Source organism: Bradyrhizobium agreste (assembly GCF_016031625.1).
GTDB lineage: Bacteria > Pseudomonadota > Alphaproteobacteria > Rhizobiales > Xanthobacteraceae > Bradyrhizobium > Bradyrhizobium agreste.
Genome location: NZ_JACCHP010000012.1, coordinates 171582 through 216721, shown reverse-complemented (window position 1 = coordinate 216721; position 45140 = coordinate 171582). Strand labels below are relative to the sequence as shown.

Annotated in this window: 44 protein-coding genes and 1 other RNA gene (1 of these 45 only partly in view); 34 read left to right on the top strand and 11 right to left on the bottom strand. The window is 64.6% G+C overall.

The annotated features are described in order from the left end of the window. The first annotated feature begins 403 nt into the window (after positions 1-403). Positions 404-1522, top strand: coding sequence for a DUF2336 domain-containing protein (locus tag HZZ13_RS20215; RefSeq protein WP_197961284.1), 1119 nt, complete (start codon positions 404-406; stop codon positions 1520-1522). A gap of 42 nt (positions 1523-1564) precedes the next feature. Beyond that, positions 1565-1807, top strand: a complete 243-nt coding sequence (locus HZZ13_RS20210; protein ID WP_197961283.1) for a hypothetical protein — start codon at positions 1565-1567, stop codon at positions 1805-1807. A gap of 155 nt (positions 1808-1962) precedes the next feature. Here the strand turns inward: HZZ13_RS20210 and feoB are convergent, their stop codons facing one another. The 7 genes from feoB to ssrA all read right to left on the bottom strand — a co-directional run bounded on the left by feoB (position 1963) and on the right by ssrA (position 7501). Continuing rightward, complete coding sequence (gene feoB / locus HZZ13_RS20205) at positions 1963-3834, bottom strand: ferrous iron transporter B (protein WP_197961282.1); 1872 nt, start codon at positions 3832-3834, stop codon at positions 1963-1965. Between the two features lie 38 nt (positions 3835-3872). Further along, on the bottom strand, positions 3873-4148 hold the full coding sequence (locus HZZ13_RS20200) for a FeoA family protein (protein WP_197961281.1): 276 nt from the start codon (positions 4146-4148) through the stop codon (positions 3873-3875). Between the two features lie 116 nt (positions 4149-4264). Further along, complete coding sequence (locus tag HZZ13_RS20195) at positions 4265-4516, bottom strand: ribbon-helix-helix domain-containing protein (RefSeq protein ID WP_025038043.1); 252 nt, start codon at positions 4514-4516, stop codon at positions 4265-4267. Then, the gene (locus tag HZZ13_RS20190; protein ID WP_109144934.1) at positions 4513-4701 is read right to left on the bottom strand and encodes a DUF4169 family protein; all 189 of its coding nucleotides are present in this window, start codon (positions 4699-4701) and stop codon (positions 4513-4515) included. The genes HZZ13_RS20195 and HZZ13_RS20190 overlap by 4 nt, the downstream gene beginning before the upstream one ends. Before the next feature lie 275 nt (positions 4702-4976). Then, positions 4977-6410 carry a class II fumarate hydratase gene (gene fumC, locus HZZ13_RS20185; RefSeq protein ID WP_197961280.1) on the bottom strand — a complete coding sequence of 478 codons (1434 nt, stop codon included), beginning with the start codon at positions 6408-6410 and terminating at the stop codon, positions 4977-4979. Between the two features lie 89 nt (positions 6411-6499). Further along, positions 6500-7018, bottom strand: a complete 519-nt coding sequence (locus HZZ13_RS20180; protein ID WP_197961279.1) for an SspB family protein — start codon at positions 7016-7018, stop codon at positions 6500-6502. A gap of 116 nt (positions 7019-7134) precedes the next feature. Beyond that, positions 7135-7501, bottom strand: a transfer-messenger RNA (tmRNA) gene (ssrA, locus tag HZZ13_RS20175). Between the two features lie 242 nt (positions 7502-7743). Between ssrA and HZZ13_RS20170 the strand changes: the two genes are divergently transcribed. The 10 genes from HZZ13_RS20170 (at position 7744) to HZZ13_RS20125 (ending at position 17231) form a co-directional block, all read left to right on the top strand. Next, complete coding sequence (locus HZZ13_RS20170) at positions 7744-8505, top strand: tripartite tricarboxylate transporter TctB family protein (RefSeq protein ID WP_197961278.1); 762 nt, start codon at positions 7744-7746, stop codon at positions 8503-8505. Positions 8506-8512: 7 nt separating this feature from the next. Then, positions 8513-10027 carry a tripartite tricarboxylate transporter permease gene (locus HZZ13_RS20165; RefSeq protein ID WP_197961277.1) on the top strand — a complete coding sequence of 505 codons (1515 nt, stop codon included), beginning with the start codon at positions 8513-8515 and terminating at the stop codon, positions 10025-10027. Positions 10028-10164: 137 nt separating this feature from the next. Next, positions 10165-11145, top strand: coding sequence for a tripartite tricarboxylate transporter substrate binding protein BugD (locus HZZ13_RS20160; protein ID WP_197961276.1), 981 nt, complete (start codon positions 10165-10167; stop codon positions 11143-11145). Between the two features lie 172 nt (positions 11146-11317). Beyond that, the gene (locus HZZ13_RS20155; RefSeq protein WP_197961275.1) at positions 11318-12112 is read left to right on the top strand and encodes a thymidylate synthase; all 795 of its coding nucleotides are present in this window, start codon (positions 11318-11320) and stop codon (positions 12110-12112) included. A 5-nt stretch (positions 12113-12117) separates the two neighbouring features. After that, positions 12118-12603 carry a GNAT family N-acetyltransferase gene (locus tag HZZ13_RS20150; RefSeq protein WP_197961274.1) on the top strand — a complete coding sequence of 162 codons (486 nt, stop codon included), beginning with the start codon at positions 12118-12120 and terminating at the stop codon, positions 12601-12603. Then, positions 12603-13112, top strand: coding sequence for a dihydrofolate reductase (locus HZZ13_RS20145; RefSeq protein WP_197961273.1), 510 nt, complete (start codon positions 12603-12605; stop codon positions 13110-13112). Before HZZ13_RS20150 ends, HZZ13_RS20145 begins: the two co-directional genes overlap by 1 nt. Positions 13113-13263: 151 nt before the next feature. Next, positions 13264-14400: an FtsH protease activity modulator HflK gene (gene hflK / locus HZZ13_RS20140; RefSeq protein ID WP_197961272.1), complete on the top strand. Its 1137-nt coding sequence runs from the start codon at positions 13264-13266 to the stop codon at positions 14398-14400. Next, a complete protein-coding gene (hflC, locus tag HZZ13_RS20135) occupies positions 14397-15293 on the top strand; it encodes a protease modulator HflC (protein WP_197961271.1) in 897 nt (298 codons plus the stop codon). The genes hflK and hflC overlap by 4 nt, the downstream gene beginning before the upstream one ends. Positions 15294-15364: 71 nt before the next feature. Further along, positions 15365-15571, top strand: a complete 207-nt coding sequence (locus HZZ13_RS20130) for a DUF2065 domain-containing protein (protein ID WP_025038031.1) — start codon at positions 15365-15367, stop codon at positions 15569-15571. A 142-nt stretch (positions 15572-15713) separates the two neighbouring features. Next, positions 15714-17231, top strand: a complete 1518-nt coding sequence (locus HZZ13_RS20125; protein WP_197961270.1) for a Do family serine endopeptidase — start codon at positions 15714-15716, stop codon at positions 17229-17231. A gap of 119 nt (positions 17232-17350) precedes the next feature. Here HZZ13_RS20125 and serB read toward each other — a convergent pair whose 3' ends face one another. Then, on the bottom strand, positions 17351-18256 hold the full coding sequence (gene serB, locus HZZ13_RS20120) for a phosphoserine phosphatase SerB (RefSeq protein ID WP_197961269.1): 906 nt from the start codon (positions 18254-18256) through the stop codon (positions 17351-17353). A gap of 11 nt (positions 18257-18267) precedes the next feature. Between serB and miaA the strand changes: the two genes are divergently transcribed. From miaA to ilvC, 8 genes are all read left to right on the top strand, one after another. After that, positions 18268-19209: a tRNA (adenosine(37)-N6)-dimethylallyltransferase MiaA gene (miaA, locus tag HZZ13_RS20115; RefSeq protein ID WP_197961268.1), complete on the top strand. Its 942-nt coding sequence runs from the start codon at positions 18268-18270 to the stop codon at positions 19207-19209. Positions 19210-19537: 328 nt separating this feature from the next. After that, positions 19538-21313 (top strand): acetolactate synthase 3 large subunit, encoded by a 1776-nt coding sequence (locus HZZ13_RS20110; RefSeq protein ID WP_197961267.1) that lies wholly within the window; start codon positions 19538-19540, stop codon positions 21311-21313. A 4-nt stretch (positions 21314-21317) separates the two neighbouring features. Then, positions 21318-22289: a threonine dehydratase gene (locus HZZ13_RS20105; RefSeq protein WP_197961266.1), complete on the top strand. Its 972-nt coding sequence runs from the start codon at positions 21318-21320 to the stop codon at positions 22287-22289. Between the two features lie 23 nt (positions 22290-22312). After that, entirely contained in the window at positions 22313-22855 is a 543-nt protein-coding gene (gene ilvN / locus HZZ13_RS20100) for an acetolactate synthase small subunit (protein ID WP_080139379.1), read from the top strand. A 3-nt stretch (positions 22856-22858) separates the two neighbouring features. After that, positions 22859-23554, top strand: a complete 696-nt coding sequence (locus HZZ13_RS20095) for a class I SAM-dependent methyltransferase (protein WP_197961265.1) — start codon at positions 22859-22861, stop codon at positions 23552-23554. A gap of 49 nt (positions 23555-23603) precedes the next feature. Continuing rightward, positions 23604-24479, top strand: a complete 876-nt coding sequence (locus HZZ13_RS20090) for an EamA family transporter (RefSeq protein WP_197961264.1) — start codon at positions 23604-23606, stop codon at positions 24477-24479. 7 nt (positions 24480-24486) lie between these two features. Next, complete coding sequence (locus HZZ13_RS20085; RefSeq protein WP_197961263.1) at positions 24487-25089, top strand: LysE family translocator; 603 nt, start codon at positions 24487-24489, stop codon at positions 25087-25089. A gap of 134 nt (positions 25090-25223) precedes the next feature. Further along, positions 25224-26243 (top strand): ketol-acid reductoisomerase, encoded by a 1020-nt coding sequence (gene ilvC, locus HZZ13_RS20080; protein WP_197961262.1) that lies wholly within the window; start codon positions 25224-25226, stop codon positions 26241-26243. 222 nt (positions 26244-26465) lie between these two features. On the opposite strand, the gene HZZ13_RS20075 is transcribed toward ilvC, so the two are convergent. Continuing rightward, positions 26466-27086 carry a hypothetical protein gene (locus tag HZZ13_RS20075; RefSeq protein WP_197961261.1) on the bottom strand — a complete coding sequence of 207 codons (621 nt, stop codon included), beginning with the start codon at positions 27084-27086 and terminating at the stop codon, positions 26466-26468. A gap of 108 nt (positions 27087-27194) precedes the next feature. Between HZZ13_RS20075 and HZZ13_RS20070 the strand changes: the two genes are divergently transcribed. Both HZZ13_RS20070 and HZZ13_RS20065 read left to right on the top strand, forming a co-directional pair. Beyond that, positions 27195-27848 (top strand): TetR/AcrR family transcriptional regulator, encoded by a 654-nt coding sequence (locus HZZ13_RS20070; protein WP_246504490.1) that lies wholly within the window; start codon positions 27195-27197, stop codon positions 27846-27848. A 208-nt stretch (positions 27849-28056) separates the two neighbouring features. Continuing rightward, positions 28057-29769: a sulfatase-like hydrolase/transferase gene (locus HZZ13_RS20065; RefSeq protein WP_197961259.1), complete on the top strand. Its 1713-nt coding sequence runs from the start codon at positions 28057-28059 to the stop codon at positions 29767-29769. Between the two features lie 5 nt (positions 29770-29774). Here the strand turns inward: HZZ13_RS20065 and HZZ13_RS20060 are convergent, their stop codons facing one another. Further along, positions 29775-31334 carry a glycine betaine ABC transporter substrate-binding protein gene (locus HZZ13_RS20060; RefSeq protein ID WP_197961258.1) on the bottom strand — a complete coding sequence of 520 codons (1560 nt, stop codon included), beginning with the start codon at positions 31332-31334 and terminating at the stop codon, positions 29775-29777. Continuing rightward, positions 31331-32113 carry an ATP-binding cassette domain-containing protein gene (locus HZZ13_RS20055; RefSeq protein ID WP_197961257.1) on the bottom strand — a complete coding sequence of 261 codons (783 nt, stop codon included), beginning with the start codon at positions 32111-32113 and terminating at the stop codon, positions 31331-31333. Before HZZ13_RS20055 ends, HZZ13_RS20060 begins: the two co-directional genes overlap by 4 nt. A gap of 281 nt (positions 32114-32394) precedes the next feature. On the opposite strand from HZZ13_RS20055, the gene HZZ13_RS20050 reads away from it, so the two are divergent. The 12 genes from HZZ13_RS20050 to HZZ13_RS19995 all read left to right on the top strand — a co-directional run. Then, on the top strand, positions 32395-33213 hold the full coding sequence (locus HZZ13_RS20050; protein ID WP_197961256.1) for an ABC transporter ATP-binding protein: 819 nt from the start codon (positions 32395-32397) through the stop codon (positions 33211-33213). Continuing rightward, positions 33213-34001, top strand: coding sequence for an ABC transporter permease (locus tag HZZ13_RS20045; protein WP_197961255.1), 789 nt, complete (start codon positions 33213-33215; stop codon positions 33999-34001). Before HZZ13_RS20050 ends, HZZ13_RS20045 begins: the two co-directional genes overlap by 1 nt. A gap of 150 nt (positions 34002-34151) precedes the next feature. Beyond that, positions 34152-35177 (top strand): ABC transporter substrate-binding protein, encoded by a 1026-nt coding sequence (locus HZZ13_RS20040; protein ID WP_197961254.1) that lies wholly within the window; start codon positions 34152-34154, stop codon positions 35175-35177. 28 nt (positions 35178-35205) lie between these two features. Then, on the top strand, positions 35206-35910 hold the full coding sequence (locus tag HZZ13_RS20035; protein ID WP_197961253.1) for an NUDIX hydrolase: 705 nt from the start codon (positions 35206-35208) through the stop codon (positions 35908-35910). Positions 35911-36003: 93 nt separating this feature from the next. Then, positions 36004-37314: an ABC transporter substrate-binding protein gene (locus HZZ13_RS20030; RefSeq protein ID WP_197961252.1), complete on the top strand. Its 1311-nt coding sequence runs from the start codon at positions 36004-36006 to the stop codon at positions 37312-37314. A 12-nt stretch (positions 37315-37326) separates the two neighbouring features. Further along, positions 37327-38094, top strand: coding sequence for an ABC transporter ATP-binding protein (locus HZZ13_RS20025; RefSeq protein WP_036037489.1), 768 nt, complete (start codon positions 37327-37329; stop codon positions 38092-38094). A gap of 3 nt (positions 38095-38097) precedes the next feature. Beyond that, a complete protein-coding gene (locus HZZ13_RS20020; RefSeq protein ID WP_197961251.1) occupies positions 38098-38802 on the top strand; it encodes an ABC transporter ATP-binding protein in 705 nt (234 codons plus the stop codon). Between the two features lie 5 nt (positions 38803-38807). Continuing rightward, positions 38808-39689 carry a branched-chain amino acid ABC transporter permease gene (locus HZZ13_RS20015; protein WP_197961250.1) on the top strand — a complete coding sequence of 294 codons (882 nt, stop codon included), beginning with the start codon at positions 38808-38810 and terminating at the stop codon, positions 39687-39689. Continuing rightward, positions 39686-40705 (top strand): branched-chain amino acid ABC transporter permease, encoded by a 1020-nt coding sequence (locus HZZ13_RS20010; RefSeq protein WP_197961249.1) that lies wholly within the window; start codon positions 39686-39688, stop codon positions 40703-40705. Before HZZ13_RS20015 ends, HZZ13_RS20010 begins: the two co-directional genes overlap by 4 nt. After that, positions 40665-41594 carry a polyphosphate kinase 2 family protein gene (locus tag HZZ13_RS20005; protein WP_197961248.1) on the top strand — a complete coding sequence of 310 codons (930 nt, stop codon included), beginning with the start codon at positions 40665-40667 and terminating at the stop codon, positions 41592-41594. Before HZZ13_RS20010 ends, HZZ13_RS20005 begins: the two co-directional genes overlap by 41 nt. Continuing rightward, positions 41591-42628 carry a patatin-like phospholipase family protein gene (locus HZZ13_RS20000; RefSeq protein WP_197961247.1) on the top strand — a complete coding sequence of 346 codons (1038 nt, stop codon included), beginning with the start codon at positions 41591-41593 and terminating at the stop codon, positions 42626-42628. The genes HZZ13_RS20005 and HZZ13_RS20000 overlap by 4 nt, the downstream gene beginning before the upstream one ends. Before the next feature lie 834 nt (positions 42629-43462). After that, positions 43463-45140, top strand: partial view of a mechanosensitive ion channel domain-containing protein gene (locus HZZ13_RS19995; protein ID WP_197961246.1) — the 5' portion only. The gene runs 653 nt beyond the window's last position; 1678 of the gene's 2331 nt are visible here — the first part of the coding sequence; it begins with the start codon at positions 43463-43465; the stop codon falls past the right edge of the window.

Sequence of the window (45140 nt, the reverse complement as noted above, 5' to 3'; positions counted from 1 at the left end):
CCCCCGGCCCGCCGCCCGCCAAGCCGAGGCCGAAGCCGCCGCTGGTGCTGACGCCGCAAAATCCGTAGGCGACGCTATCTAAAGCGCTCCGTTGCCGATGCTCGTCATGCCCGGGCTTGTCCCGGGCATCCACGTTCTTCGTGCGATGCGGCAAGGGTGGATGGCCGGGACAAGCCCGGCCATGACGCGCGGAGAGGTTTCAGTGCCTCAAGCTTCTCGGCTCATGCGCAACAGTTAATCCATTCCCTCGCATTTGAACGAATTTTCGTCGGCAAAACTGATTTGCCGATTTTACTGAATTCTCGCGTTTCATCTCTAGCGTTGGTTCCCAGAGGAATTCGGCGTCGCGCCGCGAGCGGCGGGACGGCTCGCCAACGGGCTGCCAAGAACTGGGGTGATCGAGATGAACGGGGCGAAATCACTTCTGCAGGATCTGGACGACGCGATCGCGCGCGGCACCGACGAGAGCCGGACGCGTGCATTGTGGCATGCGACCGACATCCTGATCACCGGCCGCTACAGCGACGACGAGATCAGCATGTTCGGCGAGGTGATCGGCCGGCTTGCCGACGAGATCGAGGTGGCTGCGCGCGCGCAGCTTTCCGAAGTGATGTCGGCCTGCGACCACGCCCCGCTCAACGTCATCGAAAAGCTCGCCCTCGACGACGAGATCGCGGTAGCCGGTCCCGTGTTGCGCGATTCCAACCGCATCGACGAGAAGATGCTGATCGAGAGCGCCATGACCAAGGGCCAGGCGCATCTGCTGGCGATCTCGCAGCGCCAGTCGATCGGCGAAGCCGTGACCGATGTGCTGGTCAAGCGCGGCAACCAGGAGGTCGTGACCTCGGTCGCCAGGAACGAGGGCGCGCGTTTCTCCGGCTCGGGCCTGTTGCACATGGTCCGCCGCGCCGAGGGCGATTCGATCCTTGCCGAGCAGCTCGGCCTGCGCAAGGACGTGCCGCGCCACATCTTCCAGCAGCTGATCGCGAAGGCCTCCGAAGACGTCCGCCGCCGCCTCGAGACCGAGCGGCCCGAGATGATGACGCAGATCCAGAGCTCGGTGACCGAAGTCACCGGCGATCTCCAGTCCAAGTTCGGCCCGTCCTCGCGCAGCTATTTCGTCGCCAAGCGCGTGGTCACGACCCAGTATCGTCAGGGCAATCTCAACCAGGATTCGATCTCGAATTATGCCCGCCAGCACCGCTTCGACGAGGTGCAGATCGGCCTGTCGCTGCTGTCGGCGCTGCCGGTCGACGTGATCGAGCGCGCGTTGATGGACCGCAACCGCGAGATGATCCTGGTGTTGTGCAAGGCCCTCGATTTCTCCTGGGACACGACGATGTCGCTGTTGTTCCTCGGCGCCAAGGATCATCTGATCACGGCGCGCGACCTTCGCGACAACGAGCGCGAGTTCGGCCGCCTCAACATCGAGACCTCGCGCAGCATTCTGAAGTTCTACCAGTCGCGCAAGACCGGCGCGGGTGCCGATGCGGGCCGTCAGCCCGAGCTCCAGGTCCACTGACAAGTCCACTGACAGGTCCACTGAGGAGAGGGAGTACCTGCAATGTTGCCTCAATTCGGCACCGCCGTTCGCAAGAAGAATCTCGCCAATGCCGTCACGACCGATCTCGGCGGCGCAGCTCCGGACAAGGCCTCGGTGGACGCCGCCTGGCTCGTGCTGGAAGCCGCCAACGACCTCGGCGACCACGCTGCGGTGGACGCCTGCCGCCGCGTCATCGACGCCGAGCTGAACGGCACCGTGGCCCGCAGCGCGGACGTCGATCTCGTGCTGGGCTATTTCAGGTAAGGCTCGTCCCTTGCGAGGGCAATAACGGACAATTGTCTCGCTCATTTTGCCCGATGGCGCAATCGGCGGCTTAGGATAATCCGTAAGTCATTGATTTCGCAACCCCGGTCTACTGTGCATGGGGTTGTTTTCGCACTTTTTTGTTTTGAAGGTCCCTAGCCCGCGCCGAGCGCGACGGCGACGTTGTACGTCACGAGGCTCGCCGCATAGGCCAGCACCAGCATGTAGGCGAAGGTGACCCCCATCCAGGCCCAGCTGCCGGTCTCGCGCCGGATCACGGCGAGCGTGGAGGCGCATTGCGGGGCGAAGATGTACCAGGCCAGCATCGACAGCGCGGTCGCGAGCGACCATTTCGTCGCCAGCACCTGGCCGATCTGCTCGGCCGCTTCCTTGCCGCCCTCGATCGCATAGACGGTGCCGAGCGCCGCGACCGCCACCTCGCGCGCCGCCATGCCCGGGATCAAGGCCACCGCGATCTGCCAGTTGAAGCCGACGGGGGCGAGCAGGGGCGCGAGTGCCTTGCCGATCATCGCAGCGAGGCTGAAGTCGATGGCGGGCTCGGTGGCACCCGCGGGCGGCTGCGGGAACGAGGCCAGGAACCAGATCAGCACCATCATCGAGAAGATCGTGGTGCCGGCGCGGTACAGGAACATCTTGGCGCGGGTGAAGATGCCGATCGCGACCGACTTCAGGCGCGGCAATTTGTAGTCCGGCAGCTCCAGCATGAACGGCGCCGGCGCATAGTCGCGGATCATGAAGAACTTGATCACGAACGAGACGGCAAGCGCGCTGACGATCCCGGTCGTGTAGAGGCCGAACATCACGAGGCCCTGCAGGTTGACGAAGCCCCAGACGTCCTTGGCAGGGATGAAGGCGGAGATGATCAGCGTATAGACCGGGATGCGTGCCGAGCAGGTCATGAGCGGCGCGATCAGGATCGTGGTCAGCCGGTCGCGCTTGTCGTCGATGACGCGCGTCGCCATGATGCCGGGAATGGCGCAGGCAAAGCTCGACAGCAGCGGTATGAAGGCGCGGCCGTGCAGGCCGGCACCGCCCATGATGCGGTCCATCAGGAACGCCGCGCGCGCCATGTAGCCGAAATCTTCCAGGAGCAGGATGAACAGGAAGATGAGGATGATCTGCGGCAGGAACACGATGACGCTGCCGACGCCGGAGATCACGCCGTTCTGCAGGAAGCTTTGCAGCAAGCCGTCGGGCAGGGTGGCATGCACCAGCTCGCCGAGCGAGTCGAAGCCGGACTTCAGCAGCTCCATCGCCGGCTGCGCCCAGGCGAACACCGCCTGGAACATCACGAACAGGATCAGCGCGAGCACGATCAGCCCGCCGACCGGATGCAACACGACGGCGTCGATCCGTGCGGTCCAGGTGTCGGGGCGAGCAGGCAGGCTGACGCAGTCGGCGATGATGCGGTCGGCCTCGCGCTGGGTCGCGCGCAATTCGCTGACGGTGAGCGCGCGCCAGCTGTTGTCCTGCGGCTCGGCGGCAAGCTTGGCCGAGATCTCGTCGGTCAGCTTGAGCAGGTCGGCCGTGCCGCCCTTGCGCACCGCGATCGAGGTGACCACGGGCACGTCGAGCTCCTTGGCGAGCCGCTCGACGTCGACATCGATGCCGCGGCGGCTTGCGATGTCGAACATGTTGAGCACGAGGATCATCGGCCGCCCGGTGCGCTTCAGCTCCAGCAGCAGGCGGATGGTCAGGCGCAGATTGGTGGAATCGGCGACGCACAGCACGATATCGGGCACGATCTCGCCGGAGGCCTTGCCGAGCACGAAGTCGCGGGTGATCTCCTCGTCCGGGCTGCGGCCGCGCAGCGAATAGGTACCGGGCAGGTCGACCACGGAGACCTGGCGGCCGAGCGGGGTGACGAAGAAGCCTTCCTTGCGCTCGACGGTGACGCCGGGATAGTTCGCGACCTTCTGCCGGCTGCCGGTCAGCGCGTTGAACAGCGACGTCTTGCCGCTGTTGGGCGTACCGACCAGGGCGAGATGCAGCAGCGGTGCTTCCATGGGATCAAGGGCCTTGCGGGCAAGATTCCGGTCGCGCGTCAGGCGACGATGATGGCCATGGCTTCGCGACGGCGGACCGCGATGGTGATGTTGTCGACCCGGACCGCGATCGGGTCGCGTCCGACCAGCCCCTCATGCAGGATCTCGACCCGGGCGCCCTCGACGAAGCCGAGCTCGATCAGGCGGCTCTCGAGCTCGACCTCCGAAAGCGCCGAGCCAGCCTCTTTGGCGGCGAGGTGCTGGATGACGCCGGTATAGCCGCGCTGGGCCAGACCCAGCGGCATGTGCGAACGCGTATCAGTGGTGTCGGTCATGCCCTGTATTTTCAACGCCGGGCATTGAGGTCAAGCGCGCCCGCCCGCCGAAGCTGCACCTTAGAGCGATTTTAAAGTGCAGAGGCCGGGGCGCCGTCGCGGGCGCCTCCCGACGGCTACTGGGCCGGGACCTTGTCCGGCTGGGCGGCCATGGCGCGGCTCTTGAAGTAGTCCAGGACGAACAGGCGGATCGCCGACGACAGATTGCCCTGCTGGCGGTTGTTGTCGATCTCGCCGACCAGCTCGGACAAGGTCATGTTGCGCAAGCCGGAGATCTCTTTCATGCCGTTCCAGAACGCCTCTTCCAGGCTGACGCTGGTCTTGTGGCCGGCGACGACGATCGACCGTTTCACGACCGGCGACTTCATGGCTGCTCCTCGCGATCGATCCGGTGCTGGTCCAGATGCTCCTTGGCCTGGTCCGCCCGTTTCGCCTCGGACGACCGTTCCGCCTTCGTGCGCCCGAATTTCGCCCGGTTGGCGTCCGCCTGCTTCGCCGAGGCTTCCCGCTCGACGCGCTTCCTGAAACGATTCAGGTTGATGACGTTCCCCATGCCGCGTCTCCATCATCCGATCCTCTTCAGGCAGGATGAAACATTCAGAAACAGGGCGCCGCACTGCGCCCCAGAAGACTTGATCGCCATTCGCTCGTCCTCGTCAATCGGCCCTTGGGGCATCAAAGGATGAATTCGCCCCATCGAGGGCAGTAGGCCTGCGTAACACGCCGCCCCGCCGCAACATTGACGGTAATCAAATCCCGCCCCCAAAGCCGCATATTTTTGGGCCCCGAGCGTCCGTATCATTACGGATGGCTATCGGAATTCGGAAATCATCCCGGGCTGGTCATCTTCTCGGGGCGGACGAGCCGGTCGAACTCGTCGGCCGAGACGAAGCCGAGCCGCAGTGCCTCCTCCTTCAACGTGGTGCCGTTGGCATGCGCCGTCTTGGCCACCTTGGCGGCGTTGTCGTAGCCAATCTTAGGCGCGAGCGCCGTCACCAGCATCAGCGAGCGCTGCATCAGCTCCTTGATCCGCTTCTCGTCGGCGCGGATGCCGCTGACGCAATGCTCGGTGAAGGAGCGCGCGGCATCCGCCATCAGGCGGATCGAGTGCAGCATGTTGTAGGCCAGCACCGGCTTGTAGACGTTGAGCTCGAAATGGCCCTGGCTGCCGGCGACCGTGATTGCGGTGTGATTGCCGAACACCTGGCAGCACACCATGGTCATCGCCTCGCATTGGGTGGGGTTGACCTTGCCCGGCATGATCGAGGAGCCGGGCTCGTTCTCCGGCAGGATCAATTCGCCGAGCCCTGAGCGCGGGCCGGAGCCGAGCAGGCGGATGTCGTTGGCGATCTTGAACAGGCCGGTCGCGACGGAATTGATGGCGCCGTGCGCCAGCACATAGGCATCGTTCGAGGCCAGCGCCTCGAATTTGTTGGCAGCGCTGGTGAAGGGCAGTTTGGTGATCCGGGCAACGTGCTTGGCGAACAGCCTTGCAAAGCGCGGCTTCGAGTTGAGGCCGGTGCCGACGGCTGTGCCGCCCTGCGCCAGCGGATAGAGGTCCTTCACCGCGATCTTGAGCCGGGCGATGCCGCTTTCGACCTGCGCCGCATAGCCGGAAAATTCCTGACCGAGCGTCAGCGGCGTCGCATCCTGGGTATGGGTGCGGCCGATCTTCACGATTTTCGAAAACTCCTTCTCCTTCTTGCGCAGCGCGCGCAGCAGCTCACCGAGCGCAGGGACGAGATCGGCATTGATGCGGCTTGCGGCGGCGATGTGCATCGCGGTCGGGAAGGAGTCGTTCGACGACTGGCTCATGTTGACGTGGTCGTTGGGATGCACCGGCTTCTTGGCGCCGAGCTCGCCGCCGAGCAGCTCGTTGGCGCGGTTGGCGATCACCTCGTTGAGGTTCATGTTGCTCTGCGTGCCCGAGCCGGTCTGCCACACGACAAGCGGGAAATGGTCGTCCAGCTTGCCCTCGATCACCTCGCGCGCGGCGCGGATGATGGCATCGGCGCGGCGCTGGTCGAGCAGGCCGAGCTCGAGATTGGACTGCGTGGCGGCGAGCTTGACCATGCCGAGCGCATGCACGAGCGAGATCGGCATGCGGTCGGTGCCGATGCGGAAATTCTGGCGCGAGCGCTCGGTCTGCGCCCCCCAATACCGGTCGGCGGCGACCTCGATGGGACCGAAGCTGTCGGTCTCGGTTCGGGTTGCGGGGCGGGCAGTCTTCGAGCGGGACGCTTTGGCCATGAGCACATCCATTCTGCCGCGCGAAGCGCCGCACGGCCTCTTCATGTGCTTCTCTATATAGGCAGTTTGGGCAGTCGCGACGGCTTCGCGGCCAAGCTGGATCATTTCTTGCGGAAACGATCGAGCCGCACGACCTCGGCGCCGCCCTGGCTTGGCGGGGTCGGCTCGTCGGCAGCTTCCGCCTTCTCCGTGGCAGGTGCCGGGACCGATACGGCCGATGGCGCGGGCGCTGCCGGCAGATTGTCCGGCGCGACCTCGGTGACGTCGGAGGTGTCGAACTGGAGACCGAACTTCACGGACGGATCGAGGAAGCTCTTGATGGCACTGAACGGCACTACCAGCCGCTCGGGAATGCCGCCAAAGGACAGGCCGACCTCGAAACGGTCCTCGAGCACGGTCAGATCCCAGAACTGGTGCTGGAGGATGATCGTCATCTCCTCCGGATATTGCGCGAGCAGCCGCGGCGACAGCTTCACGCCCTCGGCCTTGGACACGAAGGTGATGAAGAAATGGTGCTCGCCCGGCAGGCCATGGGCCGCGGCATCGCTCAGCACCTTCCGCAGCACGCTGCGCAGCGCATCGCGGGCCAGCACATCGTATCGGATATGATCGGTCGCCATGGTGGTCCTGTTGCATCCCCACAGCCGGACCCTGCCGATCCGACTCGCCAAGTCGCAATAGTACCGCGCCTGACGGGCGAGCAGGAGTCCCCGTCGGGGAAGAAATCGAAGAGTAAAGTGGAGGCTTCTGTTGCCAGGTGCCTCCGAACCCCGCCTAGCGGAGCTTAACCCACTAGGACTTTAGAGTGGTCTTTCAAACTGCGTTACGCAGCCTGAGCAACCGGAGCAAAGTTGTCGTTGGCAACTATTGCAGTAGCCCGATAACGGCGGAACAATACCGGGAAAAAGTACGCCCTTTACGCCCTCGTCGATCCTATTTCGCCCCCGCCAAAGCCCAGCTTCGGGCTCGCCCGATGGTGGGCTTTGGTGGAGGCGCCGGGTACCGCCCCCGGGTCCGAATGGTTTATTGCGACGACCGTTTATTTCCATAGCCGGCGAACCGGCACCCCCAATATAGGGGGCAAAGCTTCCGAAAAACAGAGGGTTGGGGGCGCGATCCCGCGGTTCCCTTTGGATAGGTTCCGGACCGCGCGGGCTGGTCGCTGTTCTGGCCATTGCCAGAGGTCTGGGCCGATCCCCTCTGGCTTCTGCTGGCCGGCGGCGTGTTGGGTTTTGCTGGCATTGTGTGATGAAAATCGCTAGGCAGTGATCCGGGCGGGGGTAACCAGTTCCAGCCGATTTAGAACAACAGTGCTCGTGACTTACAGGTCGCGGAGGAGACAGGCATGGCCGACACGATGGGCCACTCAGCGACAGCCACCCGAAACACCCGGTTGGCGCTCGGCTTTTGTCTGCTGGCGATTGCGCCGCAGATTTTCGAATTAATCTGGTCGATCGGGACGATCTTCGGCTGGGGGGCTGGCCGCGGTCCGGCGGCGGTCGTCACCAGCCACGCGACGGCGCTGCTCGCCGGCGCGCCCAGCGCCATATTCGGATCGTTTGGCGGCGGCGCCAAGAAGATGTCGTCCGAGGTGCTGCTGGCACTGATCTATTCCTATCCGCTGTTTGTGGTGGCCATCCTCACGCTGTTCATGACCATCCGTTCGGCGCAAGATTATGTCGGCGGCGTCGTCCTGATGGCCGTGGCCCTGTTCGCGCTCTGGGCCTCGAGCGATTTGCAGGGCATGCGTGGCTTCTCCTTCGGTGCGGGCACTGCGCCGCGTATGTTCGGCGGACTGCTGGTTGCCCTGTCTGCCGGCGTCGCGTTGACCGGCTTGATCACGGAGGGACCGGCGCTCGCCCATTATTCCTGGCGCGGGCCGCTGTTCGTGATGGCGGCGATCCTGTTCTTCGCGCTGGCGATCCGGCCGCTCGGCCTCGTGGTCACGGCTTTTGCCAGCTTCATGATCGCCGCGACGGGCTCGCACGAGACGCGTTGGCTGGAGGCGGCCATCGTCGGCGCCTGCCTGACGCTCGGCTGTGCAATCCTGTTCCCCTACGTGCTCGGGCTGCCGATGCCGATGTTTCCGCGTTTCCTGGTCCAGTGAGGGCGTGATGGATATCTTTGCCAACCTCGCCCACGGCTTCGCCGTCGCGCTCTCCCCGATCAACCTCCTGATGTGCCTGATCGGCGCCCTCGTCGGCACGCTGGTCGGCGTTCTCCCCGGCATCGGCACCATCGCGACCGTTGCGATGCTGCTGCCGATCACGTTCGGGCTGCCGCCGGTCGGCGCGCTGATCATGCTCGCCGGCATCTACTACGGTGCGCAATATGGCGGCTCGACCACGTCGATCCTGGTCAACATACCCGGTGAGGCGACATCGGTCGTGACCGCCATCGACGGTCACCAGATGGCTAAGCAGGGCCGTGCCGGCCCGGCGCTGGCGATCGCCGCGATCGGCTCGTTCTTCGCCGGCTGCGTCGCGACCGTCTTGATCGCACTGCTCGGCGCACCCCTGACGAAACTCGCGCTGGCGTTCGGCCCGGCCGAGTATTTCTCGCTGATGGTGCTCGGTCTGATCTTCGCGGTCGTGCTGGCCAAGGGCTCGGTGCTGAAGGCGATCGCGATGATCGTGTTCGGCCTGTTGCTGTCGATGGTCGGTTCGGACATCGAGACCGGTGCCTCGCGCATGGCCTTCAACATTCCGGAGCTCGCCGACGGCCTCGGCTTTGCGACCGTGGCGATGGGTGTGTTCGGCTTTGCCGAGATCATCCGCAACCTCGACCACGGCGCCGAGATGAATCGCGACCTCGTGCAGCAGAAGATCACCGGCCTGATGCCGACCCGGAAGGACCTGGCCGATTCGACGCCGCCGATCCTGCGTGGCACTGTGCTCGGCTCGATCCTCGGCATCCTGCCCGGTGGCGGCGCGGTGATCGCGTCCTTCGCGGCCTATACGCTCGAGAAGAAGCTCGCCAAGAACCCCTCCCGGTTCGGCCGCGGCGCGATCGAGGGCGTGGCGGGGCCGGAGAGTGCCAACAATGCCGCGGCACAGACCTCGTTCATTCCGTTGCTCACTCTCGGCATCCCGCCGAACGCAGTAATGGCGCTGATGGTGGGCGCGATGACCATCCATGGCATCGTGCCCGGTCCGCAGGTGATGCAGAAGCAGCCGGATCTCGTCTGGGGCATGATCGCCTCGATGTGGATCGGCAATCTGATGCTGATCATCATCAATCTGCCGCTGGTCGGAATCTGGGTGCGGCTCTTGCGCGTGCCCTACCGGCTGATGTTCCCCTCGATCGTGATCTTCTGCGCGATCGGCATCTATTCGGTGAACAACGCGCCGGTCGACGTCATCCTCGCGGGCATCTTCGGTCTCGTCGGGTATTGGCTGATCAAGCACGATTTCGAGCCGGCGCCGCTCTTGCTCGGCATGGTGCTGGGACCACTGATGGAAGAGAACCTGCGCCGGGCGCTGCTGATCTCGCGCGGCGACTGGAGCGTGTTCCTGACGCGTCCGTTGTCGGCGGTGCTGCTTGCGGTCGCGGCAAGCCTGCTTGTCCTTACGGTGCTACCCGTGTTGCGCGCCAAGCGCGACGAGGTGTTCACCGAGTCCGAGAATTGAGGTCGGCCGCGCCCTGGTCGGCTCAGTCCTGCGTCGGCACGCCGCATTCGGAAGTCGAATCGACTTGTGTTACGGCTTTGTGAAATGGAAATGCCGGCCTTTGGGCCGGCATTTTATTGTGTCCAAGGGGGATCGCCATGACGTTCATTCGCGCGCTCGCAGGCGCATGCGCAGCAGCGGTCGCATCGCTGGGCGCCTTCATCGCAACGGCTGAGGCGCAGACCTATCCGACGCGCAGCATTACCATGATCGTGCCTTTCGCGGCCGGCGGGCCGACTGACGTGATCTCACGCATCGTTACCGGGCACATGGCGCAGACGCTCGGGCAGAGCATCATCATCGAGAACGTGGTCGGCGCCGGCGGCACCACCGCCACGGCGCGTGCCGCGCGTGCGGCCAATGATGGCTATACGCTGATCACCGGGCATATGGGCACGCATGCCGCCTCCGTGCCGCTCTATCCGAAGCTGGCCTATCACCCCGAGAAAGACTTCGAGCCGATCGCACTTCTAGCCGGCACGCCGATCCTGATCCTGGCGCGCAAGGACTTTCCGCCGAAGGACCTCAAGGAGTTCGTCACCTATGTGAAGGCGAATGCCGAGAAGGTGAACGCCGCGCATGCCGGCGTCGGCTCGGTTTCGCACGTCTCGTGCGAGCTCCTCCACTCCATCCTGAACATCAAGCCCGTCGGCGTGCCCTTCAACGGCACGGGACCTGCGATGAACGCGCTGGTGGCGGGTCAGGTCGACTACATGTGCGACCAGATCGTCAACGCCGTCCCGCAGATCAATGCCGGCACCATCAAGGCCTATGCAATCGCCACGGCCGAGCGCAACCCGTCGCTGCCGAACGTGCCGACCACGGCGGAAGCCGGCCTGCCGGCATTCCAGGCTCAGGCCTGGAACGCGATGTTCGCGCCCAAGGGAACCTCGCCTGCGATCGTGGCAACCGTGAACGCCGCCGCCGTCAAGGCGCTCGACGACGAGACGGTGAAGAAGCGCCTGCTCGAGCTCGGCAGCGTTATCCCCGGGCCGAAGGACCGAACCCCGGAGGCGCTGGCGACCCTGGTCAAGAACGAGATCGCGAAGTGGAGCCCGGTGCTCAAGCCGGCAAATTAAGCGAAGGCGATCAAGGCGCTAGGCGAGGGGCGGAACGCTGACTTTCGCCCCTTGTCGTTTGTGCCGGGAACACTCACTTTTCCGGGTATAATCGACGGGGACAGCGAATCGCCGCTGTCGCAGCGCTGGGGGTGTCGTTAAGTTCGGCGCCTCCCCAAAGGCTCAGTCGCCCATGCACCAATATCAGGACCTGCTCGAGCGGATTCTTTCCGACGGCGCCGAGAAGACCGACCGGACCGGCACCGGCACGCTCTCGGTGTTCGGCCATCAGATGCGCTTCAATCTGTCGGCCGGCTTCCCGATGCTGACGACCAAGCGGCTGCCGCTGAAGGCGATCGTGCATGAGCTGCTCTGGTTCCTGAAGGGCGACACCAACATCAAATATCTTCGCGACAACGGCGTCACCATTTGGGACGAATGGGCGGACGCCAATGGCGATCTCGGTCCGGTCTACGGCCATCAATGGCGCTCCTGGCCGACACCCGACGGCGGCAGCATCGACCAGATCGCCAAGGTCATCGACATGATCAAGCGCACCCCGGATTCGCGTCGGCTGATTGTGACAGCCTGGAATCCGGCGGACGTCGACAAGATGGCGCTGCCGCCTTGCCACCTGCTGTTCCAGTTCTATGTCGCGAACGGCAAGCTGTCGTGCCAGCTCTATCAGCGTTCGGCGGACGTCTTCCTCGGCGTGCCCTTCAACATCGCATCCTACGCGCTGCTCACCATGATGGTCGCACAAGTCACCGGCCTCAAGCCCGGCGACTTCGTGCACTCGCTCGGCGACACCCATCTTTATTCCAACCATCTGGAGCAGGCGCGGCTCCAGCTCAGCCGCGCCCCGCGCGCACTGCCGGTGATGCGGATCAACCCCGACGTGAAGGACATCTTCTCCTTCCGCTACGAAGACTTCGAGCTCGTCGGATACGATCCGCATCCGCACATCAAGGCGGACGTCGCGGTCTGACACCGATGCCGTCGACCATCCGCCGTGCGCAGCCCGGAGAGGCCAGGCTCGTTCTCTCCTTCGTCCGCGAGCTCGCCGAGTACGAAAAGCTGTCGCACGAGGTCGAGGCGACCGAGGCCGACATCGCCGACGCGCTGTTCGGCGAGAGGCCGCAGCTCTATTGCGCGATCGCGGAGTGGAACGGTGAGCCGGTCGGCTTCGCGGTGTGGTTTCTCAATTTCTCCACCTTCAGCGGCCGTCACGGCATCTATCTCGAGGATCTCTACGTGCGGCCGTCACACCGGGGCAAGGGCCTCGGCAAGGCGCTGCTGGCCTACCTCGCCAGGGAATGCGTCGACAACGGCTGGTCGCGCCTGCAATGGGCGGTGCTCGACTGGAACGCACCCTCGATTGCGTTCTACAAATCCCTTGGCGCGGTCATGCTGGACGACTGGACGCTGTGCCGGGTCACCGGGCCTGCGCTGACCCAGCTTGCCGGGAGCTCTGCCTGATGGAGATCGTTTTCGTCGTCGCAATCGCGGAGAATGGCGTCATCGGCGCGGGCAATGCGATGCCGTGGCGATTGAAGTCCGATATGGCGCGCTTCAAGGCGCTGACGATCGGCAAGCCGGTGATCATGGGACGCAAGACCTTCGAGACCCTGCGCCGGCCACTGCCGGGCCGCACCAACATCGTGGTCACCCGCGATCCGGCCTATCGCGCCAATGGCGCCATCGTCACGACGTCGCCAGCGGATGCGGAGGCGGTCGCGCGCGGCGATGCCCTGCGGCGTTCGGTCACCGAGATTGCGGTGATCGGCGGCGCCGAGATCTTCCGGCAATGGCTTGGTCGCGCCGATCGTCTCGAAATCACCGAAGTGCACGCGCGCCCCGAAGGCGATACGCATTTCGACATCGACAAGGCGGAATGGGACGAGGTTAGGCGCGTCTGCCACCCTGCCGGCCCCGACGACAGCGCCGACGTCTCCTATGTGACATATCGTCGGCGGCGCGGCCATTAACCGCTTTCGTCAATGTTTACATTGACTTTTTCGTGCCTGAGCATAGCTCGGAAGACGGTCGGGCTGCGTTGTAAGGGACTTGCCTGTCCCCTATAAAGCCGGACCGGACAAAGCGGGCGGGGCAATTCCACCCTGCCGAGGAGAGCGTCGAATGCCGTGGAAGAATCAGGGCGGTGGCCCATGGGGCTCGGGTCCAAAGGGACCATGGGGCTCGGGCCCGCAACCGGTCGGGCCGAGGCCGCCGGATCTGGAAGACCTTCTGCGGCGTGGCCAGGACCGCCTCCAGCAGATCATGCCGGGCGGCTATTTCTCCGGCATGGGTATCACGCTGATCATCCTGCTGATCGTCGCCTTCTGGCTGCTGTCGGGCTTCTTCCGCGTGCAGTCCGAAGAGCTCGGCGTCGTGCTGCGCTTCGGCAAGCATGTCCGCACCGTGCAGCCGGGCCTGAACTATCATCTGCCCTACCCGATCGAGACAGTGCTGCTGCCCAAGGCGCTGCGCGTCAACACCATCTCGGTTGGCATGACGCTGATCGAGGATCCGGCGCGGCGCGGCCGCTCCATTCGCGACGTGCCTGAAGAGAGCCTGATGCTGACCGGCGACGAGAACATCGTCGACGTCGACTTCACCGTGCTCTGGCGCATCAAGCCGGACGGCATCGGCGACTTCCTCTTCAACATCCAGAATCCCGAAGGTACCGTGAAGGCGGTCTCCGAGAGCGCGATGCGTGAGGTGATCGGCCGTTCGCAGATCCAGCCGATCCTGACCGGCGCCCGCAACACGATCGAGCAGCGTGTGCAGGAGCTGATCCAGAAGACCCTCGACAGCTATGGCGCGGGCATTCAGATCACCCAGGTGCAGATGCAGAAGGTGGATCCGCCGGCGCAGGTGATCGACGCCTTTCGCGACGTCCAGGCGGCCCGTGCCAATCTCGAGCAGCTGCAAAACGAAGCACATACCTACGCCAATCAGGTCGTGCCGCAGGCGCACGGAAGGGCAGCCAAGATCCTCCAGGACGCCGAAGGCTACAAGGAGCAGGCGGTTGCCGAGGCCAAGGGCCAGAGCGCGCGCTTCCTGAAGGTTTACGAGGAATACAAGAAGGCGCCCGACGTGACGCGAGAGCGGATTTATCTGGAAACGATGGAGCGCGTGCTCGGCGGCGCCGACAAGCTCGTCTATGACGGCGGCCCCTCAGGTCAGGGCGTCGTGCCCTATCTGCCGCTTCCCGAACTGGCGCCAAAACGGACACCTGCGACCGGTCCGCAGTCGAGCGGAGGCAACCGATGAGATCTCCGGCTACGGGTTTCGTCACGCTGCTCGGGCTGCTTCTGGTCCTGATCGTGGCCTACATGTCCCTGTTCACGGTGCAGCAGACCGAGCAGACGATCGTGCTCCAATTCGGCAAGCCCGTCGACGTCGTCACCGCGCCCGGCCTGCATTTCAAGGCGCCGTGGAATTCGGTGATCAACATCGACAAGCGGATTCTCGATCTGGAGAACCCGTCGCAGGAGGCGATCGCCTCCGACCAGAAGCGGCTCGTGGTCGACGCCTTCGCGCGCTATCGCATCAAGGATGCGCTGCGCTTCTATCAGAGCGTCGGCTCGATCCAGGCTGCCAATATCCAGCTCACCACGCTCCTGAATGCGGCCCTGCGCCGCGTGCTCGGCGAGGTCACCTTCATCAACGTGGTGCGCGACGACCGCGAGAAGCTGATGCTGCGCATCCGCGACCAGCTCGACCGCGAGGCCGACGGCTATGGCATTCAGGTGGTCGACGTCCGGATCCGCCGCGCCGACCTGCCGGAGCAGAACAGCCAGGCGGTCTATCTGCGCATGAAGACCGAGCGTGAGCGCGAGGCCGCCGAGTTCCGGGCACAGGGGGGCCAGAAGGCTCAGGAGATCAAGTCCAAGGCCGACCGCGAGGCGACCGTCATCATCGCGGAAGCCAATTCGCAGGCCGAGCAGACCCGCGGTGCGGGCGATGCCGAGCGCAACCGCCTGTTTGCCGAGGCCTACGGCAAGGACGCCGACTTCTTCGCCTTCTACCGGTCGATGACGGCCTACGAGAACGGGCTGCGTGCGAACGACACCCGCTTCCTGCTGAGGCCGGATTCGGATTTCTTCCGGTACTTCGGTAACCCGTCCGGCAAGACGGCAACCGAGACGCCGGCGAAGCCGTAAGCTAGACACGGGCGGCGGATTTCGCCGCCCTTCGTCCAGACAAGAACAGCATAGCGGGAGGTTCCATTCCGATGAGGTCCATTGCGTTCGCCGACTTCCTCATCGGCCTAGGCATCCTGTTCGTGCTCGAAGGCTTGATGTTCGCAGCCAGTCCAAACTGGATGCGCAAAGCCATGAAAAGCGCCATCGCCACGCCGGACAACATCCTGCGGGCGGTCGGAATCGGCTCGGCCGTGGCCGGCCTGGTCCTGATCTGGGTTATGCGGCGCCCGATTTAAGGCCTCGGCCAACGCCAAAGTGAAGGCGTCAGACAGGTTTTCGCCTTATTATCGGGCTGTTGAGGCCCGTGAAGCTCCGCGCTTGCGCCGTGCCCCCGTTCGAGCGCAGTCTGGCGCCGAATCCCTTTCTCTGGAGATCACAATGACCGCTGCCACCATTGCCCCGTCCCGCTCGCGCCGCTGCGCGCGATTTGGTGTTCGACTTGGGCTGGTCGCGCTCGCCATCGGTGCTTTCAGCGCGTTCGGCACGCCTGCCCATGCGCGTGGACCGGATGGCATCGCCGACGTCGCCGAGAAGGTGATCGACGCGGTGGTCAACATCTCGACCTCGCAGACGGTCGATGCCAAGGGAGGCGGCAGCAACACCATGCCGCAACTGCCGCCCGGATCGCCGTTCGAGGAGTTCTTCGACGACTTCTTCAAGAACCGCCGGGGCCCCGGTGGCGGCAGCAAGGGCGGCGAGAACAACCCGCCGCGCAAGACCAACTCGCTCGGAAGCGGATTCATCATCGACACGTCGGGCGTCGTCGTCACCAACAACCACGTCATTGCGGATGCCGACGAGATCCACGTCATCCTCAACGACGGCACCAAGATCAAGGCCGAGCTGGTCGGCGTCGACAAGAAGACCGATCTCGCCGTGCTCAGGATCAAGCCGCCGAAGCCGCTGGTCGCGGTGAAGTTCGGCGACAGCGACAAGCTGCGTCTCGGCGACTGGGTGGTCGCGATCGGCAATCCCTTCAGCCTCGGTGGCACGGTGACGGCCGGCATCGTCTCGGCCAAGAACCGCGACATCTCCTCCGGACCGTACGACAGCTACATCCAGACCGACGCCTCCATCAACCGCGGCAATTCCGGCGGCCCGCTGTTCAACCTCGACGGCGACGTCATCGGCGTCAACACGCTGATCATCTCGCCGTCCGGCGGCTCCATCGGCATCGGCTTCGCCGTGCCGTCGAAGACGGTGGTGGGCGTCGTCGACCAGCTCCGCCAGTTCGGCGAGCTCCGCCGCGGCTGGCTCGGCGTGCGCATCCAGAGCGTCACCGACGAGATCGCCGAGAGCCTCAACATCAAGCCCGCGCGCGGTGCGCTGGTCGCCGGCGTCGACGACAAGGGCCCGGCCAAGCCCGCCGGCATTGAGCCCGGCGACGTCGTCGTCAAGTTCGACGGCAGGGACGTCAAGGACCCGAAGGACCTGTCCCGCGTCGTCGCCGACACCGCGGTCGGCAAGGAGGTCGACGTCGTCATCATCCGCAAGGGCCAGGAGGAGACCAAGAAGGTCACGCTCGGCCGCCTCCAGGATCCCGACAAGGTGCAGGCGGCGGTGAGGACCGACGAGCCGGCGCCGGAGAAGCCGGTGACGCAGAAGGCGCTCGGCCTCGATCTCGCAACGCTGAACAAGGATCTGCGTACGCGCTACAAGATCAAGGACAGCGTCAAGGGCGTGGTCGTCACCAATGTCGACGCCAATTCGGACGCCGCCGAGAAGCGCCTGTCCGCCGGCGACGTCATCGTCGAGGTGGCGCAGGAGGCGGTGTCGAGCGGCGCCGACATCCAGAAGCGGGTCGATCAGCTCAAGAAGGAGGGCAAGAAATCGGTGCTGCTGCTGGTCTCGAACGGCGACGGTGAGCTGCGGTTCGTCGCGCTGAGCGTGCAGTAACTTCATCCGTCATTCCGGGGGCGATGCGAAGCATCGAACCCGGGATCTCGAGGTTCCGCCGGTGCGCAATTGCGCACCTGAGGTTTGGTGCTTCGCACCATCCCGGAACGACGATTGCGTCAGCCCTCCACAAACTCCTCGCGCTTGTATCCTTGTGCATACAGCAGCGCGGTGAGATCGCCATGATCAATCCGCGCGGCGGCGGCAGCAGCCACCGCCGGCTTCGCATGATAGGCCACGCCCAGCCCCGCGGCCTGAATCATCGCCAGGTCATTGGCGCCGTCGCCGACCACGACCGAGTCGATGTCGTCGAGATCGAACGATTCCATCAAATCCACCAGCGTCGCGAGCTTCGCGGCGCGGCCCAGGATCGGCTCCTTCACTTCGCCGGTGAACTTGCCGTCGCGCACGACGAGCTCGTTGGCGCGGTTCTCCTGGAAGCCGAGCTTGGCGGCGACCGCGCGCGTGAACAATGTAAAGCCTCCGGAGACGAGGCAGGTATAGGCGCCGTTCGCGCGCATGGTCGCGACCAACTCGCGGCCGCCCGGCGTCAGCGTGATGCGCTTGGCCAGGACCTCGTCGACCGCGCTGGCGGGCAGGTCCTTGAGCAGCGCGACGCGCTCGCGCAGCGCCGGCTCGAACTCGATCTCGCCGCGCATGGCGCGCTCGGTGATGGCGGCGACATGCGCCTTGACACCGACGAAATCGGCGAGCTCGTCGATGCATTCCTGGCCGATCATGGTGGAATCCATGTCGGCGAGAAAAAGCTTCTTGCGCCTGAAGCCAACAGGCTGCACGACGATGTCGATGGGCAGGTCGCCGCGGAGCTCGCGCAACCGCTGCTCGATGGCGTGGCGGTCGCCTTCGAGGTTACTGTCGGCGCCGAAGGGAATGTCGACCGCAACCCCGTCGCACAGCCAGTGCGCCGGCGCCGCCTGCGGCAGCACGGCGCGGGCGCCATCGACGATGGTCGTATCGAGCGCGGGATTGTCGGGGTTGCAGATCAGCGTGGCGACGAGGGACATTTGAGGTTTTCGTGAGCGAGGGGCATTCGAGCAAGGCCGTGCTTATCGCAGGCCCGACCGCCAGCGGCAAGTCGGCGCTGGCGCTCGAGCTTGCGCTTGCCGCCCGCGGCGTCGTCATCAATGCCGATTCCATGCAGGTGTATCGTGACCTCCGCATCATCACGGCGCGGCCGACCGCGGCGGACGAGGCGCTGGTGCCGCATCGTCTCTATGGCCACGTCGACGCCGCCGTGAATTTCTCGGCCGGTGCCTGGGTAAGCGATGCGGCGAAGGCGCTCCATGAGGCGAGGGCCGAGCGACGGCTGCCGATCTTCATCGGCGGCACCGGGCTCTATTTCAAGGCGCTGACCACAGGTCTCTCCGTGGTGCCGCCGATCCCCGCCGAGCTGCGCGACGATGTGCGCGCGCGGCTGGAGCGGAATGGCGTCGAAGCGCTGCACGCGGAACTCGCAGCCCGCGATCCTCGCGCGGCCGAGCGATTGAAGCTGCGCGACCGCACCCGCATCGCCCGCGCGCTCGAGGTGATCGAGGCCACCGGCCGTTCGCTGCTCGATTGGCACCGGGAGGGACAGCCGCCGCTGCTGCCCAAGGACAGTTTTCGCGCGGTCTTCCTCGCCCCAGAGCGTGACGAGCTCTATGCCCGGATCGATGCCCGTTTCGATGCCATGCTGGGCGCCGGCGCGCTCAAGGAGGTCGAGCGGCTCGCCGCCAGGCATCTCGATCCGCTGCTGCCGGCCATGAAGGCCCACGGCGTGCCGTCCTTGATCCGGCATCTGCGCGGCGAGCTCAGTCTGGAGGAGGCCGCCAGCATTGGCCGCGCCGATACCCGCCACTATGCCAAGCGCCAATTCACCTGGTTCCGACACCAACTGCCGCATTTCGAGTGGTTGAGGCCGGCGGAGGCGAGGGGATGGCTCGCCGCGATCGTGACGTCGGAGCGGGACTGCAACTGACGCGCTTTTGTGCCGGGTTCGGCGATTTACCTCTCGCCGAACCCCGGGAACACCGCTACACTGCCAAAATCGCGCGAGAACGGCCGCATTGCCTTGACATCCAGGCTTTGGCCGCTATGTTTCGCGCAACCTTTGGGAAGCCGGGCGCCCGCCATGCGTAACATTATTACCAAACTCCTTATCGCCGTCGTACCCAGGCACACCGCCGGGGGTGGCTAGCTGCCATCCACATGACAGGCGGTGTGCATGGGCCCTCTTCGGGGCCTTTTTTATTTCCCGAACCCGACACGAATGAAGCCGCTGACAACAGCGCATCCGGAGCAAGCCAATGAGCGACAAGAGCCACGATCCGAACCAGATGACCGGCGCAGCGATGATCGTTCGCGCACTCATCGACCACGGCGTGACCGACATTTTCGGCTATCCCGGCGGCGCGGTGCTTCCGATCTATGACGAGATCTTCCAGCAGAGCCAGGTCCAGCACATCTTGGTCCGCCACGAGCAGGGCGCGGGCCATGCCGCCGAGGGCTATGCGCGCTCCACCGGCAAGCCAGGCGTCGCGCTGGTGACGTCCGGCCCCGGCGCCACCAACATGGTGACGCCGCTGACGGATGCCCTGATGGACTCGATCCCGCTGGTCTGCATCTCCGGCCAGGTGCCGACGCATCTGATCGGCAACGACGCGTTCCAGGAATGCGACACCGTCGGCATCACGCGCCCCTGCACCAAGCACAATTGGCTGGTGCGCGACGTCAACGATCTCGCCAAGGTGCTGCATGAGGCCTTCTACGTCGCAACCTCGGGCCGTCCGGGCCCGGTGCTGGTCGACGTCCCCAAGGACGTGCAGTTCGCCACCGGCACCTATCATCCGCCGCGCAAGTCGGACGTGCACCGCTCCTACGCGCCGCGCCTGAAGGGCGATGCGGCGCAGATCCGTAAAGCGGTCTCGCTGCTCGCGAACGCCAAGCGTCCCGTGATTTACAGCGGCGGCGGCGTGATCAATTCCGGCCTAGAGGCGACCAAGCTGTTGCGCGAGCTGGTCGAGGTCACCGGTTTTCCGATCACCTCGACCCTGATGGGCCTCGGCGCCTATCCGGCGTCGGGCAAGAACTGGCTCGGCATGCTCGGCATGCACGGCACCTACGAGGCCAACATGACCATGCATGATTGCGACGTCATGCTGTGCGTCGGCGCGCGCTTCGACGACCGCATCACCGGCCGCGTCGATGCGTTCTCGCCCGGCTCGAAGAAGATCCACATCGACATCGATCCGTCTTCGATCAACAAGAACATCCGCGTCGACGTGCCGATCATCGGCGATTGCGGCAACGTCCTCGGCGACATCCTCCAGGTGTTCAAGGCGGAGGCGAAGAAGCCCGACATCAGGTCGTGGTGGCAGCAGATCGCGCAATGGCGCGCCCGCAACTCGCTCTATTACAAGAAGAGCAACGACGTCATCCTGCCGCAGCACGCGATCCAGGCCTTGTTCGAGCAGACGCGCGGCAAGGATACCTACATCACGACCGAGGTCGGCCAGCATCAGATGTGGGCGGCGCAGTTCTACGGCTTCGAGGAGCCGCATCGCTGGATGACCTCTGGCGGTCTCGGCACGATGGGCTACGGCCTGCCGGCCGCGGTCGGCGTGCAGGTGGCGCACCCGGACAGCCTCGTCATCGACATTGCGGGCGATGCCTCGGTGCAGATGACGATGCAGGAGATGTCGACGGCGGTTCAGTACGAGCTGCCGATCAAGATCTTCATCCTGAACAATCAGTACATGGGCATGGTGCGCCAATGGCAGCAGCTGCTGCACGGCAACCGCCTGTCGCATTCCTATTCGGAGGCGCTGCCGGATTTCGTCAAGCTTGCCGAGGCCTACGGCGCCGTCGGCCTCCAGGTGCACAAGCCGGCCGATCTCGATGGCGCCATCAAGGAGATGATCTCGGTCAAGCGCCCGGTGCTGTTCGACTGCCGTGTCGCGGCACTCGAAAACTGCTTCCCGATGATCCCCTCGGGCAAGGCTCACAACGAGATGCTGCTGCCGGAGCAGGCCAACGACGAGGCCACCGCGAAGGCATTCGCCGGCGGCAAGGCGCTGGTGTGAGGCCATGTTCGACCTGAGGGAGCTCGAGCGCGCACATGCGATCGTGGGGCAGGCGGTGCCGGCAACGCCGGCGCATGCCTGGCCGTTGCTCGCACGTCGGCTCGGCACCGAGGTCGTGGTCAAGCACGAGAACCACACGCCGATCGGCGCCTTCAAGGTGCGCGGCGGCCTCGTCTATCTCGAACGGCTGAAGCGCGAGCGGCCGAAGACATCGGGCATCATCTCGGCTACGCGCGGCAATCACGGTCAGAGCCTCGCCTTTGCCGCGAGCCGCCACGGCGTGCCGGCGGTGATCTATGTGCCGCGCGGCAACTCGGTCGAGAAGAACCGCGCGATGAAGGCCTTTGGTGCCGAACTCGTCGAACACGGCGAGGACTTTCAGGCGGCACGTGAGGAAGCCGAGCGCCGCGCGCAGTTCGCCGGGCTCCACATGGTGCCCTCGTTCCACCCTGATCTCGTTCTTGGTGTTGCGACCTACGCGCTCGAACTGCTCCGCGCAGTGCCCGACCTTGATATCCTCTACGTGCCGATCGGGCAGGGCTCCGGCATCTGCGGCTGCATCATGGCGCGCGACCTGCTCGGCCTGAAAACCGAGATCGTCGGCGTGCAGTCGACGGAAGCGCCGTCCTATGCGCTGTCGTTCGCGGCCGGAAAAATCGTGACGACCGAAACCAGCAACACGCACGCCGACGGCATGGCGACGCGCATCCCCGACGAGGATGCGTTCGCGCTGATCCGCAAGGGCGCCTCGCGCATCATAGAGGTCACCGACGACGAGGTCGCCGGCGCGATCCGCGCCTATTGGACCGATACGCATAATCTCGCCGAAGGCGCCGGCGCAGCCGCGCTGGCGGCGGCGCTGCAGGAAAAGAGCAAGCTGAAGGGCAAGCGCGTCGGTCTCGTGCTGTCCGGTGGCAATATCGATTTCGATCTGTTCCGCCGTTGGGTCGGGACGGACGCGCCAGCGATGGCGTGACGGAGAGACAAGAGGGGACGACAATGAACCAGCCCGCATCCGCTTATTTCATCGAGGACCGCCACGATCCCAATGAGACGCATACGCTTGCGGTGCTCGTGCAGAACGAGCCGGGCGTGCTCGCGCGCGTCATCGGCCTGTTCTCGGGGCGCGGCTACAACATCGAGAGCCTTACGGTCTCGGAGACCGAGGCGCAGAAGCATCTGTCGCGCATCACCATCGTCACCACGGGCACGCCGATGGTGATCGCGCAGATCAAGAACCAGCTCGACCGCATGATCCCGGTGTATCAGGTCGTCGACATGACCCAGACCAAGCGCTCGATCGAGCGCGAGCTGGCGATGGTCAAGGTGCGCGGGCAGGGCGAGCATCGGGTCGAGGCGCTGAGGCTGGCGGATGCGTTCCGCGCCCGGGTGATCGACGCCACCACCGAGAGCTTTGTGTTCGAGATCACAGGCAATACGGACAAGATCAATCAATTTATCGACCTGATGCGCCCGCTCGGCCTCGTCGAGGTGTCGCGCACCGGTGTTGCCGCGATCGGTCGCGGGCCTGAAGGGATGTGAGCCATGCTGGCGCGCGACTGGTACTACAACGAGCGGAACCGGATGGGGATCGAGCCCGCGGTGGCCTCGATCTACGACAACCATGACGATGCCGATCTGCGGGCGCGCGCCGCGCTGAAAATGCTCGGGGTCCAGCGTGGCTGGCGCATCGCCGATATCGGCTGCGGCAACGGCGTGCTCGCCACCGAAGCGGCGTTGATGGGCGCTGACGTCGACGCCATCGACATTTCGCCGGCGATGCTGGCGCTGGCCGAGATCTACGCACGCGACCGCAAGGCGCCCATGCGCACCCAATCCGCCGGCCTGCTCAGCTTCGCCTACCGGCCCGAGTCTTACGATCTGATCGTCAGCGAGTTCACGCTGCACCATCTGCCGGATTTCTGGAAGGCGGTGGCGATGTCGCGGATTTTTCGCGCGCTCAAGCCCGGAGCGACGTTTTATCTCCGTGACATTGTTTACTCATCGATGCCCGACGCGATCGAGCGTGACGTCGAGCAATGGGCCGACTTCCAGATCAAGAACCACGATTTCTCCCGCGAGGGCGTGGTGACCCACATGCGCGACGAATATTCCACCTTCGGCTGGGTGATGGAGCGGATGCTGACCGACGTCGGCTTCACCCTGGTCTCGGCCGACTACCACGCGCCGATGCACGGCACGTATCTTCTGCGGAAACCGAAAGCCGGCGAGCAAGGTTAGACCAGAACAACAAACAGGGCTGCGAGACAAAGCAGAACCGGAAACAACAATGAAGCCGGCCGACATCCTCATCGCCGTCATGGTGGCGATCATCTGGGGGCTTGCCTTCGTCGCAAGCCGGATCGCGCTCGACGAGCTTTCGCCGGAGCTGATGACGGCGTTGCGCTTCACCATTGCGGCGGTGCCGTGCCTGTTCATCCGCAAGCCCAAAATTGCCTGGTCGCTGCTGATCGCGATCAGCTTTACGCTGTTCCTGGGTCAGTTCCTGTCGCAGGCCTATGGCATCGCCCACGGTGTCCCGGTGGGCCTCACCTCCGTCGTCGTGCAGAGCCAGGCACTGTTCACGATCGGCTTTGCCGCGATCCTATTCGGCGAACGTCCGACGCCGGTGCAGACGCTCGGCGTTGTTATCGCCGCGGTGGGCTTGCTGCTGATCTGCGGCACCGTCGGCTATGATTTCAGCGTGGCCGCCTTTGCGGTGCTGATGATCTCGCCGCTCAGCTTCGCAATCGGCAATATCCTGCTGCGTGGTGCGCGCGGCGTGCCGATGTTCGACCTGTTTGCCTGGCTCTGCCTTGCCTCGGCCGTGCCGCTGTTCGTGCTGGCGCTGATCGCCAACGGACCGGCGCCGACCTGGACGTCGCTGACGCACATGTCGCTGTCGTCGGCGCTTTGCATGCTGATGCTCGGCGGCATTTCCACCAGCATCGCTTATTGGCTCTGGGGCCGCCTCCTGCGCGACTATCAGGCTGCGCAAGTCGTGCCGTTCGCGCTGCTGGTGCCGTTCGTCGGCTCGGCGGCCTCCAGCATCGTGTTCGGCGAACGGTTCGGGCCCCTTCGCCTCGCCGGCATGCTGACCGTGATCGGCGGGATCGCCGTGATGGTGCTGGCAAAGCGGGCGCAAGTTCTGCCGAAGACGGCGTGAGGTGATGATGACCTACTCGCTCTTCTACGCCTTCCTCGTCTTCATGGTCGTAATGTACTTCACGCCCGGGCCGAACAATATCATGCTGCTGTCCTCCGGCCTGACTTACGGCTTCCGCCGCACCATCCCGCACATCGTCGGGATCGTCATTGGCTTTGCCTTCATGGTGGCCGCGGTCGGCCTCGGGCTCGGCACTGTGTTCCTCGCCTATCCGATCCTCCAGACTATCCTGAAATATGCCGGCGCCGCCTACCTGATTTACCTGGCCGCCGTGATCGCCATGGCCGGTCCGGCCAAGCCGGGCGAGGAGAATGGCCGCGGCCCGATGACCTTCTGGGGCGCGGCCATGTTCCAGTGGATCAACGCCAAGGGCTGGGTGATCGTGATCGGCACCATCACCGCCTATGCCGCGATCGCCAAATTTCCGATCAATATCGCGATCCAGATCGTGATCAGCCTCGTCGTCGGCACGGTCTCGACCGTGGTCTGGGCGCTGTTCGGCACCGCGCTGCGGCCGGTCCTGACCTCGGAGCGGTTGGTGCGCGCCTTCAACGTTCTGATGGCGATCCTGCTGCTGGCCTCCCTCTACCCCGTTTTCATGGATGCATGATGTCGCGGATTTCCATGCAGAAACGGGTTTCCCTCAGGGCTGAAAATGCTCTAGACAGCCCCCGAAATCCGCAAATTTCACCCTTCGGACACTGACCATTGGCCGAGTTTCGGCCCTGAACGAGGAAACGACCTATGCGTGTTTATTACGATCGCGACGCCGACCTGAACCTGATCAAGGGCAAGAAGGTCGCCATCGTCGGCTATGGCAGCCAGGGCCATGCCCATGCGCTCAATCTGAAGGATTCCGGCGTCAAGGAAGTTGCCATTGCGCTGCGCAAGGGTTCGGCCTCGGCCAAGAAGGCGGAAGCTGCCGGGTTCAAGGTGCTGGAAGTTGCGGAAGCCGCCAAATGGGCCGACCTCGTCATGATGCTCACCCCGGACGAGCTCCAGGGCGACATCTACCGCGAGCACCTGCACGACAACATGAAGAAGGGCGCGGCCCTGGTGTTCGCCCATGGCCTCAACGTCCACTTCAATCTGCTCGATCCGCGCGCCGACCTCGACGTGCTGATGATCGCGCCGAAGGGCCCCGGCCACACCGTGCGCTCGGAATATCAGCGCGGCGGCGGCGTGCCCTGCCTGATCGCGATCGCGAAGGACGTCTCGGGCAATGCCCATGACCTCGGCCTGTCCTATGCCTCGGCGATCGGCGGCGGCCGCGCCGGCATCATCGAGACCACCTTCAAGGAAGAGTGCGAGACCGACCTGTTCGGCGAGCAGGTGGTGCTCTGCGGCGGCCTGGTCGAACTGATCAAGGGCGGTTACGAGACCCTGGTCGAAGCCGGCTACGCGCCGGAGATGGCCTATTTCGAGTGCCTGCACGAGGTCAAGCTGATCGTCGACCTGATCTATGAAGGCGGCATCGCCAACATGAACTACTCGATCTCCAACACTGCCGAGTATGGCGAGTACGTCACCGGTCCGCGCATCATCACCGAGGAGACCAAGAAGGAGATGCGCAAGGTCCTGGCCGACATCCAGGGCGGCAAGTTCGCCCGCGACTGGATGCTCGAGAACAAGGTCAACCAGACCTCGTTCAAGGCCACCCGCGCCAAGCTCGCCGCGCATCCGATCGAGGAAGTCGGCGCCAAGCTGCGCGACATGATGCCCTGGATCAAGAAGGGCGCGCTGGTCGACAAGAGCAAGAACTGACGGCTACGCCGTCATTCCGGGGGCGCCTTAACGCGCGCCCCGGAATGACGAGCGAGGCACGAGCGTCGCTCAGGCCAAATCTTGAATCCTATTCGAGCGAGATCGCAAACGGCGGTCTCGCTCTTTTCGTCTTGCCCGAGACATTGCTGCTTCATTCCAATTCTCCGCGAACTGAAGCGCAGTCGAGCGGCTCGGGTCTCCTGCCCACAGCAAGCCAGCGCTTCAGCCCACCGCGATGGTCTGCCCGCGCGGATGGCGGGCCATCGCAATCATGCGCAGCGCCATCACGATGAGCAACGGAAGCAGGAAGGCGGCATAGAGCGGCATCGTCGGCACGCGCTTGCCGAACGAGACCATGAATTGGAACCAGAGGTAGTAGCCGCCCACGAGGTGCAGGGCCCGCCAGCCGCGCGGGCCGATCAGTGCGGCGGTGCGATCGAACGACGTCGCGCTCATGGCGATGATGAAGCCATAGCCGACGCCGCCGAAGATGTAGGAGGCCGCCGAAGTGGCCTCGGCAAACCCGGCCGGATCCATCCTGGCAAACGTCATGATCGCCGCCGCGTGGATGGCGTGGGAGACCGCGAAGCTGAGGCCCAGATAGCGGCGGTTGCGCTTTTGCCAGCGCGTCCAGGCATTGGGCCAGAGCCGCGCCAGCGCCGCGGCGCTGAAGGCGAGGCAGAACAACAGGAGCGAGCTTCGCGCCGTGAAGCGGATCACCATCCGGAGGCCCTCGACCTCGAACTGCCGCATCGAGGCGATCCATAGGCTGAGTGCGACGAGGCTCAAGCACAGGACGGTCAGCAGGCGCCAGCCTTCGAGCCAGCTTCGAGCTTCGGACATATGGGGCATCTCCCTTTTATGTAATCGCTGATTACATTTGGGGTTGAGGGCAGCGTCAATGGTGTAATCATTGCTTACATTCACGTTCGGGTGAGGCTAAAAAGCTCCATGCCTGTCCGCCAGCCGTCCAAGCCGCGCCCCCGCCGCCCCGCCGCCGAAGCCCGGCCGTACCACCATGGCGACCTCCGCCGCGTGTTGATCGATGCTGCGCTGCAACTCGCAGCGGAAGGCGCCGAAGTCTCGGTCCGGGAGGCCGCACGCCGGGCCGCGGTGTCGCCGGGGGCGCCGTTCCGACACTTTCCCAACCGCGATGCGCTGATGGCGGCCGCCGCCGCGGAGGCACAGCGGCGCTTCCGCGCCGAGATCGAGACGGCACTCGCTGAGGCTCCGGCCGCCGACCCGCTCGGCCGCTTCCGCGCCTTTGGTCTCGCCTATTTGCGTTGGGCCATGCGCAATCCCGCGCATTTCGAGATCCTCTCGACCGGACGCTATTTTGCCCATGGCAGCTCGCCGGAGCTGACAAGAGACAATGCCGAGCTGATCGCGCTAACGGAGCAGATGCTGGCTGATGCGGCAGAGCAAGGCCTGCTGCGGCCGGCTGACCTCAAGCGCATCCAGATCGCCGGGCGCGCCCTCGTCTACGGTTTCGCCCGTATGAATCTCGACGGCCATTTCCCGCGCTGGGGCGTCGGGGAGGGCGAGATCGAGCAGATGGCTGAAGGAGTGATCGATCTGTTCATCGCAGGTATCGCAAAGCTCTAGCAGGCCGGTGGCTCTGGTCGATGCTGGGCGGCGCTTGCCACTAACATTAAGCGAAGGTCGACCGCGCCGCGCGTTGCCTCTCCTTGACGGTTCCGTTACAGTTTTATGACACGGTGCAGGCTTCCGGCTGCATCGGGCGTCGCTGGCCGTCTTGAGAGCCAGCGGGGCTTGGCATCACCGCGCCGGACCAGAAGTTGCGTTGTCGTCAATGGCGTCCGCGCCCAATCCAGGTCCTTCTGCCACGACCGCCGTGCTGGCGAGCGTCGCCGCGCTCGGCATCTGGCGGCTGCTCGCGGTTGCAGCGCCGCATCTGGCGGCACTCGCCCTGATGTACAAAACCGAGACCGATTTCGGCTCGCGCCTGTCCTTCGCGCTGGCTTGGGGCATCCTCAACTTCTTCTGGATCGCGCTGCTGCGTCGCCCCGCCTTGTCGGGCGCGCTGTCGCTGACCATGGTCGTCGTGCTGGTGCTGCTGTCGCGGCTGAAGCACGACGTCGTGCAGATGACGGCCAACTTCATCGACCTGATGATGATCGACCGCGACACCGTCGCGTTCCTGTTCACGATCTTTCCGAATTTGCGCTGGTCGGTGATCCTGGCCGGTCTCGTCACGCTGCCGCTGATGTATGCGCTGTGGTGGCTCGATCCGTTCCGCGTCCGCCGCCTGCCGGCGCTCGCCTGCAAGCTCGCCTGCCTTGCCGCCCTGGTCGGCTATTCGCTCTATCATCCGGACGAGGCCTGGCGCGGCTATTACGACGACGGCTATCTCTCGAAATTCTTCCGCTCCGGCGTCACGGCCGTCTCCGACTTTGCGCGGCACGGCTTCATGGAGGCGGCGGCTTCGACCGGCGAGCGGCTCAACATGCCGCTGGTCGATGCCTGCCACCCCGCGGGCCGCCGCCCCAACATCATCATGATCCATGATGAATCGAGCTTCGACATCCGCGCCGCCCAGGGCATCAAGTTGCCGCCGCGCTATGGCGACCATTTCAAATCGTGGGATGGCAAGCAGCGCACGTTCCTCGCCGAGAGCAATGGCGGGCCGAGCTGGTTCACCGAATACAACGTGCTCGCAGGGCTCTCCTCGCGCTCGTTCGGCCGTTTCGCCTATTTCGTCACGCGCATCGCCTCGAACCGGGTCGAGCGCGGCCTGCCGCTGGCGCTGCGCCGCTGCGGCTATGATACGCTGTCGCTCTATCCGGCCCATGGCGGCTTCATGGGCGCGCGCAGCTTCCAGATGACGACGGGAATCGAGCGCTTCCTCGATTCCAAGGATCTGGGCGCCAAGGATGTCGAGCCCGATAGCTTCTTCTACGACAAGGCGATTCAGCTGATCGGCCAGCAGCCGCCGAACAAGCCGCTGTTCACCTTCATCTATCTCGGTGCCAACCACTTCCCCTGGGAGACCCGCTTCCGTCCCGATCTGCTGCCGAACTGGCGCGCGCCGGGGAATGTGCCGTCTATCGACGAATATCTGCGCCGCCAGAGTATGAGCGCCGAGCAGTACAAGGCGTTTATTGCCGGTTTGAGGAAAACGTTTCCCGGCGAGCCCTTCCTGATCGTGCGCTACGGCGACCATCAGCCGGAATTTGCGCCTGCCATCCTCGAGCCCGGGCTCGATGCGGGCGCGATCGGCAAGAAGCTCGACGCCTACGATTCGCGCCTCTACGCGACTTATTACGCCATCGACGCCATCAACTTCGAGCCGGTTAGAAGCGAGGCCGTGATGGATGCGATCGACGGTCCCTATCTGCCGCTGGTGGTTCAGGAAGCCGCCGGCATCCCGCTCGACCCGTCCTTTGCCGAGCAGAAAGAGATCATGCTCCGCTGCAAGGGCATCTTCTACGGCTGCAAGGACGGCGCCGAGGCGCGGCGGCTGAACCGGCTGTTGATCGATGCGGGGATGATCCGGGGGCTGTAACCGGCCTATCGTTTAGCCACTTTCTCCCACAACCACTTCGCCACAGCATCGGGCGATGAATTCGCATCATTGCCGCTGGCGCGGAGGTTCGCCTCGCGCATGGTGGCGATGTCGATCTTGCCGAGCAATGGCTTGAGCGCCGCCTGCAGTCGCTCGTCGCCGGCGCGTTTCGGCGCCAGCAGCAGGATAGCATCATAGGGCGGGATCGCGTGTTTGGGATCGTCGAGCGCTGTGAGCTCGTATTTGGCGATCAAGCCGTCGCTGGTGTAGCCGGCGATGACGTCGACTTCGCCGCTGGCGACGGCCGCATACATGAAGTCCGGTTGCATCTGGCGCTGGGTGCGGAACTGCAGCACATAGGCCTTTTGCAGCGCGGCCCATTCCGGGCGCGAGAAGAACTCGTAGTCGCCGGCAATCGACAGCGTGGCCGCATGTGCGGCGAGATCGGCGACAGTTCGGATGCCGAGCGCCTCGGCGCGTCGTCTTGGCATCACCAGCGCATAGGCGTTCTCAAAGCCGAGCTCGCCGAGCAGGGTGATGTTGTCCTTGGCGAGCGCCGTCTTCAATTCCGCGACCAGCTCGGCGCGGGGCTTGATGTCGGTGCGATGCAGCTGGTTGGCCCAGAGCGTGCCGGAATAATCGACATAGAGATCGATATCGCCGGCCTTCAGCGCCCCGAAGATCACGCTGGAGCCGAGGCCGGAGCGCGCACTAGCCGAGAGGCCTGCCGCCTCGAGGCGGTCCCTCATCAACGCCGACAGCACATATTGCTCGGCGAAGGTTTTGGCGCCGACCACATAGCCTGAGGACGAGCGTCCCATGGTCGGTACCAGCGTTGCAGCGACCAGCGCCGCGATTCCGACCGCGCCGAGACCGCTGCGCACGCGGTTGCGGAGCCGCAGGCCGGTCTCGATCAGCCCAAGCAACTGGTCGACTGCGAGCGCGAGCAGGGCGGAAGCCACGCAGCCGAACAGCACGAATACCCAGTTCTGGGTCTGAAGGCCGGCAAAAATGTAATTGCCGAGGCTGGTCTGCCCGATCGGCGTCGACAGCGTCGCGGTTCCGATCACCCACACCGCCGCGGTGCGGATGCCGGCCATCATCACCGGCAGCGCGAGCGGCAGCTCGACAATCAGCAGCGATTGCCGCGCGGTCATGCCGACGCCTTTCGCTGCCTCGATCAGCGCGGGATCGATGCCGTTGAGGCCGGTGATGCCGTTGCGCAGCACCGGCAGCATCGAATAGAGCGCCAGCGCCAGCATCGCGGGCAGGAAGCCGAATGCCGAGAAAGATATTCCGAACCAAGCCAGCGTGAGGGAAGCAGCCAGCAGCAACAGCGGATAGAACAGCGCGAGCAGCGCCAGCCCGGGTACGGTCTGCACGATGCTGGCGAACGCGAGCAGGATGCCGCGCGGCGCCGGACGGTTGCGCGTCAAAATCGCCAGTGGCAAGCTCACGGCGAGGCCAAGCGCGAGGGCGGCGAGGCTCACCCGCACATGGTTGCCGAGGTAGTCCGGCAGATGCGACAGCGCCTCGCCCCAGCGCGGATCGGTGAAGATGCTCATGCCGCACCGCCCATCGGAAGCAACGCATTCAGCCGCTCGACCTGGCGGCGCGGGGTGCGCAACAGCTCGAGCACGTAATCGTCGCGGCTGCTCGAGAGCTCCGCAGCTGTCCCCTGTGCGAGCAATCGTCCGCCGCGCATCACCGCGATGCGGTCGGCGAGCAGGATCGCCTCGGACATGTCATGCGTGATCATCACGGTGGTGAGGCCGAGCTTGCGGTGCAACGTGCGATAGTCGTCACCGAGCGCATCGCGGGTGAGGGGATCGAGCGCGCCGAACGGCTCGTCCATCAGCATGATGCGGGGTCTTGCCGCGAGCGCCCGCGCCACGCCGACGCGCTGGCGCTCGCCGCCGGAGAGGTCCTCGGGCAGCCGTTCGCGGTGCGATGTGCGGTCGAGCTGCACCAGCTCCAGCAGCTCGTCGACGCGCCCCGCCACGGCCGCAACCGGCTCGCCGAGCAGCTTCGGTGTGATGCCGATATTGTCGGCGACGCTTAAGTGCGGAAACAGCCCACCGCTCTGGAAGACGTAGCCGATCCGGCGCCGCAGCGCGACCGGATCGACATTCCGCGCGTCCTCGCCTTCGACGGTGATGGTGCCGCTATCGGCCTCGATCAGCCGGTTGGCGAGCCGCAGCAGCGTGGTCTTGCCCGAGCCCGAGCCACCGACGATCGCCACAAACTCACCCGCGGCGACGCCGAGCGACACGTCGTCGACGGCGGCAAGGGAGCCGAAGCGCTTGGTGACGTGGTGGTAGCTGATGGCCAGTTTGGAGGACATCGCAGGTGAGCTCTCTTTTCTCTTACCCTCCCCTGGAGGGGGAGGGTCGGTGCGCATGAAGCGAAGCGGAATGCGAACCGGGGTGGGGTGACGGTCTCTCCGCGTCGAATACTGCCCGAGTGGAGAGATCACCCCACCCCGCTCGCGCTGCGCGCGATCGACCCTCCCCCTCCAGGGGAGGGTAAGAGCGCGGCAGCACGGCATACGTAGCACGCCCGGCGCCTCGATTGAACTTGGCGGCGCGAGCGGCTAAGGCATCGGGCTGAGTTCGGAGGAAGCATATGACGACGCCCACGGCAGTGGCGCTGGAAGATACCGAGGTTGCGTTCCGGCTGGGGGACGGCCGGGTCTATACGGCGGTGGAGAAGGCTCATCTCGCGGTGGCGCAGGGCGAGTTCGTCGCCATCGTCGGCCCGACCGGCTGCGGAAAATCGACGCTACTCAACGTCGCGGCGGGCCTGCTCAAGCCCGCCGCAGGCAGCGTCAGGATTTTCGACCAGCCATTGGCAGGACTGAATCGGGATGCCGGCTATTTGTTCCAGGCCGATGCGCTCTTCCCCTGGAAGACCGCGCTCGACAATGTCGCGATCGGGCTCGAGATCAAGGGTACGCCGCGCACGGAAGCCTTGTCGCAGGCCCTGAAATGGCTGACCTCCGTTGGCCTTGGCGCCTTCGCGAACCGCTATCCGCACATGCTCTCCGGCGGCCAGCGCAAGCGCGTGGCGCTGGCGCAGGTGCTGATCCGCGATCCGAAGATCCTTCTGATGGACGAGCCGTTCGGGCCGCTCGATGCGCAGACGCGTCAGGTCATGGGTAATCTGCTGCTCGACTTGTGGAATGCGGACCGCAAGGCCGTGCTGTTCGTGACGCATGATCTGGAGGAGGCGATCGCGCTTGCCGACCGCGTCGTGATCATGTCGGCGGGGCCGTCCTCGCGCATCATCGGCGACTGGCGCGTCGGCCTGGCCCGCCCGCGCGACATCTTCGAGGTGCGTCTCGACAAGGAATTCCATGCGCTCCATCGCGAGATCTGGAGCGTGCTGAAGGACGAGGTGATGAAGGGTTACGCGCAGTCCACCCGGGCGGCGGAGGCGGTCTGATGTCGCGGCCCACGCTGTTCGCGCTGCAGGTCCTGGTCGCGGTCGTCGGCATCGTGCTGTGGCAGGTGCTGTCGACCGTGCCCGTGTTCGGCAAGATCCTGCTGCCGCCGTTCTTCTTCTCCAATCCGTTCGACGTGTTCAGCCAGATCGTGAAATGGTTCGCCTCCGGCGTGATCTGGAAGCACCTCGGCATCACCCTGGCGGAATCGATCCTCGCCTTCGTGATCGGATCGCTCGGCGGGGTCCTGGTCGGCTTCTGGTTCGCGCGCCAGCCGCTGGTCGCCGCGGTGTTCGACCCCTATGTGAAGATGGTCAACGCACTGCCGCGCGTCGTGCTGGCGCCAATCTTCGCGCTGTGGCTCGGGCTCGGCATCTGGTCCAAGGTCGCGCTCGGCGTCACCTTGGTGTTCTTCATCGTGTTCTTCAACGTCTATCAGGGCGTCAAGGAGGTCAGCCGAACCGTGCTCGACAATGGCCGCATGCTCGGCATGAGCGAGCGGCAGTTGATGCAACATGTCTATTGGCCGTCGGCGCTGTCCTGGATGTTCTCGTCGCTGCACACCTCGGTCGGCTTCGCCGTGGTCGGCGCGGTGGTCGGCGAATATCTGGGATCTGCGGCCGGGCTCGGCTACCTGATCCAGCAGGCCGAGGGCGTGTTCGACGTTGCCGGCGTGTTCGCCGGCATGTTCGTGCTGTCGGCTTTCGTCATCCTGATCGACTTCGGCGTCACGCTGGTGGAGCGGCGCCTCCTGGTGTGGCGGCCGACGGCGTCGGACGGGCGCGGGTAGGAAGCAAGTCGGCTTGGCCGCGTCGATGCGATCTCGGTTGTGCCCGGGCACGCCATTGCGCCGAAGGGCTGATGGACAGCCCGCTCAGGCGGTGCTTCTCAAGCCAGCCCCGCTGCTCTATGGTGCCGCCGGCCGAACGGAGGAAAACCAATGAAGAACACGATTGCCAGGCTCGCGGGCGCGCTGCTCGCGCTGACGCTCACCACCTCGCTTGCCGCGGCGCAAAGCAAAGTCACCATCGCGGTCGGCGGCGGCTCCTGCCTGTGCTATCTGCCGACGGTGCTGGCCAAGCAGCTTGGCGAATACGAGAAGGCCGGCGTCAGTGTCGAGCTCGTCGACCTCAAGGGCGGCTCGGACGCGCTCAAAGCCGTGCTCGGCGGCAGCGCCGACGTGGTCTCCGGCTATTTCGACCATTGCGTCAATCTCGCCGCCAAGAAGCAGGAGCTGCAATCCTTCGTGGTCTATGACCGCTATCCCGGCCTCGTTCTGGTGGTCGCGCCCTCGCGGACCAACGACATCAAGTCGGTCAAAGATCTCGCCGGCAAGAAGGTTGGCGTCAGTGCGCCCGGCTCCTCCACCGACTTCTTCCTGAAATACATGCTCAAGAAGAACGGGCTCGATCCCACCAGCGCCGCCGTAATCGGGGTGGGCCTGGGCGCTACGGCCGTGGCCGCGATGGAGCAGGGCCAGATCGACGCGGCCGTGATGCTCGATCCGTCCGTGACCGTGCTGCAGGGCAGCCGCAAGGATCTGCGTATCCTTTCGGACACCCGCACCCAGAAGGACACGCTGGAGACGTTCGGCGGCGAATATCCGGGCGGTGCGCTGTATTCGACCGTGGCCTGGATCAACGGCCACGAGAAGGAGGCGCAGGCGCTCACCAATGCGATCCTCGCCACGCTCGCCTGGATCCATTCGCACAGCCCTGAGGAGATCATGGCGAAGATGCCGGAGGAGACCGTCGGCAAGAACAAGGACCTCTATCTCGCCGCACTGAAGAACACGATCCCGATGTATTCCGAGACCGGCAAGATGGACCCGAAGGGCGCCGATGCCGTGCTTAACGTGTTCAGTGTCGGCTCGCCCGAGGTGGCGAACGCCAAGATCGACGTCAGCAAGACCTTCACCAACAAATTCGTCGAGCAGGCCAAGAAGACCACCGGGAGCGCCAAATAGCCGACGCGAAGGCGTGGTATCAGGCTTCATGACGTCTCCGGTCATTCATCGCGTCGCGACGCTCGATCTCGCGGTGCGGCCGATCGTCTGGCCGTTCGCCGAGCAGCGCCGCGTCGAGATCGCGGCGCATTTTGCCGAGAAGCAGCGCGAGCGGCCGAAGATCTGGAACGGCCGCGTCCTGCTCGGGCGGGACGCCGCGTTCAGCGACGGTCACCTGACGGCGACCTATTTCGAGACTGATTTCGCGAGCTTCCTCGCCTGGCGCGACTGGGGCTTTCCCGACAAGGCCGTGTTCAACGGCTTTGGCATGGGGGCGTTGCGGGCCTCCGACGGCGCCTTCATCATGGGCGAGATGGCGCCCCACACCGCCAACGCAGGCCGCATCTATTTCCCCTCAGGAACGCCGGATCTCGACGACGTCAGGGACGGCGCGCTCGACATTCCCGGCAGCGTCGTCCGCGAGCTCGACGAGGAGACCGGCCTGACGGCGGCCGACTATCGGATCGAGCCGGGCTGGCATTGCGTGGTCACCGGTCCCACGATCGCGATGTTGCAGGTCATCAACCTGGACATGCCGGGCGATGTGGCTCGTGCCCGGATCGAAGCCAACCTGGCGCGCGAGGCCGAGCCGGAGCTGTCGGCCATTCATCTCGTGCGGGGGACCAGCGATCTCAGGCCGTCCATGCCGCGATTTGTCACGGCCTTCGTCGAGCAGCAGTTCGCAGCGCACTGATGCGCGAGGCTTGACATCGCCCCGCTCAGCCCATGTGATGGGCAGACGAAATTGCACCAAGAATGCAATGCACAATCGTCTAGGGAGGTTTTGATGCGCCTGCGCATGGCTGCCCGCTTGGTACGTGGGCTGTTGGTCGCGATATCAGCGACGGGCTTGGCGGTGTCTGCCGCGGCCCAAGAAAAGAAGCTCAAGATCGGCGTCATCTACGATCTGACCGGCCCGCTCGCCGGCGGCGGTTCGGAGCTGCAATATACCGGCGCAAGGATCATGCTGGATCAGTACAGCGCGAAAGAGGTCGAAGGCTACAAGATCGAGGCGATCTATGCCGATGCTCAGAGCAAGCCGGATGTCGCCATCAATGAAGCGATCCGTTTGATCGAGCAGGAAAAGGTCGACATGCTGCTCGGCTTCTTCTCCTCGGCGCAATGCGTGCCGGTGGCAGCGCGCGTCGAGCAGCTGAAGAAGTTCATGTGGATCACGACCTGCATTTCGTCGGCGGTGCTGGAGAACAAGAACTACAAATACGTGTTTCGCCCGCAGGCCTCCGGCGATCAGTTCGGCATGATGACGATGGACTTCATCGCGCAGAACGCGAAGGAGAAGTTGGGCAAGGACCCGAAGGACCTGCGGGTCGCCATCATCCACGAGGACGGCGCCTACGGCGTCGACGTTGCCAAAGGCAACGAGGCCGGTGCCAAGAAGGCTGGTTTCAACATTGTGCTCAGAGAGGGCTATTCGGCGACGGCCCCGGATTTGTCTGCGCTGGTCACCAAGCTGAAGCGGGCCAAGCCGGATGTGGTCTTCCATACCGGCTATAATCCCGACATCACCCTGTTGCTCCGGCAGGCCCGCGAGCAGGGGCTGAAGTTTGCGGCACTCGTGGGACATGGCGCCGGCTACGGCGTCTACGAGAAGCTGAAGGAAGGCCTGGGCGCCGACGTAAACTACGTCTTCAACACCGATCCGATCTCGATCTGGCTCGCCAACCAGAAGAGCATGGATCCGAAGCTGCCGCCGATCATCAAGGCGATTGGCGAGGAGTTCGACAAGCGCAAGCCGGGCGTCGCCATTCGTTCGGCCCATGTCGGCATGGCTGCGTCCAACACCAATTTATTCCTGACCGACGTGCTGCCGCGAGCGATCAAGAAATATGGCGGCGTAGATCCCGATTCCCTGCGCAAGGCAGCACTGGACACCGACATACCCGAAGGCGGCACCATGCTCGGCTTCGGCGTCAAATTCCACGGCGAGGGCTCGCCAATGGCCGGCCAGAACGAGCGCTCGTTCCCCGTCGTGATCCAATACGTCGACGACAAGTCCTATGTGGTGTGGCCCAAGAGCCAGGCGCAGCGCGAGGCCGTGCTGCCGCTGCCCAAGGGCACCACCTACAGCAACCAGTAGCGGAGTGCTGCGGTGTTGGAAGTCAGCGGATTGGTGAAGCGGTTTGGCGGCTTCACCGCCGTGAACAACGTGTCGTTCCGGGTCGACCAGGGCGAGATCCTCGGCCTGATCGGCCCCAACGGCTCGGGCAAGAGCACGATCTTCAACATGCTGTCCGGCACGCTGGCACCGACCTCCGGATCGATCCTGTTCGCCGGGCACGAGATCGCGGGCCTGGCGCCGCACCGGATCATCAACAGCGGCATCGGACGGACCTTCCAGATCCCGCGGCCGTTCCGCCGCTTGAGCATTTTCGAGAACGTCGCGCTTGCCGGCTTCTACGGCCAGGGCCGCCACAGCCGCGCCAAGGCGGAGGAGGCGGCCGAGCGGTCGCTGGCGATGGTCGGCCTGCCGACCGATCGCCATGCCAGCGTCGATGGGCTGGGCGCCGCAGGGCTGAAGAAGCTCGAGCTGGCGAAGGCACTCGCCACCGCGCCAAAGCTGTTGCTCGCCGACGAGAGCCTCGGCGGCCTCGACGAGGCCGAGATGGACCAGGCCGCGGACATGCTGCGCAACATCCGCGACGAGCTCGGCATCACCATCATCTGGGTCGAGCACATCATGGGCGTCCTGATGCGCGTCGTCGACCGCGTCATGGTGCTCGATCATGGCGAGAAGATCTCGGAAGGCCTGCCGAGCGCGGTCGCGGGCGATCCGCGCGTCATCGAGGTCTATCTCGGCACCGACGCCGAGACCACGCAGGCCGCGGCCGCTGAAGCGCGCCGCCGCGCGGGAGGCTAGGCGATGCTGGAGCTTCGCGGCGTCAATGCCGGCTATGGCACTTTTCAGGCGCTGTTCGACCTCAATCTCGACGTGAAGGGCGGCGAAGCCGTCGGCGTCATCGGCCCGAACGGCGCCGGCAAGACCACCTTGATGCGCGTCATCTCCGGCTTGATCCGCCCCTCGCGCGGATCGATCAAGATGGAAGGCGTCGACCTCGTCGCGACCCCGGCGCACAAGATCGTCAGCCTCGGCATTGCGCATGTGCCGGAGAACCGGCGGCTGTTTTCGCAACTCACGGTCGACGACAATCTCAAGATGGGCGCCTTCATGAAGGAGGCGCGGGACCACTACGCCGAGCGGCTGGAGGTGGTGTTCGACCTGTTTCCGCGCCTGAAGGAACGCCGTCACCAGATGGCCGGAACCATGTCCGGCGGCGAGCAGCAGATGTGCGCCATCGGCCGTGCGATGATGTCCAATCCGAAACTGTTGCTGCTCGACGAACCCTCGGCGGGGCTTGCACCGGTCGTGGTGCAGCAGGTGTTCGAGCTGGTGAAGCGGATCCGCGCCAGCGGGCTGACGGTGCTGATCGTCGAGCAGAACGTGCAGCAGGTGCTGAAGGTGGTCGACCGCGCTTATCTGATCGAGGCGGGCACGATCCGCAGCTCAGGCACCTCGGCCGAGATGCTGGCGAGCGACACGGTCAAGGAAGCTTATCTCGGGGTGTGATGGGCATGCAGGCGTTCCTGGACGTATTCGACATCTATCTGCTGGAGGCCGTCATCAACGGCATCCTGCTCGGCGGCGTGCTGGCGCTGCTTGCGCTCGGGCTCAACCTGATCTTCGGCGTCATCGACGTGACCTGGATCTGCTACGCCGAGCTCGTCATGATCGGCATGTACGGCATGTATTTCATGGTGCAGTATTACGGCATCAGCTATTTCGTTGCGGCCCCGCTCACCATCCTGCTCGTCGCCGTTCTTGGCGCGGCGCTGCACTACCTCGTCATCGCCCCGCTGCTGACCGCACCTCCGATCAACCAGCTGCTCGCGACCGGCGGGGTGCTGTTCGTGCTGCAGAGCTTTGCCACGGTGACCTTCGGCATCGACTTCCGCAATCTCGGCATCCGCCTGCCGGTGCTCGCCTTCGGCGACATGAATTTCAGCTACGCACGACTGCTCTCGTTCGTCGCCGCGCTGGTCGGCATGGTCGCGGTCTATCTGTTCATGACGCGCACCTTCACCGGCACTGCGATCCGCGCCATCTCGCAGGATCGGCAGATCATGGCGCTGATGGGCGTCGACGCCAAGCGGATCTATCTCATTACCTCCGCGCTCGGCGGCGCGCTCGCTGGCCTCGCCGCCTGCCTCCTCGTGCTGCAATACGACGTGCATCCCTTCGTCGGCCTCTCCTTCGGGCCGATCACCTTCCTGATCTGCGTGCTCGGCGGCCTCGGCAATTTCATCGGCGGCTTCATCGCCTCCTTCGTGTTCGCCGAGATCATCTCCCTCGGTGGCCTGTTCTCCGACCTCGAATGGGGTTATGTGCTGGCCTTCGCGTTCTTCATCGTCATGATGTTCATCCGGCCCGCGGGCCTGCTTGCGAGGCGCCGATGATGGGGCGGGGGCGGCTTGCTGCATGGGGCGTGGGGCTCGCGGCGCTGGTCGCGCTGCCCTTCGTCTATCGCGATCCCTATCATCTGCACATCCTGGTGCTGATCCTGATCTGGTCGTTCGCCTATACGTCCTGGTCGATGATGGGGCGATTCGGCCTCGTCTCGCTCGGTCATGGCGGCTTCATGGGGATCGGCGCCTACGTCACCGCGCTGTTGTGGAATCACGCAGGACTGTCGCCCTGGTTCGGCATTCCCATCAGCATGGCAGCGGCCGGTGCGCTGGCGATGATCGTCGGCTATCCCTGCTTCCGCTTTCGCATCACCGGGCATTATTTCGTGCTGGTGACGCTGGCGCTATCAGGCATCGTGCTCCAGGTCATTACCGCGACGCGCGACTATACCGGCGGCTCGCTCGGCTACACCCCGAACCGCGCATCCGGCAACAAGCTGCTGGCACTGCAATTCGACGACAAGACGACCTGGTACTTGATCGCGCTTGCGATCTGGCTGTTCGGCATCGTGGTCTGGCACTGGGTCGACCGCAGCATGGCGCGCTATGCGCTGGAGGCGATCTCGGAGGACGAGGACGCCGCGGCCGCGGCCGGCGTTAACGTCACCGCCGAGAAGCTGAAGATCACGCTGCTCAGCGCGCTGATGACCGCTTTGGCGGGCGCGATCTACTGCCAGTACCAGATGTTCATCACGCCCGACACGGTCAGCGGCATCGCCGTCTCGCTGCAGATGGTGTTCGCCGCGATCGTCGGCGGGCTGTTCGTTTCGCTCGGCCCGACCGTCGGCGCCATCATCACCATCCTGCTGGCGGAGAGCTTGCGCATCGGTTTCGGCACCAAGGCGGTCGGCTGGGACAATCTCGTCTACGGCGTGCTGCTCGTGCTCTTCATCATATTCCTTCCCAAGGGCATCCTTGGTAGCTTGCTCGACCGATTGAAGTTGCAACGCAAGGTGCCCCGCGCTCATGAGCAAAAAGCCGTCCAGGTCGCTCGCCCAGGAACTTGACCGCTACATCACGCCGTTCCGCTACGATGGCTCCGGCAAGTTTCACCTCAAGGACCACAAGACCGACGAGAAGGGCGATCTCGACAAGGAGAAGGCGCAGGCGATCCTCGACTCCAACAAGAAGCGGCTGATCGCGTTTCAGGAGAAGCTCTACGCCCAGGACCGTTGGTCGCTCCTGATCGTATTCCAGGCGATGGACGCCGGCGGCAAGGACTCCGCGATCAAGGCGATCTTCGAGGGCATCAATCCGCAGGGCTGCGAGGTCACGGCCTTCAAGGCGCCGAGCAGCAAGGAGCTCGACCACGACTTCCTCTGGCGTCATGCGGTCGCGCTGCCCGAGCGCGGCCATATCGGCATCTTCAACCGCTCGCATTACGAGGAATGCCTGGTGACGCGCGTACACCCGGAGATTCTCGCCAAGGAGAAGCTGCCGCCAAGGCTCGTCACCAAGAACATCTGGAAGGAGCGGTTCGAGGACATCTCCGCCTTCGAGCGCTATCTCTGCCGCAACGGCACCGTGGTGCTGAAGTTCTTCCTCAACGTGTCCAAGGAAGAGCAGCGCGAGCGCTTCCTCGCGCGGCTGGACGATCCGGCCAAACAGTGGAAGTTCTCCATGGACGACATCAAGGAGCGTGCGCTGTGGCCGCGCTACCAGGCGGTCTACCAGGACATCGTCCGCCACACGGCGACCTCCCATGCGCCCTGGTACGTCGTGCCGGCCGACCACAAATGGTTCGCCCGCGTCGTGATCGGCTCGGTGATCAATGCCGAGCTGGAAAAGCTCGACCTGCGCTTTCCCCGCGCCGATAAGGCCTCGCTGGTTGAGTTCGAGCAGGTGCGCAAGGCGCTGGAGAAAGAAGCGACGGGAGGCAAGAAGCAAGCAAAGTGACAGCCAGCGGGACCACGAACTGCAAGAACGTCAACTTCGCGCTCCAGGGCGGCGGCGCGCACGGCGCCTTCGTCTGGGGCGTGCTCGACCAGGTGCTCGAGGACGGCAGGCTCGCGATCGAGGCGATCAGTGCGACCAGTGCCGGCGCCATGAATGCGGTGGCGATGGCCTCCGGCATGGCGCATGGAGGCGCGGAGGCCGCGCGGGAGAGCCTGCACGCATTCTGGTACGAAGTCTCGCGCATGGACATGGCGTACGACTTGATGTCGCCGCTGAACCAGTGGATCCAGGCGCTGAAGCTGCCGCCGGAATATCATCCGGTCCACGCATTCATCCACACGCTGACGCACACGCTGCCGCCGAACCTGCTCAATCCCTTTCATTTCAATCCGCTCCGCGCGCTGCTGCAGCGCGTGGTCGATTTCGACCGGCTCAATTCCTCGCCCGATGCGCCGCAGCTGTTTCTGAACGCCACCAACGTCCGCACCGGCAAGATCAAGGTGTTCCAGAGCCCGCTGCTCACGGCGGACACCGTGCTCGCGTCAGCCTGCCTGCCGCCCTATTTCCAGGCCGTCGAGATCGATGGCGAGCATTACTGGGACGGCGGCTATCTCGGCAATCCCGCGATCTATCCGTTGATCTACCGCAAGGGCAGTCACGACGTCGTCATCGTGCAGGTGACGGCGATCCGGCGCAACGAGTTGCCGGCCAGTGCCGCCGATGTCCTGCACCGCATCAACGAGATCAGCTTCAATTCGTCCTTGATGCGCGAGATGCGCGCGATCGCTTTCGCCACCCGGCTGATCGACGACGGCGAGCTCGACAGCAACAAGCACAGCCGCATGTACATGCATTGGATCGGCAACGACGCGTTGATGTCGCAGCTCGGCACAGCCACGCAGTTCCACCCCGAATGGAGCCTGCTGTGCCGCCTGCGCGATGAGGGCCGTGAGACGGCGCGAAGCTGGCTGGCGCGAAACTTCGACCAGATCGGAAAGGCTTCGACCGTCGACCTGGCGGAGATGTTTCTCTAGGCCGCCGAACCGGCCAACGACAAAAAGTGCGAAAACAACCCCATGCACAGTAGCCGGGCATTGCGAAATCAATGGCTTATCGGCTCATCTTTTGCGATGCGGATTTAGAGAAATCCGTTTGCCTCGTCGGGCAAAACAGGGGCATGATGTCACCCTGCCGGCTGTCTCGCTCGATGTCCTTGCCCGGCGCGCGAGTGCTCCTGATTGGCAGGTGCAGGAATTCACGATCGGGCGCGGCCGTCTAAGGAACTTGCACGTTCAATTGTGATCCTTTGCGCCTTTGATCCCGCTTGACAGTTTTGTGTCCTGGGAGGAGCATCGCAGCGGTCGCAAACAAGCGACGCGCAACGTCCACCTCATGAGCAAGGGGAGGTCTATGACGCCACCTCCGCAAATCCAGCCGCGTTGATTGCGATGGAGCTCGTTCGGACTATCGCATAGCGGCAAAAACCGCGAACGGCACGCCGGGTCAAGGTTTAGCGGGCCGCATCAGTGAGGCAAGGCCCCTACCTTCCCGGCGCTGTAATTTTGATCCCGTCGATCGTGCCGGATGGCGGCGAGGGCGCCGCAACGGGATCTTTGACATCCTTGTTTTCTCTTTCCTCATCCTCGTCGATCCGCAGTGACGAAGCGGCCTTTGTGTGCACAGGCCTGATGGCGCTTCGCTGGGCGGCAGCTCCTGATCCTGCAACGCGGCAAATGCCAAGAGAATGTCGCCTCGAAGGCCAACTTCCGACACAGGGCCCGGGCGAATAGCGGCTATCCCATGACGCATGTGCTTCGGCAGTGACGTTCCCAACACCGTCGGCGCATTCACTCTTCCAGGGAATCCTCGTGTCGCACAAGCTGGCCGCGGTCGTCCTCGCCGCTCTCTTCCTCACGATTCCATCTCTTTCCGGCGCCCGTGCCGAGCCCCCTGCGCCCACGGCAAACAATGCTGCCGCATTGTCGCCTGACGAGGCGAAGCGCGCGCTGGAAACCCTTCAGGACGACAAGAAGCGCACGCAGATGATCGATACGCTCCGCGCGATCGCGAGCGCATCCGGTCCGCAGCATCCCGCGCCCGAGCCAAAATCGCCGATCCCACTCTCGGCCGACGGCCTCGGCGCGCAGCTTCTGCTCACGGTCTCGGAGGAGATCGGCGAGATCTCGAGCGAGATCGCCGGCATGGCGCGAACGCTCACGCACTTTCCGGCGTTCTACTACTGGATCGTGCGGACTGCGAACGATCCCACGGCTTACAATCTTCTGATCGAGATCGCCTGGAAGCTTGCGCTGGTGCTCGGCTGCGCCCTGTCGGCCGAATGGGCGATCTTCTACCTGATCCGCCGGCCGGTCGCATTCCTGGAGGGACGCGTGCCGCAAACCGCGCGCCTGCCGGCACCGGTGCTGCCGCTTGCCGATCCGCCATCGTCAGGCGCCGACGTGACGCCGGCACCTGAAATGCAACAGCGCCGCCACAGTCTGGCGCGGGTCTGGCAGATCATGCTGCGGCTGCCCTTCGTGCTCGGACGCTTCGTGTTCGAACTGCTGCCCGTGCTCGTCTTCGTCGGCGTCGCCACCGCGCTGCTCGGAACGGAGATCGGCGAGCCCACGACCGTCCGCCTCGTGATCCTCGCAATCGTCAACGCTTATGCCTTCTCGCGCGGTCTGATCTGCCTGGTCCGGGCGCTGGCGGGACCGTTCGGCCTGTTTCCGGTGCGGGCCGAAACTGCGGCCTATGTCGAGATCTGGGCGCGCCGCATCGTCGGCGTCGGCGTCTCCGGCATCGCCTTTGCCAATGTGGCGCTGCTGCTCGGCCTGCACCGCGCCGGCTACGCCGCGCTGCTGCGCATGGTGATGCTGGTCGTGCATCTCTTCATCGCCGTCATCATCCTGCAATGCCGACGCCAGGTCGCCGATGCCATCCGCGCGCCGGCCGAGCGCCAGGGGATCGCGGCCCGTTTGCGCAATCGTATCGCCGGCGGCTGGCACTATCTTGCCATCGCGCTCGACCTCGCGCTCTGGGCGGTGTGGGCGCTGAACATCCGCAACGGCTATTCGCTGCTGCTGCAATATTTCGTCGGCACGATTGCGGTGGCGCTGATCACGCGTGTCGCCATCATGCTGACGCTGAGCCTGATCGACCGCGGCTTCCGGATCAAGCCGGAGATCCTCCAGCGCTTTCCCGGCCTCGAAATCCGCGCCAACCGCTATCTGCCGCTGCTGCGCAGGATCGTATCCGGCGCGATCGGCTTCATCGGCTTCGTGGCCGTGCTCGAGGTCTGGGGCGTGGACGCGATCGTCTGGTTCTATGGCGGCCAGATCGGCGGCCGGCTGATCTCGGCCATGGTGACCATCGGCCTCGCCGCGTTCATCGCAGCGGCGATCTGGGAAGCCAGCAACGCGCTGCTGGACCGCCAGATCAACACGCTGTCGCGGGACGGGCACTATGCCCGTGCAGCGCGGTTGCGCACCTTCCAGCCGATGCTGCGCACCGCGCTGCTCTGCCTGATCGCCACCGTCGTTGGCC

Excerpts from the sequence above, each read along its gene's own strand:
- HZZ13_RS20155 (WP_197961275.1), top strand. The coding sequence starts at position 11,318 with ATGCACCAATATCAGGACCTGCTCGAGCGGATTCTTTCCGACGGCGCC.
- HZZ13_RS20075 (WP_197961261.1), bottom strand. The coding sequence starts at position 27,086 with ATGTCCGAAGCTCGAAGCTGGCTCGAAGGCTGGCGCCTGCTGACCGTC.
- HZZ13_RS20050 (WP_197961256.1), top strand. The coding sequence starts at position 32,395 with ATGACGACGCCCACGGCAGTGGCGCTGGAAGATACCGAGGTTGCGTTC.
- HZZ13_RS20195 (WP_025038043.1), bottom strand. The coding sequence starts at position 4,516 with ATGAAGTCGCCGGTCGTGAAACGGTCGATCGTCGTCGCCGGCCACAAG.
- HZZ13_RS20145 (WP_197961273.1), top strand. The coding sequence starts at position 12,603 with ATGGAGATCGTTTTCGTCGTCGCAATCGCGGAGAATGGCGTCATCGGC.
- HZZ13_RS20150 (WP_197961274.1), top strand. The coding sequence starts at position 12,118 with ATGCCGTCGACCATCCGCCGTGCGCAGCCCGGAGAGGCCAGGCTCGTT.
- HZZ13_RS20130 (WP_025038031.1), top strand. The coding sequence starts at position 15,365 with ATGAGGTCCATTGCGTTCGCCGACTTCCTCATCGGCCTAGGCATCCTG.
- HZZ13_RS20020 (WP_197961251.1), top strand. The coding sequence starts at position 38,098 with ATGCTGGAGCTTCGCGGCGTCAATGCCGGCTATGGCACTTTTCAGGCG.
- HZZ13_RS20210 (WP_197961283.1), top strand. The coding sequence starts at position 1,565 with ATGTTGCCTCAATTCGGCACCGCCGTTCGCAAGAAGAATCTCGCCAAT.
- HZZ13_RS20045 (WP_197961255.1), top strand. The coding sequence starts at position 33,213 with ATGTCGCGGCCCACGCTGTTCGCGCTGCAGGTCCTGGTCGCGGTCGTC.
- hflC (WP_197961271.1), top strand. The coding sequence starts at position 14,397 with ATGAGATCTCCGGCTACGGGTTTCGTCACGCTGCTCGGGCTGCTTCTG.
- HZZ13_RS20165 (WP_197961277.1), top strand. The coding sequence starts at position 8,513 with ATGGATATCTTTGCCAACCTCGCCCACGGCTTCGCCGTCGCGCTCTCC.
- HZZ13_RS20110 (WP_197961267.1), top strand. The coding sequence starts at position 19,538 with ATGAGCGACAAGAGCCACGATCCGAACCAGATGACCGGCGCAGCGATG.
- HZZ13_RS20215 (WP_197961284.1), top strand. The coding sequence starts at position 404 with ATGAACGGGGCGAAATCACTTCTGCAGGATCTGGACGACGCGATCGCG.
- HZZ13_RS20040 (WP_197961254.1), top strand. The coding sequence starts at position 34,152 with ATGAAGAACACGATTGCCAGGCTCGCGGGCGCGCTGCTCGCGCTGACG.
- hflK (WP_197961272.1), top strand. The coding sequence starts at position 13,264 with ATGCCGTGGAAGAATCAGGGCGGTGGCCCATGGGGCTCGGGTCCAAAG.
- HZZ13_RS20060 (WP_197961258.1), bottom strand. The coding sequence starts at position 31,334 with ATGAGCATCTTCACCGATCCGCGCTGGGGCGAGGCGCTGTCGCATCTG.
- HZZ13_RS20085 (WP_197961263.1), top strand. The coding sequence starts at position 24,487 with ATGACCTACTCGCTCTTCTACGCCTTCCTCGTCTTCATGGTCGTAATG.
- HZZ13_RS20180 (WP_197961279.1), bottom strand. The coding sequence starts at position 7,018 with ATGGCGACCGATCATATCCGATACGATGTGCTGGCCCGCGATGCGCTG.
- HZZ13_RS20160 (WP_197961276.1), top strand. The coding sequence starts at position 10,165 with ATGACGTTCATTCGCGCGCTCGCAGGCGCATGCGCAGCAGCGGTCGCA.
- HZZ13_RS20070 (WP_246504490.1), top strand. The coding sequence starts at position 27,195 with ATGCCTGTCCGCCAGCCGTCCAAGCCGCGCCCCCGCCGCCCCGCCGCC.
- HZZ13_RS20170 (WP_197961278.1), top strand. The coding sequence starts at position 7,744 with ATGGCCGACACGATGGGCCACTCAGCGACAGCCACCCGAAACACCCGG.
- HZZ13_RS20105 (WP_197961266.1), top strand. The coding sequence starts at position 21,318 with ATGTTCGACCTGAGGGAGCTCGAGCGCGCACATGCGATCGTGGGGCAG.
- HZZ13_RS20095 (WP_197961265.1), top strand. The coding sequence starts at position 22,859 with ATGCTGGCGCGCGACTGGTACTACAACGAGCGGAACCGGATGGGGATC.
- ilvC (WP_197961262.1), top strand. The coding sequence starts at position 25,224 with ATGCGTGTTTATTACGATCGCGACGCCGACCTGAACCTGATCAAGGGC.
- HZZ13_RS20035 (WP_197961253.1), top strand. The coding sequence starts at position 35,206 with ATGACGTCTCCGGTCATTCATCGCGTCGCGACGCTCGATCTCGCGGTG.
- HZZ13_RS20065 (WP_197961259.1), top strand. The coding sequence starts at position 28,057 with ATGGCGTCCGCGCCCAATCCAGGTCCTTCTGCCACGACCGCCGTGCTG.
- HZZ13_RS20200 (WP_197961281.1), bottom strand. The coding sequence starts at position 4,148 with ATGACCGACACCACTGATACGCGTTCGCACATGCCGCTGGGTCTGGCC.
- HZZ13_RS20005 (WP_197961248.1), top strand. The coding sequence starts at position 40,665 with ATGAGCAAAAAGCCGTCCAGGTCGCTCGCCCAGGAACTTGACCGCTAC.
- HZZ13_RS20010 (WP_197961249.1), top strand. The coding sequence starts at position 39,686 with ATGATGGGGCGGGGGCGGCTTGCTGCATGGGGCGTGGGGCTCGCGGCG.
- feoB (WP_197961282.1), bottom strand. The coding sequence starts at position 3,834 with ATGGAAGCACCGCTGCTGCATCTCGCCCTGGTCGGTACGCCCAACAGC.
- HZZ13_RS20015 (WP_197961250.1), top strand. The coding sequence starts at position 38,808 with ATGCAGGCGTTCCTGGACGTATTCGACATCTATCTGCTGGAGGCCGTC.
- HZZ13_RS20030 (WP_197961252.1), top strand. The coding sequence starts at position 36,004 with ATGCGCCTGCGCATGGCTGCCCGCTTGGTACGTGGGCTGTTGGTCGCG.
- HZZ13_RS20055 (WP_197961257.1), bottom strand. The coding sequence starts at position 32,113 with ATGTCCTCCAAACTGGCCATCAGCTACCACCACGTCACCAAGCGCTTC.
- ilvN (WP_080139379.1), top strand. The coding sequence starts at position 22,313 with ATGAACCAGCCCGCATCCGCTTATTTCATCGAGGACCGCCACGATCCC.
- HZZ13_RS20125 (WP_197961270.1), top strand. The coding sequence starts at position 15,714 with ATGACCGCTGCCACCATTGCCCCGTCCCGCTCGCGCCGCTGCGCGCGA.
- serB (WP_197961269.1), bottom strand. The coding sequence starts at position 18,256 with ATGTCCCTCGTCGCCACGCTGATCTGCAACCCCGACAATCCCGCGCTC.
- HZZ13_RS20090 (WP_197961264.1), top strand. The coding sequence starts at position 23,604 with ATGAAGCCGGCCGACATCCTCATCGCCGTCATGGTGGCGATCATCTGG.
- HZZ13_RS20190 (WP_109144934.1), bottom strand. The coding sequence starts at position 4,701 with ATGGGGAACGTCATCAACCTGAATCGTTTCAGGAAGCGCGTCGAGCGG.
- fumC (WP_197961280.1), bottom strand. The coding sequence starts at position 6,410 with ATGGATGTGCTCATGGCCAAAGCGTCCCGCTCGAAGACTGCCCGCCCC.